This window comes from Coleofasciculus sp. E1-EBD-02 (assembly GCF_040218245.1).
Lineage (GTDB): Bacteria > Cyanobacteriota > Cyanobacteriia > Cyanobacteriales > Coleofasciculaceae > Coleofasciculus.
The window spans coordinates 1-51,362 of sequence record NZ_JAVJQN010000196.1 but is presented as its reverse complement, the minus strand read 5'-3'; the positions used below and the strand labels follow the sequence as shown (position 1 = coordinate 51,362).

Sequence of the window (51,362 nt, the reverse complement as noted above, 5' to 3'; positions counted from 1 at the left end):
CTAGCCGTAACTTTGAAGGTTGATCGTTCAGTTGTATTTCACTGGTTTCACGAAAATCGAGATCCCTCAGCCGAAACCGTGGTGCAGATTGCTGAGGCACTTCATAGCCTCAATCCTGATGCAGCAGCAGAATTTATCCGATTGTACGTGGGTGATTTCCTCAAGAGTGATCAGGAAGACTGAAGGGAAGTTATGTCCAGATTGTAGAGACGTTGCATGCAACGTCTCTACAATGTTTTGGCTTTGGAGCTACGATAGAAACTGAGTGGCATTGACGCAGAATTTAATTTTATTGTAGACAACCAGATTAAGTAACCTGAACCTATATCAGGGCACGATACTATCGTGCCCCTACCCCATCTTAAGGATAATTGATTGGGTAGGGGTACGGCATTGCCGTACCCTATGATGGCTCGTGAGGCTCTGACACGATTAAGAGTATGGGAAGAATTAATTATTTACGATCCTGTTGAAGAGGTGATCAGGGAATGGAAAAATTAGAAAACTATCGCTCATTAGTCCGCCAGCTATTAAAAAATCATACGACTGAAGATGCAAATCGCTCAGATTCAGAAATAGAGTGTCAACTCATTTTTGACACAGAAAATGACCACTATCAGCTTCTAGATATCGGTTGGGAGGGACTAAAAAGAGTCTACAACTGTTTCATTCATATAGATATTAAAAATGGCAAAATTTGGATTCAGCGAAATATGACCGAAGCTGATTTGGCACAAGATTTAGTAGAAATGGGGATACCCAAAGAGGATATTATTCTCGGTTTACATCCCAGTTATAAACGTCCTTACACAGGCTACGGTGTCGCTTAGTGCGATCGCCTTCCTTATCCCTCAGTTTGCCAAACGCTGTCTGTGATTGGCAGAACAGACCGCTGGCATTAGGTAGAAAGTACGCTTGCATTTGAGTTCACCTGGTTGAATTTAATGTGGTCTTAGTAGACTACATTAAATCTAGCAGACTGTGGTCGCATAAGACAACATTTACTTGCTCACCATCCTCTGACACGATTAGAGGCATGGGAAAAGCGGGACAAGCTCTCAGGCAAACATTAGACACATACGGCATCAGTCAAAACAAGCTAGCCGTAACTTTGGGAGTTGATCGTTCGATGATTTTCAAGTGGTATCACGAGAAAAGAGATCCCACTGCTGAAACCGTGGTGCAGATTGCTGAGGCACTTCATAGCCTCAATCCTGATGCAGCAGCAGAATTTATCCGATTGTACGTGGGTGATTTCCTCAAGAGTGATCAGGAAGGTTGAACGGAAGTTATGTCCAGATTGTAGAGACGTTGCATGCAACGTCTCTACAATGTTTTGGCTTTGGAGCTACGATAGAAAAGTTAGACGTTGTTATGAAGCAGACTATTATGCTCAGTTTTAATAAAAAAATTGTGACTGATGAAGCGATGCGTCCTGTTGCGGTGTTGATTGATTATCAGGACTGGCAGAAAATTGAGCAACTATTAGAAGCTTATCAATTACAACAAAAACAAGAATTTAATTTAAACCAGTATGCAGGTGTGATTCAATTAACTCAAGATCCTTTGGAGTATCAGCAGCAAATGAGGCATGAGTGGCATTGACGCAGAATTTAATTGTATTGGATACGAATGTAGTTTTGTACTTCTTAGGGGGGCGTTTAACTAACCCGTTACCGTCAGGACAGTATTTTGTGTCAGTGATTACTGAAATTGAATTGTTATCCTATCCCAGTCTCAGTTCAGATGAAGAAGTACAGATTCGGGATTTCTTAGCCAAGCTTACAGTGGTGGAACTTGAGAGTAGTATTAAGGATTTAGCAATTACATTTCGGAAACAATACAAACTGAGACTTCCTGATGCAATAATTGCTGCAACTGCACAAGTTTTAAATGCAACATTGTTTACTAATGATGTAAGATTAACTAATTTGACAGAAATTAACACTCAGTCAGTGCAGATTTTGTAATTGAGAGCGATCGCACTCCCAAAAGCGTTCGATTAACGCAGCACCTGCACTTCTGGCGGTTTGAGCAGAAGGGGAGGCGATAGGATGAGAACGTCAAACTTCAAACGTCTTTTCTAATCCCATGACAAATGATAGAGTAATCAGCCACTCCCTCTCACCTCGCTACAATAGAAGACTGGAGCATAACGCTTCATATCTGTAAGGGGGATAAAGACGATGGGTTTGCCAATAGTTGCTGTAATCGGACGCCCGAATGTGGGCAAATCAACGCTTGTCAATCGGTTAGCCGGGGTGATGGATGCGATTGTCCATGATCAACCGGGAGTTACCCGCGATCGCACGTATCGACCCGCGTTCTGGCAAGACCGAGATTACTCGATTGTAGACACCGGGGGGTTGGTTTTTGATGATGATACCGAATTTCTGCCCCTGATTCGAGAACAGGCAATGGCAGCCCTCAGCGAAGCCAGCGCCGCTATATTAGTCGTCGATGGTCAAGCGGGTCTCACGGCGGCTGATCAGGCGATCGCAGATTGGCTACGCCAGCACCCTGTCCCGGTTGTCCTGGCTGTAAACAAGTGCGAATCCCCCCAACAAGGACTAATCCAAGCGGCTGAGTTTTGGGAACTCGGTTTAGGTGAACCCTTTCCTGTCTCTGGGATTCACGGTGCAGGAACCGGGGAACTCCTGGATCAACTGATTACCCATTTGCCCACGGTGGGAATACTCCCAGACACCTCAGAAATTAACGTGGCAATTGTCGGACGTCCGAATGTGGGTAAATCTAGTCTATTAAATGCCCTGACCGGAGAAAAACGTGCGATCGTCAGTTCCGTTTCTGGTACTACTCGCGATGCCATTGATATGATTGTCGAACGCCCCGGAAACCCAGAAACTGAGAGTGAATCTCAACTCTATCGTCTTATTGATACCGCAGGCATTCGCAGGAAGAAAAATGTCGAATATGGACCGGAATTTTTTGGCATTAATCGCGCCTTCAAAGCTATTCGCCGTGCTGATGTGGTTCTCTTCGTGGTTGATGCCCTAGATGGTGTTACCGAACAAGACCAAAAACTTGCTGGACGAATTGCTGAAGACGGACGGGCGGCGGTTATCTTGGTAAACAAATGGGATGCGATTGAAAAAGATACCTATACGATCTATGAATACGAAAAACTGCTGAAAAATCGCCTCTATTTTGTTGAATGGGCACCGATGATTTTTGTCAGCGCTTTAACCGGAAAACGAGTAGACAAAATTCTCGATTTAGTCGATACTGTTGCCGCAGAACACCAGCGCCGCGTCAGTACGTCTGTGATTAATGAAGTGCTTGCAGAAGCCATTAACTGGCATTCCCCGCCCACCAACCGCCAAGGACGCCAAGGCAAAATTTACTACGGCACCCAGGTTAAAACTAAACCCCCAACGATTGCCCTGTTTGTCAATGATCCGAAACGATTTAATGAAAACTATCGCCGCTATATTGAGCGTCAATTTCGCCAACAACTGGGTTTTACAGGGACACCATTGCGTCTATTATGGCGTGGGAAGAAAGTCCGCGATGTTGAAAGCAGCAATGCTAATCGAGCCGTTCGGGTTTAATTTGTCATTTGTCCTTGGTCTTATGTCCTTTGTCAATGGTCAAAACAATAGTGAGATGGGATACATTGATTCTTGACAACCTTCGAGGGCATATTTTTGCCTATTCCCCATTCCCTTTTGCCGAATGACGTAGCTTGCTTCTCGCTTGCGCGAGTATGACGAATGACAAATGACGAATGACGAATGACAAACCATGGACTTACTGCGATCGCTCCCGTTAGGGCTATACCTGGAACAACCTGTAACTTGGCTCCATTACCTGGATTCTCGGGTAAAACTTATCTGGTTAATGAGCTTTTTGGCAGTACCTTTATTAGCCAATCCCTATTGCCGTTTGGCAGTTGTTGTGGTACTCATTTTGCTCACTCTGTCAGCCCGTATTCCGTTACGGGTTTGGCGTCAGCAAATGGGTTGGCTGCTGATGCTAGCGGTATTTGTCTTTATTCTCACCGCGATCGCACCCGATGGATTGGCGGTTGATCATCAGTCTCGGCTTCCTGAGGCGGACATTCTCATGGTTGAGTCTGCTGAAACCTCAGCACAGGAATCGCCTCAACCTAGACCCTGGTATAATCCCTTTGGCATCGGACGGGAATCAGTTCCAGAGGCTTCTGAAAGTGAAACCGTTATCCTGACCAATTTACCCCAACCGACGGACTACAGATATATTCTCCTAGAAGCGGGTCCAGTAACAATTACCCGTCGCTCATTGGATCTAGCGGTTCGGGTCAGTACCGTAATTTTCACACTAATTTATAGTACCAATCTTTACTTGCTCACCACCGCCCCCGAAGAAATTACCGCCGGGTTAGAAAGTCTAATGCTTCCCTTACGGCGTCTGAATATTCCAGTGACAGAAATTGCTCTGACATTAACCTTATCCTTGCGTTTTATTCCCTTAGTTTTGGAGGAAGTGCAAAATTTAGTCCGTTCGATTCGGACTCGGGCGATTAACTGGAAAAAGCTAGGGGTTCGCCGCAGCGCTCAAGTTTGGATTATGGTGACTGAACGGTTATTAGAAAACCTACTCATGCGAGCCGATCAAATTGCCAAAGCCATGACAGTGCGTGGTTTTACCAGTCCCAATCAGCATCGAGTCCAATGGCATCAACTGCGTTTACACTGGGGAGACTGGATCGCGATCGCGACTTTAGCTCCGTTTTGGGTAGCGCGGCTGATTTGGGGAGGAATGGGGTGATGGAGATACGGTAAAAAGAATGATAACTGAAATCACATATTTGTAGGGGCGGGTTTAGCCACTCAATCTGCTTATTACTGATAACGGAACAACAAAACCCGCCCTTCCTTACAATCAAAAAGAGGTTGTTGAGTCGCTCGATTCTCTATTCATCCGTGGAATTCTGACAACGAGAATTGTGTGGATAAGACTCACAGAATTCATCTAAATCTGTTGAATAAGTCTCGGAATCCTCGACTGTTGTTTCTTGAGTTTCCGGTTCCTCTTCAGCAGGAATTTCCGCGAAAATTCCCGTTAATCGTTCCAAATTGCTTCTTAACGTCAGTCCCAATTCCCGTTCGGTTACTAAGGTCAAAACCTGTGTCGTTGCAGGATCAGATTCTCCGGTGAAACCTACCTCAATTTGGGCAATCTTATCCGGTTTGGTGAAAACGGCACCCAGAACGCCAAACAGCAAGGTATTACCAATAATCCGACCCACGTTAGCTTTTTTGCCTTCTTGATAGGTTAGGGTATCAACATTACTTGCCGCAACAGTAATTTCCTGGGTTGGTCTTTCATCATCCAAAACCGCGAGACGATCGCCTTGTTCAATATAAGCGGTGATGATTCCATCAGTGAGGGAGATTTTGCATTTACCGGATAGATCCGTTTCACCAGAGGTTAAAGCGCACAGTCCCTCATGACCCGAACGCTGTTTGAGCGAGACGGGGGGTTCGTAGCCTTCACAGCGCGAATTTAAGGGGAATTTCGTGCATAAGGTGTAAAGGTCAACTTCCGGGTTAGCTTGTGCGGGACGTGAGGCGGCGAGGATAAAACTGGTTAGGGAGGTAGTCGCTAGGACTGTGGTTGTGGTTCCGGTGAGAATCAGACGATTCAGTTTATGGTAGATGTTGAAAGTCATCGTTCATATCCAAATTATGTCATCGCTGGAAAGTATATCTCGGTAGTGTCAGCTTATGCAGTTTGAATTCCCTGTTCCCTGTTCCCTGTTCCCTAACAAATGACCAATGACCAATAACCAATAACAAGCGGTAGGATGATAAATCTACAGTTCTTAGTATCGGTCTATACTTAATCACTCTGCCCTTGTTGCCAGTTTATTGCTGATGACGGGAGTGAAACGCTGAAACTGAGAACTGTTGTTGTGTGTGTGAGGTTGGAAAACCCCTTCGTTCATGCTGCTTTTATTCGCCAATTTCTCGCTGGCTCAAGTTGTTATCCCTGTCCCCCCGACAACCCCAACTCCTCCTCCCGCCCAGGAATTGGTGGTGCAACCTCAACAAATACGACCGTTACCAGGACAACTGGATCAGATACCTGTCTTTAATAGCAATAGTCCCGAAGTGATCCAAACCGAGGGGATTTTACTGTCAACCTTCCCCCCTTACGGAAAAGCGAGTCCTGGCGCTCATTTAAATTTCCCGCTTTCTGGACGCTTTGATATCTTTGCTCATCATATCGCCCGCTCCAATACGCCAGAGGAATGGCGACCCATGTACCAAGGGGTTCTGGTTCACAATGCGGGGAGTCAACCTGTAACCTTAGATATTTTGCAAGCGGTAAGTTATGTGACCAATCCGGATGCTCCGTTTATCAACTTACCGCCCTATATGGATAATCCCTTTGGTTTGGTCTATTCGGGTCCCGGTTCACGGGTAGCCACCGATATCCTGCGTGGTGTGCATCAATCCTCGTTTCCCTCTCAAATTGTGATTCCGCCGCGACAGAGCGAAATGGTATTCAATTTACCCATTGCGTTAGGCAATTCCCGGTCTACGTTGATGCGTCTGCGAACCAATCGACCTGTTTATATGGCAAGTTTAGCCATGTATGCACCCCTGAATTCCGATCGCAAAGTGAATCGAGAATCTTCGGGGGCGTCTGCACTTCCCTATCGTCCACCTACTCTCGACGAATGGCGGTATTTATTATTTAAAGGCAATTTAGCCGGACCACGCGATCGCATCCCGACACCACCCAACCAGACGGACGGTAAAATTGTCTATGGTCGGGTCGCAGGTGTGGCGGTCGGTTCTCAATGGCGTACTGAGGTCGTTGATCGTCCGGGTGCATCGAATCTGAGTATTCCTCAACCGGGTCAAGCGTTTTCCTATCCCTTAAGTACAGTACCGTTTATCACCTTAGGGACTGATCAAGTGCAGAGTGCGCCTCTAAAAGTCCGTTATCCGGATACCGCTCATCGCGCCCATGGCAATTATGGAGTGCAGTATCACCTTACTTTGCCTTTAGTTAACCGGACAGATGCTTCACAAACCGTAACCTTGGCGATTCAAACCCCGCTGAAACCCGACGAAGAAGAAGAAACTGACAGACTGCACTTTTTGAATCCTCCCGATGCCCAAGTCTTCTTTCGGGGTACGGTACAACTGCGCTACACCGATGATCGGGGATTAGCCCGCACCCGTTCGGTTCATCTGGTACAACATCGGGGTCAAGCTGGGGAGCCATTGCTGACGCTAAAAATGCCTCCAGGCGATCGCCGTTTTGTCGAGGTAGATTTTATCTATCCCGCAGATGCAACCCCACCCCAGGTGTTAACAATTCGGACTCTGCGATCGCCTTAAGAAGGCAGGGGAAGCAATGTAGAGACGTAGCATGCTACGTCTGGGAGCAGGGGAAGTTGTAGGGGCGGGTTTTACCATTAACATTGGGTTGTCACCCTGATGTCACTAAACCCGCCCGGATAGAGTGCAATAATTCTTCGATAAATAGCAAATAACGTAGCTTCCTTCTCGATCGCGCGAGTATGACAAATAACAATCTAAATTATTCCCACCTCCTTAATTTAGCCATCTGGGAACTGCCAACAGGGAATCCGTTCAATATCGTGGCTACCGCAGTGATTACAGGCACTATTTAACGATGAGTCTACCCATTCATCACCGCAATGGCGACAATGACAAAAAATATTGTTTTGATTAGCGATTTCGATTTTCTGACGCCATTGGTTCAACAGAGTATTATCTTGTTCGTTTTCGTTGCCAATTTCTGACATAGTATTTCTAAAATAAATGTAATTTTATCTTCCCCTACTTCCCCTGCTCCCTCTGCTTCCCCTGCTCCCTCTGCTCCCCCTGCTCCCCCTGCTCCCCCTACTTCCCCTGCTCCCTCTACTTCCCCTGCTCCCTCTGCTTCCCCTGCTCCCCCTGCTCCCCCGGCTCCCTCTGCTTCCTCTGCTTCCCCTACTTCCCCTGCTTCCTCTGCTTCCTCTGCTTCCCCTGCTCCCCCTGCTCCCTCTGCTTCCCCTGCTCCCTCTGCTTCCCCTGCTCCCCCTGCTCCCCCTGCTTCCCCTGCTCCCTCTGCTTCCCCTGCTCCCTCTACTTCCCCTGCTCCCTCTGCTCCCCCTGCTCCCCCTGCTCCCCCTGCTCCCCCTGCTTCATCGTATCTACGAAGCTGCTTAAGTATTTTTGCCGTGCTGCACTAGGGCAAACCTCCCCGAAGAGGACGATACAATTGTTAGTGCCAATGCTTTCAGAACAATGGAAATTTACTGCACTCGTCCCACCTGTTCTCGCCCCCAAAACTTTTTTGCCGATCTCGATGACAAGGCGACACTGCAAACGGCACAACAGAAGTATTGTACAGCTTGTGGGATGCCCCTGATTTTAGTGGGTCGCTATCTTCCTACCAAGTTACTGGGTCAGGGCGGGTTTGGTACCGCATTTCTAGCCCGCGATCGCTATACGCCAACGATGCGTGATTGTGTTGTGAAGCAGTTCCAGCCGTCTGGTGATTTAAGCCCCCAACAACTTGCCATTGCCCAAGGTTTATTTGAACGGGAAGCGGAGGTATTAGAACAACTCGGTAATGATCATCCCCAAATTCCCAATCTTTATGCCTTTTTCCCCTTAAGTGTTAGTAACCTACATCAATCGGGTAAAGAAGACCAGTTTTTCTACTTAGTCCAGGAATTTATTGATGGACAAGACTTGGAGGAGGAACTGCAAACCAAAGGGACATTCTCTGAAGCTGAAGTCCTAGAAGTGTTACGGGCAATGCTGAAGGTACTCCAGTTCGTCCATGATAATGGTTCAATCCATCGGGATATTAAGCCCTCTAATATCATGCGTCACCAGAATGGACGCTTGTACCTGTTGGATTTTGGTGCGGTTAAACAAGTCACCAAAGGCGCAGCAGGAACCCCCTCTGGCAAATCCACGGGAATTTATTCGATGGGATTTGCGCCACCCGAACAGATGTCAGGGGCGCAAGTTTACCCGTCAACGGATTTGTATGCGTTAGCGGTAACGTTGATTATGTTGCTGACGGGGAAAGAGCCAGAAGAGTTATATGATTCTTACAATAACTCCTGGAACTGGAGACCCTATACCCAGGTTAGTGATACGCTAGCAGAGGTCTTAAACCGTATGCTTCTACCAACCCCAAATAAACGCTTTCAATCGGCTCAAGAGGTGATGGACGCTCTGAAACCGCGTCGAACTCCCCCTGCACCACCACCTCCACCTCCCCCTACTCCCAAGCCCCAACCAGCCGTTCAACAACAACCTGTGGTTCAACCGCAACCTGTGGTTCAGCAACAACCCGCGATTCAGCGACCAAAATCCCGTTTTACCCTATCAGAAACGTTAATCAGCGCAGGGTTTACTGGCTTTGAAGGGGCGTTACTGTTTATTGCTCTGAAAAGTTTTTTGGGTATCTCTGGGATTAGTGTAGGATTAGTGGGAATGATTGTCGGGGGTTTAATTTATACACAATACCGCCGGATTATTGAAGGCAAAGACTTGCTAATTTTAGCTGGAATAACGCTGGTTCTATTGTTCATACCAGCATTACGGGTTGGGTTATCAATCCCTGGCGTCATCTTAACTGGAGCGTTTGTCGCTGCTGGTGCGATCGCCATCACTGCTCTATTTCGCTTGATTTACTTATTATTGTCTCGTTTCCTGTAAAGCCAAGGATGATAAAAGGCGCGATCGCGACTCAAAACCAGGTTCCCTTAAAGGAAGTGAAGGGTTCCGTTGAATCAGGGCGGGTTTTGCTTTTCAGTTATTGGTGAAAAGCTGACCTGAGTTACTAAACCCGCCCCTACAATTGATTTATAACTTATATATAACTGATAACTTATGACTTCTTTGGATATGAACAATGGAAATCCACTGCACTCGCCCCCATTGCCCTCGTCCCCAAAACTTCTTTGCTGAACTGGATCAGAAAGCCACGCTGCAAACAGCACAGCAGAGATATTGTACAGCTTGTGGAATACCACTTATTTTGGGGGGTCGTTATATTCCAACCCAGTTGCTAAATCAGGGGGGGTTTGGCACAACGTTTTTGGCACGCGATCGCCACACCCCATTGATGCGCTATTGTGTCGTCAAACAGTTTCAGCCTTCTGATCAATTAAGTCCCTCCCAACTCGCTAAAGCGCAAGAGTTATTTGAGCAAGAGGCAGAGGTTTTAGAAAAACTGGGTAATACTCATCCTCAAATTCCTAATCTCTATGCCTTTTTTCCCTTAAGTGTTGCCAAGTTATCCCAACCTGATACTCAAGATAAATTCTTTTATTTGGTACAGGAATTTATTGATGGGCAAGATTTAGAAGAAGAACTGCAAACCAAAGGAACATTCTCTGAACCTGAAGTTATAGCAATTCTCAGAGAAATGCTAGAAGTTCTCAAATTTGTCCATGAGAATGGTTCAATCCATCGGGATATTAAACCCTCCAATATTATGCGTCACCGGAATGGACGGTTGTACCTGTTGGATTTTGGTGCAGTTAAGCAGGTCAGCAAAACGGCAGGGGAAAGATCGTCTATATCCTCAACGGGTATTTATTCTCCTGGATATGCTCCACCTGAACAGATGAGAGGGGGAGAGGTTAAACCTTCCTCTGACTTGTATGCCTTAGCTGTGACAATAGTTGTTTTGTTGACAGGTAAAGATCTCAAAGATCTGCGCGATTCCCATACTAATTGTTGGCATTGGAAACAGTATATTCAAGTTAGCGATACTCTAGCAGATGTATTAGATAAGCTGCTCTTAGAAGCGCCAGTTCAGCGTTTTCAATCGGCTCAAGAGGTGATAGATTTTATGGACTCAACACCATTATCACCTCCGACTCAATCCTCACAACAACCCCATTCCCCAATTCCGCCGATTCCGCCGATTCCGCCAATTCCGCCGATTCCACCTCGTTCACTATCAGAAATTTTTGCGAAAGCGGCATTTGTCGGATTTGAAGGTGGATTACTGTTCATTGTTATAAACAGTTTACTGGGTATTTCAGGTATAAGTGTGGGAGTATTGGGTATGGTTGTTGGCGGTTTAGTTTATACACAATACAATCACCGGATTAAAAACAAAAATTTGCTAATTATTAGCGGAATTACTTTTGCTGTCTTGCTCATCCCTCTACTAGGGAGCGGCTGGTCTATCCTAGAAGTGGTCATTACTGGAGGGATTGCTGCTGCGAGTGCGATCGCGATAACGGCTCTATTTCGCTTGATGTATTTGCTATTGTCTCGTTTGCTGTAAAGATAAGGGTGATAAAAGGCGCGATCGCGACTCAAAACCAGGTTTCCTTCAACGAAGAAAGCTACCGACCTACTTATAAGGGCGGGTTTTGTTGAACATTTATGGGTGGATATCTGAATTGAGTCCCTAAACCCGCCCCTACAATTGACTGATGACTTATTCTAAAAAAGCCACCACCTAATTAAAGATTATGGTGGTGGAGGATATCACGAGCGGATTTTCTCTTGTCTTCCGGGTAGCCCAGTAAAATCTGAAGTCAGATTAACTGTCATAAATTCGAGATTCCAGGGCTTCGGGATACTCTTGACAATATTCCTCAAATGCTGTTTGAGGCAGCTTTTCTGCCCGTTGGTGTGCAGCTTCCGCTTGCAGTTCTTCCACAATATCCCAGGCGGCGGCACATTCTTTAGAGGTTGGTCCTTTTTGGGCGCAGACAGCCCGTGCTTCTTCTACCGCTTTGCGGATTTCGTCTTCAAGAAGTACGCTCTTGGGTTTATCGAGAAAGTCTCCTTTAGCCAGAATATCGGTAATAGAGATAATACCCAGGAGTTTGTCCTTGATCACTGGAGCGCGGCGAATGCCTGTATTGGCAAACAATCGCGCTACGTACTCTACACCGAGGTCAGGATTGACCACGATGCAGGGCTTATTCATAATTTCATAAACCCGGACTTTTTTGGGATCTTTGCCATAGGCAATCACTTTATAAACAATATCCGTTTCCGTGACGATGCCATAAGCATCTTGGTCATGGCGGCGATCTACAATTAAAGCCCGTAGACCCATATCGTTCATCAAATCCACAGCATCAGCTACGGTGGCTGAACCGCGAATGGTGACCACATCGGTGGTCATGATGTCTTGAGCCTTCATCATCATGTCAGTTTCTCCTGGACGTTGATCTGCCTTTATGATGCGACAGGGAAGTCGATCAGTCCTCAGACAATGCTTACGTTGGAAGCTGATTCTTCCAAGCCCCGAACTCTGAGAGATTAGGGTCATTGACCTGTAGGGACTTCTATCGTGGAGCATTTTTGATTAAGGTTGTCTCTTGTTGCTCTACCTGGAGAGTCCCACGGACTTTACCGTCATTTTAACGCGATTTAAGTATTATTGCTTATCTAGGGACTCGACTCATGCCCTATAAGATTTGATGGGTGAGACTATAGGGGGATCTCTGAAATCCTGATGTTTTGGTCTACCCCCGACAATGCCCAGGGAGTAGACACGATTTGAACGAGACAGGGCGACCCGATCAAATTGAGTGGACTAGTGTTGTTAATTGGTGCAGGCGGGTCGCCCCTACACAAAAACCCGTACCGTTAGCATTAATTAACAATTACATATTCTCTAAGCTTAGGACGAAAGCGAACCAAACAACGCTGATAAAAACTGTTTAGGGTCGATATTTTAATTCCCAGTTCGTTAGAAATTTCTTTCCAGGAGTAGCCAGCCATCACCTTGAGAGCTAAAAACTTAAAATTAGCGACAGGCTGATTCACAATATGGGTACTTTGGAAAATTCCTTCTGGATCTTCCTGCAAAATATCAATAACTTCTTGTAAAATCGAAGGGGTTGACGAATGAGTAAATTGCAGTGACGTTTTTTGTTCGAGTTGTTCTAACGTTAATCGGGTCACTTGACGCTGGTATGCCCGCTGAAACCCCTTGGGCATCACTTCACGACTGGCTTCGATAAAAAACCGCTTTGCGAATAGAAAGTTGACCCAGGATAAGACATCATACTGCGGATTATACCTATCAATGTTTTCGCAGATGTAACAGAATAGTTTTTGCTGGGCTTCGGCATAAATATCGTCATAGAAGCCTCTAAATTTACCTTTATGCGGACGGCAAAGCCTACCCGATTGTAAAATTTCTTTGACCAGTTTAGCTAGAGCCAGTTGTCTGTTTTGGCTTTTCGTCGGAGATTGCTGGGCGGTGAGAGCCAGTTGTTTGAGGCGGGCGTTGAGTTCGTTCATGGGTGGGGTTTAGTTATACTGGAAACAAGGTTGTTTAATAGCTTGCTGATAGTATCGAACGCTTTTTAGATGATTTCAATGGGAAAAAGTCGGATGGTTCGCTGAGGCTTGTATCAGGTTTTATCAGTTCTGGGGTAAGTGACATCAGGAAAAGTCTGTTATTTGTTATTTGTCATTCGTCATTCGTCATACTCGCTTCGCGAGAAGCAAGCTACATCATTTGTGGAAGAGTGCTTGCACTTCATTGGGGCGGGTTTAGTGACATCCGGGTGAAAACGAAACGTTAAGGGTAAAACCCGCCCCTACAACAGACGTTCCAGCTCCCCCAGCTTCCCCAGCTTCCCCTGCTCCCCCAGCTTCCCTAGCTTCCCTTGCTTCCCCAACTCCCCATCCTCAAAGTTAAACTGGTAGCATCTCAATCACTAACCTGAGATGCAAACGATCGCGATTACTCTTACGGATGACCATTGGCTGAAGTTGCAGGATATAGCAACTCGCCTGGATATTTCTCCTGAAACCTTGATTATGATGGGTGTTGAGCAGATCCTCACTCATACGCCATCTTCAACATCAGCGTCAGCACAACAACTACAAGAGAGTCTCTCGGAACACCCTCAACTCACGTCAGCAATGGACAAATCTCAGTCAGCAGACGCCGAAATTCTGAATGCTTTAGCTCAAGAAAAACAACGGGGAGACTTAAAATCTCAGGTTCTATCCATCACGGCTCATGAATTCCGTACCCCTCTGACAACGATTCTGTCTACAGCTGAATTGTTGGAACATTACCAATGGACAAAAGCAGAACAAGTGGAACAGTTGCATCTGATTCAGGAAACGGTACAACAAATGCTGCAATTGCTGGAAAATATGCAGCTTGTCGGTACGGCTGATGGGGAACAACTCCCCTTTACTCCCGCACCTGTGGAACTTCATGACTTTTGTCAACGGTTAGTCGATCAAATTCAGCAGGGTTTAACTCTCAAACATTTAACCAACGACGAGAATCAAGCCTATACCCTCACCTTTGCTTCTCAAGTGACGTGTTTACCTGCAATGGTGGATGAAAAACTGATGCGACAAATGCTGTCTAACTTGCTATCCAATGCGATTAAATACTCTCCGGTGGGCGGTACGATTCGATTCAACCTAGCCCGTGAGGGAGAGAATGCTTGCTTTCAAATTCAGGATCAGGGAATTGGTATCCCGTTAGAGGATATACCCCACCTGTTTGATTTTTTCTATCGGGGAAATAATGTGGGCGCGATCGCGGGGACAGGATTGGGGTTAGCGATTGTTAAGCAATGTGTTGATCTGCACCAGGGACAAATTGATGTTACCAGTGACGTTGGCGTAGGTACAACGTTTACGGTTCGCTTACCCTTGATCAGCGATCGCCAGGGAAAAATGCCAGCATCAGCAGATTGGGATTAGAGAGTAGAATTGAGACTCGCGCCTTTTTCCTGAAAACAGCGACAACTATCCACATTTGGGGTCGTAAACAATTACAATTAACCCTCAACTATTTTCTCTAGAAAAAGAAAAAACAGTAACAAATATCAATGAATTTCTATGGGTTTTAACTGTTTAATTTTAAAATACTGTACATAACCATCAACGAACATCTAAGTCATCATTTTTCCTGGCTTCGACAAGCCCAAAATTTCACCAGGATTGGGTTCTACCCCCTAACTTCTAACCTGTTCAACCGGAAAGCGATAATACTCGCCTCGTTTTCCAACTTGCTCCCATTGGGCGAGATATCCAGCGAGCTATAGTCATGACGACGATTTTAGTAATTGAAGACGAAAAAGCCATCCACAGGAATCTACTTAAACTACTGAATGCGGAAGGATTCGAGACGCTCAGTGCCGATAATGGTCAAATCGGTGTGAAATTGGCTCAAACTAAACAACCTGATTTGATTATCTGCGATATCCTGATGCCAGGATTGGATGGTTATGGTGTACTCCATATCCTACAACAAGACTCCTCAACGGCGACGATTCCCTTTATCTTCCTCACCGCCAAGACAAAACAGGCGGATATGCGCCAGGGTATGACATTGGGGGCGGATGATTACGTGACGAAGCCCTTTACTCGCGCCCAAATTCTCAGTGCGATCGAGGCGCGATTACAAAAGGTAAAATTACGCCAACAGCAGTCTATCATCAATCCTAATCTGCCCAATCGTCGGTTACTCCAGAAACGCTTTAATCAGCTAGAGAAACCGGGAAATCAGGGTAAACTCCAGATTTTCCTCTTGTCGCTGGAAATTGAACAACTCAACCAACTCAACAATACCCTAGGACTTGCCATTGGTGATCAATTACTCCAAGCCGTTGTCGAACGCTTAAACCGTCAGTTAGGACAGCAGGATGCGATCGCTCAAATCGGTAGTGATCATTTTATCATTCTCTTGAGTCGAAATTATCACAAACCTGAGAGTATTCAAATTGTCGAAACCTTGTTAAAGACGTTTGATTTGCCGTTTCAGGTAGACTCTGATCAAATCTTTCTCTCTGCTTACATTGGTATTGCTATTTTAGGACGTGATGGTCGAGATCTCGACACCCTAATTAGACACGCTAGTGTCGCCAGAGAAGAAGCCAAACAACTGGGAAATCGTCGCTATCAATTTTATATTGCTTCCATTGGTGCCAAATCTCAAGAAGCGTTTGAGCTAGAAACCCAAATGCGTCAAGCCCTAGAACGGCAGGAATTTCAGCTTTATTATCAACCGAAAGTCAATCTGCTCACCGGACAAATTGAGGGGGCGGAAGCCTTAGTGCGCTGGAATCATCCCCAACGAGGGATTATTTCGCCTGTTGAGTTTATTCCCTTAGCCGAAAAAACCGGGCTAATTGTGCCACTAGGCGAATGGGTACTTAGACAAGCCTGTCAGCAAGCCAGAATCTGGCAAGATCAGGGGATTTATCCCTTACGAATTGCCGTGAATTTATCACCTCGTCAGTTTAATCAATCTAATTTAGCTAATTTTGTTGTAGACATTCTCCAGGAAACGGGATTGAAGCCCCAGTATTTAGAATTAGAACTGACCGAAAGTACATTAGTGCAAAATCCAGACACCGCTATCGCGACGTTAAAGCGATTTAAGTCTTTAGGGATTCGTATTTCTATCGATGATTTTGGCACAGGATATTCAGCATTAATTCAGCTAAAAAATTTTCCCTTTGATGTTTTGAAAATTGACCGTTCTTTTGTCTGTAAATTAACTGAAGATAGCCGCGATGAAGCGATTACAAAAGCCATTTTAGAAATGGCTCGTAGTCTCAAGTTAAAGGTTGTCGCCGAAGGAGTAGAGACGCTCAGTCAATTGAATTTTCTCAAAGGACATCACTGTGATGAAATCCAGGGGTATTGGTTTAGTCCGCCCTTATCAGCCGAAGCCTTTGCCGAGTTGCTGAGTACGGGAAAAAAGTTTCCTCCATTGTCAAGTTGAATGGATTGATAAAATAAAACCTCTGTGTTTTAATTCACGTCCTTTTCATCCCACAGGCGTTTAAACATCGCGTCAGCTTCTGAATTTATAACGTCCCCTGAGATGGACAAGAGGCAACCTGACGAATTGTCTCTAAAACTTCCTCCAGATTAGTCATAACGTCTTAATCTTGGCAGCGAATTACTCGATAACCATAAGCTTCTAAATGTTTTGTTCTTGTTGTATCATAATCCTGTTGTGAGTCATGAATTTTACCATCAACTTCAACAATCAGTTTGCACTCTGGGCAGTAGAAATCGACGATAAAATGCCCAATAGGATGCTGACGGCGAAATTTTAAGCCATTGAGTTTTCGTCCTCTCAAGGCTTGCCATAGTTTTTGTTCTGCTGGAGTCTGAGTTTGACGAAGTTGCTTGGCGGCTGCTTCGATTTGAGATGTTGTTCCTCGGATTCTCGCCATTGTGTCAGCCCTCATCCCCTAACCCCTTCTCCCACCCCCCTCATTCCCCCCTGCGAGGAGGGATGACAGAGGATGCTTCGCTTTTGTTGCATGGGAGAAGGGGAACCGGACTATTGTAATAATTTCCTTTCAGTTTACTACAAATTCAGATGTGCAAGATTTGACTGTTTTATTTATCCAACTCCCCCTCTCCCAGACTTGGGAGAGGGGGCTGGGGGGTGAGGGCGAAACGTCCATTCCTGATTGCCTATGCGGATAGTATTCCCCGGAGTTAATGTACAAGGTTGATGGGGAGTAAGCCGTTGTCCATTAACAAATGTCCCATTAGAACTACCCACATCAATTAACTGGTACTGGACTTGACCCTGAGCGTCTCTGGATTGGGTAATCTGAGCATGATAGCGGGAACTTAACCCATCATCCAGAACCAAAGTATTATTCGGTTCTCGTCCAATCGTGCAGGTGCTGGCGGATAAATTGAATGTCGCACCTGATGCGTTGTGGACTAGATGCGTCTGTACTCCACTAGCGGGTTGGGCAATTATCGTGGGCGCTAATACGGGTTTATCTCTTACAGGTAGATTTGCTGGGGATTCTTCGGCGCTGGGTAAGGAATTTGGTTGAGGGGAAGCGCCAAAAGCGGCAGGGTTCCCATTGGAGGACTGTGGTGCAACAATATTAACGTGCTGTATAGGCGGTGGGGGGATAACGGGACGACTGGCTTCGGCGATTTGCATCTTTAAGGCGGCTTCGTGTTCCGCTTCCTGTCTGGCGCTCATTCCTTCGACTTGACGAATAATTCCCCTCGTCTGCGGGAAGTTGATATCACTGACTCGCACGTCTTCTAGGGCAAAGCCTAGGGAATAGGATATCTCGGCATGGTCAAGTAGGTATTGTCGGATATGGACTCGTCCCTGGTTTACTAATTGTTCCATCCGCAATTGACCTACAGCTACCCCTAAACTATCTTTTACCGCACTCGTGAGGGCTGCAATTGGATCTGAGAGTTCCAAGGTGACTCGTCTTGCATCTACGACTTGATACATGACGTTAAGGGAGATATTAATCAAATATTGGTCGCGGGATAGGAAATCTCCTTGGGAGACGATTTCTAGGTTGCGAATCTTGCTATCCACCAGAACCAGTTCACATTGTTCGAGAAGGGGTAAGGCGAAGCTGAAATGACGCCCCGGTTTCAATTTGCGGACAAATTTCCCATTTTTGACCAACAAACCTGTATAACCTGCGCCGATAAAGTCCATACTCCACCCAGCCCAGCGTTCTGGGTTTAGCGTTTGGATCAGGGGGGAAGTGGTGCTAGACATGAGCGGTTCGTGAGTAACAGGAGTGGGCAGGTTATGTATTTTTAGACTAACAAAGCTTTGCCGGATTCCGGCATGGCAATGATGACGGGATGGGTAGCCGTTCGGTTTCGGGTTCGTTCCCCGCTGAGTATCGCCTATTACCAGAAAACATTGTAGGGGCGACCCGCCGCACACAATTTACACCGCCCAGCCATTAATTGGATCGGGTCGCCCTCCAGAGGATATCAGTTATTAAAAACCCATACAAAATAGCGAGCGAGACGCTCGCACTACCACTGTTTACCGTTCTCTATTCCCTGTTCTCCTTTCCCTATCTTCACCACAATCCCAACCTTTAATTAGCTGACCCGCGTACATAAAAAGGGCGAGTCGAGATAGGTTAATTCTCACACCGCCTGACTTTGTGCAGCGACTCGCCCCTACAATACAATATTTATGTGAAAACTCTCTATCTGTTAGTCCGCGATCGCTTACCGGAGGAAAACCGGATTCAACCGGATAGGATATTTATTTACTATTCCCTGGTTCTTGCCAAAAAACAATGGAATCACTTAAGGGTTGAACTTGGGTTCCCGGATAGTAAAAGGTGAGAATGTCCTCCCCTGACCAACCAAGATTCGCTAAGTTATAGGAACCATATTGGCTCAAACCAACGCCATGTCCAAAGCCGCCGCCGACATAGGCATAGCCTTTCAGGGTTTTATCCTCTTTATTGCTACCGTAAAGTGGTTCAAGGTAAAAGAGGGTACTGCGAGGGGGATAAAAGGCACTACGGATTTCATTTTTCTGGAGTTCAACCACACCCTTATCCGTTTGCACATTTAGCTGGAGGATGCGTCCGGCGGGCGATCGCTTGACGACTTGCATCTGTTGGATGGTGGTAAACTCGGCTAGGGGATGTTTGATTCGTTCCAAATAGCGCCGCAAATCTTTCTGAATTTGTTCCAGGGAGTTTTCTACCCGCCATCGGAAGGGAGATCTGCCACTTTCATTGAATCCTTCTTTCAAGTTAATGAATTCGCGGAAGTATTGTTCATTCCCTAAAGGCTTCTCCGATAAATCCCAAATCGGCTGGGGCGAGTCAATCACGGCTTTTAAATACGGACGTTCTGACCCATTCCAGGAATCACTAAAGGGCGCGGTGACACCGCCAGAGGTGGAGGAATATAAGGCGTCTACGAGCTGATTATTATAAGTTAAGACTAGCCCCTGAGTTTTCGCGATCGCGCGATCCGCCGTGGGAACGGTTCCTGTGAGTCCGCGATAGACTTGGCAATGGGTATTTGCACAGAGTTGGTATTTGTCTGCTGTAAATCGACGCAGATTGCGGAGGGCGTAGGTGCGAGCAATAATGGTTTGTGCTTCTACTGCTGCGTATGGTGCCCCTGGTCCAATTTCATGGGGGACAACACCACGCAGATAGGTTTCTAAGGGAACGTCATTCACCAGGGTGTAAGTCCCGTAAGCATTGGGCTGGATTTTTAGACTTCCTGCATACAGACGTGGGTTGCGCTTATCTTCACTGCGAATCACCTGGATTAAATCATTCTCCGAGTCAATCTCTATCCATTGGCGATTATACCGATAGCCATCCACCACAAATGACACTCGCGGCACTTGGGGGAGGACTTGACTTTCTAGTCTAACTGTGCTGTACCCTTGATCTTGGAGACTTTGCAGCAACAGGCGTCGCAGCAGGGGCGTCTGATAGACATCCCGTTTTGCCCAAACTTGCCAGCGTTCCGGCTGCACCACTTCCACCTGAATCCCCCGTGAACGCCACTGATCCGCCGCATCTTCAGCGGTTTCAAAGGTGGCGTGATCGCTGAGGACTAAATGTTCAGCTAAAACGGGTTGGGATAAGGGTTGCGTCGCCACCTCCAGTGTCACCTGATCAGTTTCCAGAGTTTGGGGTTGCATATCCCCTGCCAAGAACCGCAAACTCAAGCTATCCCCAGGTGTCGCTTTTAGGGTCAGTTCGTCGGTGGGTTCTGAGCCAAAACGCTGCACCACACCCACTTTCAGGTTTACATCCTCCGCTTGAGCTGGCTTACTTCCAGAGAGTCCCCAAAAACATAACGCGATCGCGCAGGCTTTCAGGACATTGGGGATTGATGATTTGTGATTGGGGATTAGGGAAGAGTTTTTCGTCTGCATGATACCAATTTACTTGGGTTGGTTGGGTTAAGGGACGAAACCCAACTTATTATTTCAGCGTTGACACAGTAGTCAGGGCGGGTTTAGTTACATCTTGGTGCTGTCATAAACGATAGTGGTGAAACCCGCCCCTACACATTCATCAAGCCTCACTAGCACTAAACAGGACTTCACCCTGAATCATCCGCTGAGCTGCATCGAGCAGCACTTCTTCCAGATAAGGTTTGGTAAAGTAACCACTCGCGCCAAGCTGTGCTGCCATTTGCCGATGTCGTTTCGCCCCACGAGAGGTGAGCATGGCAATGGGTAACTGGCTGAGATTCTCATCTTTCTGGAGTCGAGAGAGTAGTTCTAATCCATCCATTCTCGGCATTTCGATATCGCAGAATACAATATCACAGGGTAAGCCTGACCGAAGTTTATCCCAGGCTTCTTGACCATCACGGGATTGTTCCACCCGATAGCCCGCTTTAGCAAAGGTCATTGAGAGGAGTTCACGGACTGTAATCGAGTCATCCACAATCAAAACGAGTGGCTCATGGGGAGTTTCTGGGGCTTCTTCAATTCCTGCACCTTCGCTGTCCCCTCTCGACCAAATCGTTACACTGTCTTTCCGCAGGCGTCCGCTGGCGAGGTCAATCAGTTCTAACACATCGGCAATGGGCATGATTCGACCATCTCCTAAGACTGTCGCCCCAGCAATACCAATGGGTTTAGGCGGAGGACCTTCGAGTTGTTTAATCACGATTTCCTGTTCACCTAAGACCTGATCCACTTCGATAGCAATGAATGTCCCAGAACTGCGTAGCACAACAATTGAGACGAGGTCGTCTTCTCGCTTACCCCCATAAACATTACCCCGACTAATTGAACGGTTATAAGAGAGCAATTCACTCAGGGGTTGCACAGAGACTAACGTGTCCCGCCAGGAGACACCGACTTGACCGTTGGCATCTTTTTGTAAGCGATCTTGAGGCACATCAAACATATCTTCCACCCCATCCATGGGAAAGGCAATGCGAGCGCGATCGCTCAAACAGCAGAGGGCTTTACAAATACTCAGGGTTAAGGGGAGACGAATGGTAAAGGTTGTGCCTTTTCCTAACGCCGAATCAATGTAGATTGCGCCCCGAATTTCGCTCAAACTGGTGCGGACAACATCCATCCCCACACCGCGTCCGGCGAATTCACTGGCTTCGTCTTTGGTACTAAAACCGGGGTGGAACAGAAAGTCATACAACTCTGTATTGGTTAGGTCTTTCGCCTCGGCTTGGCTGATCAGTTTCTTCTCAATTGCCTTTCGTTTAATCCGTTCGGGGTCAATACCTGCGCCATCGTCGGAAATGGCAATCACCGTTTGGTTCCCTTGGTGGAACGCTCGCAGAGTAATTTGACCCACAGCAGGTTTACCCATCTCTTGCCGTTCGTCTGGGGATTCAATGCCATGGGTAATGGCATTATTGACCAAGTGGGTTAAGGGATCATAAAGGTGTTCCAGGATCATTTTGTCGAGCAAGGTTTCTCGACCATCCACTTGCAGTTGGGCTTCCTTGCTTAACTTGATGGAAATTTCCCGCACCGGACGAGTCAAACGGTCAGCAGCATTAGCAAACGGAACCATGCGCGATCGCGTCAGTCCTTCTTGGAGTTGAGTGGTCACCTGTCGTAAGTTGCGAGCCACCTGATCGGTTTCATCCACCAAGAATTCCACGTCAGACGCCGATTCCCGCACTTGCACAATTAACTCGATCATCTCTTGGGAGAGTAAATGGAAGCCGGTAAAGCGATCCATTTCCAAGGGATGATAATCTTCAGAGGATTCAGAATCAGATTCTTTGGATGCAGGTGCAGCATTTTCTGACCCGAATAAAGAATGAGAGCGCTGTTGGCTTTGACTACTGGCTAACAGAGAACTCTCCAGCAGCGATCGCTCATACAAATCCCGCATCCGCGCCCCGACATCACTCAACGCCGAAACTTGATGCTGTAAATTATCCAAGAATTGCCGTAGACGCTCTTGATCCTGTTCTAAACTATTACGGCTGACTACCAGTTCTCCCACCAAGTTATTGAGACTATCGAGGTGCTTAACCGGAACTCGCATCGTTTGTTCAAAGATGCGAGGGGGTCGCCGACTGGATAAAGAGGCGCTTTGTCGCGAACCTGTATTTGTTGTTGTAGCTGGACCTACTATCGATTTATCAGCGTCTTGGAGGAGGGCTTCCAACTCTTTATCTAGGTCATCTTGATCTTGAGATGGGGGAGTTTGAGCTACAGATGCTCGATTGTCTTGAGTTGCTCCCGGTTCCTCTAAGAATGATTCTAAATCCTCAAACGAATCTGTCTGTGAGGGAGTATCACTCAGCATGGCTTCTAAATCAGCAAACTCATCGCCACTTTCACTGGTCAATGCTACTGAAGTCTCCCCATCCAGCATGGTTTCTAAATCAGCAAACTCATCGCCGCTTTCACTGGTTAATGCTGCTGAAGTCTCCCCATCCAGCATGGTTTCTAAATCAGCAAACTCGTCAGCGCTTTCTCGGGGTGAATCCAAATCCCATTCGGTTTCTGCCAGAGTTGCTAATGAAAAATCATCATCAACAGTCGCTTCTTCCAGACTAAAAAGTTCGTCTAGATCTTCGTCCGATGGTGTTTCTGGGATGTCCCAATCTCCAAATAGATCGGCAGCACTGTCCGATGTTTCTGGTTGCGGTGTCTCTACAGATTCATCAGTTAACCAATCTTCATCTAAACCCTCTAGTTCGGCGCTTGGGGCGGCTTCTGCCTCCTCTTCGGCAAATAAGTCGTCTAAGTCTTCGCTCCCCTCTGTTTCTGGGATGTCCCAATCCCCAAATAGATCGGCAGCACTGTCCGATGTTTCTGGTTGCGGTGTCTCTACAGATTCATCAGTTAACCAATCTTCATCTAAACCCTCTAGTTCGGCGCTTGGGGCGGCTTCTGCCTCCTCTTCGGCAAATAAGTTGTCTAAGTCTTCGCTCCCCTCTGTTTCTAGGATGTCCTCATCTCCAAATAGATCGGCGGCGGTGTCCGATGTTTCTGGTTGCTCTATCTCTGGAGACTCATCAGTTAACCAATCTTCATCTAAACCCTTTAGTTCGGCGCTTGGGGCTACTTCTGCCTCCTCTTCGGCAAATAAGTCGTCTAAGTCTTCGCTCCCCTCTGTTTCTAGGATTTCCTCATCCCCAAATAGATCGGCGGCGCTGTCCGATGTTTCTGGTTGCGGTGTCTCTACAGATTCATCGATTAACCAATCTTCATCTAAACCCTCTAGTTCAGCGCTTGGGGCGGCTTCTGCCTCCTCTTCGGCAAATAAGTCGTCTAAGTCTTCGCTCGGCGCTGTTTCTAGGATTTCCTCATCCCCAAATAGATCGGCCGCACTGTTTGATGTTTCTGGTTGCGATGTCTCTGGAGACTCATCAGTTAACCAATCTTCATCTAAACCCTCTAGTTCGGCGCTTGGGGCGGCTTCTGCCTCATCTTCGGCAAATAAGTCGTCTAAGTCTTCGCTCGGCGCTGTTTCTGGAGTTTCCCACTCGCCCCATATATCCGTTTGGGTGTCCGATGTTTCCGGTTGCTCTATCTCTGGAGACTCATCAGTGAACCAATCTGCCTCTAAATCCTCTGGTTCGGCGCTCTCGGCTAATGCTTCCTCCTCTTGTTCGCCAAATAAGTCATCTAAGTCTTCACTGGATGGTGTTTCTGGAGTTTCCCAATCCCCGAATATATCGGCGGTAGTATCCGATGTTTCCGGTTGCTCTATCTCTGGAGACTCATCAGTTAGCCAATCTGCCTTTAAATCCTCTGGCTCGACACTCTCAGCTAATGCTTCCTCCTCTTGTTCGCCAAATAAGTCGTCTAAGTCTTCGCTCCCCTCTGTTTCTGGAGTTTCCCACTCGCCCCATATATCCGCTTGGGTGTCCGATGTTTCTGGTTGCGGTGTCTGTTGAGACTCATCAGTTAGCCAATCTGCCTCCAAATCATCTGGTTCGGCACTCTCGGCTAAGGCTTCCTCCTCTTGTTGTTCACCAAATAAGTCATCTAAGTCTTCGCTGGATGGTGTTTCTGGAGTTTCCCAATCTCCGAATAAATCGGCGGAGGTGTCTAATGTTTCCGGTTGCTCTATCTGTTGAGACTCATCAGTTAACCAATCTGCCTCTAAATCCTCTACTGGGGCGCTTGAATCAAATGACTCCTCACCGTCTTCAGCAAATAAGTCGTCTAAATCTTCGTTCGATGGAGCCTGTGGTGTTTCCCAATCGCCAAATAGATCAGCTGCTGATTCAGTTTCCGATGTCCACGGTTGTTGTGTCCCTTGAGATTCATCTGTTGACCAATCGATATCAAAATCTTCTACCTGTGCCGTTGAGCCTTGTGACTCTTGACCCTCTTCAGCAAAGAATTCGGAGACATCTTCTGTTACTTCTGGCAGAATTTCGTCGCCTTGTTCCTCAAACAATGACTCCGAACTATCTCCATCCTTTTGAGCTGAAGTTGTGGTTTCATTTAATAACGCTTCATCCGTAGATGTGGGCAGTTCAACGATAGAATCGTTTTCTGGCTCAGTCAAGCTATCGACTGGTGTTGATTCAACTCCAGGTTCTGAATCAAAGAAATCATCGAGCGCCTCAAAATCGGGGAGATCTTCTGAGTCTTCCCAAGCTTCTTGATCAAAATCGTCGAGAGATGTTTCTTCAAAGGGATTTAATACATCCCCCGCTTCTGGTGTTGCTGATTCGATGTCGATTGTCTCAGCTTGATTGTTATTGTCTAACTGATTTTCTAGATCTAAATCATTACTTTCTAGATAGTCTTCTAGATCTAAATCGTCCTGATTGACTGATTCTCCCAGGGTTCGGGGATTTTCCTCAGTGCTAGAAATTTCTAGTAGGTCATCAAAGTCAAAGTCTGACTCTGAGACTGTTTCATCGCCCTGAAGGGAGGGTTGAGGAAAGTTCTCCTCTACATCCAAATCCTCAAGTTCGGAATGACTGAGAATTTCCGCTGACGAAGCTTCTCCTTCCTCGTCAAAGAAACTCTCACCAAATAAACCATTCAAGTCATCGTCTGAGTGACTCATCTGGTCTGAATCCTCTGAGCTATCTGACTCAAATAGTAGATCAGAGAAGTCATCGGTTAAGCTGGATGAGATATCAAGGGAATCCGATGATTCTTTTGAGGCTTGAGGATTGGCGATCGCGTCTGGGGCGAAGTCATCGTCTAACCCTTGCATTAACAGATCATCGGCTGTTGAATTCTCTTGCTCACTTTCCCCAATTAGATCCGAAAAATCATTCGAGTCTTCAAGATCCAGAAAATCATCTGAATCCGAGTTTAAGGATTTATCGTTTAGGTTGATAACATCTTCTTCTTCTTGCCAAGTTTGATCTAAATCAGGTGTTTGAGTTTCAAAAATATCGGCTAAACTATTGAGTTCGGCAATACCCACTTCGGGTTCGCCCTGATCAGAGAGGGGGGAAATCGAGTTTGAGGATTGAACCGTCGAGAATCGGAGTTGATCGCGTCTGAACCCGCTGGTGCCGTTTGAGTCTTGGATATAGGTATCCTCGGCTTGGATATAGGTATCTCGACTATCGGGGAGATGGCTGGTTTCTTTTTGGTTTTGGTTAGATTCCTCGGTTGCAGAAGTGGGTTGAGGGGAAAAATAGGTGCTAGAATCAGATGCTGTGGTTGATTCGACTGTTGTTGCATCTGGTGCAAGGGCTTTGAGTTGTTCACTGGGTACAATCTCGGCGGATCGCCCAGTCAGAACTAACTCTTGAGCTTGTTTAATTTCTTTAATGGTGACGCTAGCGAGTAAGCGGTAGGAATTTTCGGGATTCGCGATCGCACGTTTTGATATCTCTAATAGTTCACCCCACCCCGGTAAGTCCAATCGATCACCTAATTCGATCAACCGTTGGCAATGATCTTGCAGGGCGTGGCGATGTTCGGGAGTATCCGACTGCTTATACAGTTGCAACATCTCCCGCAGTTCTACCAGGACATCTCGCTTAAAGGTGGCGGGCAAGGTTTTTGTTCCTTTACTAGAGGATTGAGAGGAGTTGGCTGGGGAAGGAGTATCGCCAGCCGTTTGGGTATTTTGGGCTAACTGTTGTAGATAGCTGTTGAGTTGCTCAAAAACAGGCTCAGCCTCAGACATAATTGTGCTAGCTGTTTCGTCGGTCAAGCCATAAGATTGAAGCTGGTTTAACAGAGCGCTGAGGCTATCAAAAACTCGCAGCAACAGGGTTTCTAACTGAGTATCTACTTGGATTGGAGTCTCTTGAAGGACTTTGAAGTAATCTTCTAGGCGATGGGCAGTTTGATGAATGCTATTGAGTCCTAACATCGCTGCTCCGCCCTTGACCGAATGAGCAGCGCGGAACATTTCGTTCAATGTCTCAGGGTCTTCGATGGTGCTTTGCAGATTTAGCAAACCTTGCTCTATGGTATTGAGGTGGTCTTGTGCCTCCTCCATAAAGTAGCCCATGATTCGCTGTTGTTGTTCCGACTGCATAGCCATATCCCTCAAAGCGTAGTAATGTGGGGTATTTTGCGTCCCTAACTGCCCTGATTCAGTGCAGCGCTCGATTAAGGTTTACCATCAATAGTTTTTTTAATGTAGCTAATCTATTTCGGATTGACCTTAATTTATGGCGAATCAAATCTAGCTTTCCCCCTTACCCCCTCTGATTGTAGCATTGCGGTCTACCGACTCTTTTTCTCAATTCGTTTTTTATCCTTTGTCCTTTGGTATGCTGAAACCGACGCTCTAAAGGTTATCCTCTGCCTCTTCCCGATTTTGTTTTGCCAAGTTCCGTTGCTGCTGGGCAACGGCTTTTTGGTGAGACTGTTCACCCGTCCAATCTGCACCCCGTTGGTCTAACTCATTCAGCAAAGGTAATCGACCATACAGAATCAAGACATCACCCGGACAAATGCGAGTGTGTCCTTTCGGTGCGCCCACATAGCGACCATTCTCCCGTTGGATTCCCAGCACCACCACCCCTTCTTGCCTCAACCCCAACTCCCCTAACTCTCTCTCTGCCAACCAATCGTCATGTTGTACTTCCATCTCCATTACGGTGTAATCACCAGACAGACGCAGCAAATTGGCATAATCTTGCACATTCAGCGTAGTCCAGCGGTGCAACGCCCAATTAATCAGTCGTGACAAATAACGGTCAATCCATTTACTCGTGGCTAAAACCCACAGCACCGCTAATCCTATCCCCAATATCAGCGATCGCACTAGCCATTGTTGATTACTCGCTGTGTTCAAAAATGTCAAGATTAGGGATGAAATCGTGGTGATCACTCCCACATTCCCTAGCAACATCAACAGCATCAAGATGCGACGCCGTACCGGATGGCTAACCACTTGTTCCGCTTCGTTGGTGGTAAAGCCTACCCCTGTAAACGCTGAACGAGCCTGGAACTTTGCCGATTCCCGTGACAGTCCGGTGAGTGCCAGCGCCACAGTAGCAATGCGAGTAATGAGTAGCGATAAGCTTATCACCGTCAACAGTGAAATCAGTGCAGCCAAGTTTTACCTCCCCTAATGTTTTTCTTAAAAGGACACGTTTGCTTTATTAATAAATAGTGTAATCGGAACTCTATCTAAAGAAGGTTGATTGAGTCATGGTTAAGCTAATAAAATCGATTCGATTAGCGCTAAATAATCGCCAGTATTTTGCCCATTGCCCATTTAAGAAGGTTGGCGATGAACGAATGTCGATTGTGACTGTGCTAACTTTAAAACGGGTAATCTTGATTTGTTTATTATGTATTAAAGGTCAATTATCGCTAATTTATACTTTAAAATTATTATGATAGAACCAATTTATAAGCGACAGCAATCCCAGGCTTGGGCAAGAGAAATTCAGCAGATAATTCGCGGGATATTGGGCGGATGTTTGTTTGGTATTCCTCTACTCTATACAATGGAAGTTTGGTGGATAGGGTCATCGGTTCAACCTATTCTATTACTTGCTATTCTGAGCATTACTTATATTGTGGTATTTTTATTTAATCGCAGTGAAGGCTTTCGCAAAAGCAGGCGTGATGGGATGCTTCATGCGGCAATGGAAAGTGTAGAAGCGTTAGCAATTGGCATTGTTTGTGCGACATTTATTCTAATTTTGCTGCGTCGCATTACTGGAGAAACTCCCATTGATGAAGCATTGGGAAAAGTTATTTTTGAGAGTGTACCATTTTCCCTGGGTGTCGCAATGGCGCGATCGCTACTGCCGGAACAATCGGCTGAATCTAACTCTAGTCAATACTTACAGCCGATCAAAAAACTGGGTTTACGGACGATGATAGCTGATATTAGTGCCACCTTAATCGGTGCAATCATTGTCGCTTTTAGTATTGCCCCGACTGACGAAATTCCCACCCTAGCGGCTTCAGCTTCATCCCCTTGGCTGTTGATCATTATTGCCGCATCCCTATTCATTTCCTACGGGATTGTTTTTGCTGCTGGCTTTGCTAACCAACACCAACACCACCTCCTCAACGGGATCTTGCCAACGGCTATCGGGAAAACTATTCTCTCCTACTTGATTTCACTGCTAGCTTCGGCTTTAATGTTGTGGTTCTTTAACCGTCTTAGCTTGAGTGATCCGTGGTTTTTGTGGTTGCGGTATACGCTGTTATTAGGGCTACCTGCCACTATTGGTGGTGCTGCTGGACGTTTAGCAATATGATATGAGTGATCAGTCTCCCGATCAAGCGAATTCCTCTCATCGTTCCCCGGCGGAGTGGGTCAGCTTTACAATAGCCCTGTTCATCTTAATCACAATTGTGGGACTGGTCACATTTAGAGGACTGGGTAGAGACAGTCAACCCCCTATTCTCTGTGTAACTGTTAAACAAACAGACATTCGCCAAGTAGAAATGCAATATTATGTTCCCTTTACCGTCACCAATAGCGGGGGAAGAACAGCAGAATCTGTTCAGGTAATGGCGGAACTCACAACAGCAGCGGGAGTTCAAGAATCAGGGGAACAAACGATTAACTTTTTGTCCAGTGGTGAAATTCAAGAAGGAGCCTTTATTTTTAGCCACCCTCCCCAAGAGGGAGACTTAAAGGTACGGGTGGCTAGTTATAAATTACCATAAATTTTATTATTTATGTTCCTAAATCCAAGGAGCATTATCCATCACAGCATTTAACATTTTCTGGAAGTTTTGACGGAACACTACGGCTAATAAACCACAGAAGAGTGTAGTTGCTGCCATCACCCACCAAAAGTGAGTGACGTGCCATACACCGCCGAATAGGGCAAAAATAATTAGTCCAGCAGCAGCACCCCCTAGAAACAGTAGAGTTGTTTCTTTAAAGGTGCGTGGTTTTGATTCCATAGGATTACCTCCTGATCCGAATAGCACTCATTTTTTACTTTTACTATAACAACGCGATCGCGCCTTTGCCAGAGCGTCAAATACAGTCGATAGCAGCGCCTATGCGAGGAATGCAAGAGCGATCGCAAATCATGGGAGGCTATCTGTCGTAAGTGTTTTTTGGCTAACTTTTAGGGATCAAACCTAAAGAACTTAACCCCCTCAGTAGTCGCAACCGCAACATAGTCTCCTGTAGCGTTAAAGACAGCTCGATAGCTATTGCTGACTTTGAAAGGAATGCGTGAGTGGGGATTTTGGATCTCATACCCGTACATCTGGACCCTAGGCGATAGCAAATTGAACTTTAGATAGTGATCACCATCAGGACTGAGACGGCTGAGGGTAATATACTTATCGACCCCTGACAAATTGGTGATCTGCCGGACGGATTCTCCTGTGAGAACATTCCAAGTATCAAGCTGTACTGTATTGGAGGAATAAGGAGCTCGTCTTTCACGAGGTTCAGGTTTGATAGACAGTACATTTAAGCGACTATTTGACGTGAAAACCATCCTCCTAAACCTGTGGTACTTGCTCTCAGAGGTGAAAGTACGCAGGCGACTGCCACTGTCTAACTGCCAGATATCGATCATCTCCCCGGAGAATGGTATTCCAGCTAGCAATTTTCCATCGGGACTCAACTCGATCTGCCTGTACCACTGAGTCTGTCCTATAGACTTCAATACCTCGCCAGTAGCTGTGCTGTAGAGCTGGAGTGGAGCGTCAATCGGTTGCCCCGAATCAACTCCCAAACTGACCTGGCTGAGGATGGCGTCATCTCCGGGACGAAAGACCAAGTTAGCCCTAGGAACACTGATAAACCCGCCTTGATCGCGTTGTTGACCTTGAGCAATGCCCAAGGATTTCTGCCATAGCTGCTCGCCTGTGTCTACATTCCACAACCACAGTTCCAGCGCATTTGAGGGTAGAGTTTGTACGATAGCCGCCACTTGAGTGCCATCGCCACTGATAGCCACCATCTCGAAGCGGGTTTGTCCGTCGGTGACGATTTCGGTGACTTGCTCTGCGCTATGGGCTTTCCAGACTTGAATCATGTCTGCGGCTTCGCTGAGTATGACTAAACGCTCACCGGAGGCACTTAAGCCCAGAGATATAACCATTCCCTGTGCCGGAATCGTTGAAATCGGCATTCTTGGCAAATCCGCAGGATTGATATTGATCACGTAGGGGGCTGAAGATAGGGGTTCAATTTGGTTTTCCTGAACCAGAGCCTGATGGACAAACGCTGCGACTTCTGCACGGGAGGCATAGCGATTAGGCGTGAGCTTAGCCGACGACGGATAGTTGACAACCAGTTGAGCTTGAGTTGCTGCCACGATGCTGGAGCGGGCGTAATCTGGAATCGCATCAGCATCAGCATAGTAAAACAGATATTCGGGTCTATCGCTTGTATAGCCTAAGCCGTTTGCCAGAGAAACCAAGGCTTGCACCCGGGCAATAGGTTGCTCAGGTTTAAAGATGTTGCCGGGATAACCTGACAAAAAGCCAGCAGCACGAGCTTTACTAATGGCTGCAAATCCCCAATAATTCTGAGGAACATCGCTGAATTTTACGGCAGAAACAGGTTCTGTCGCGAGGAAAGCCTGCCGCAAAATAGCCGCAAACTGCGCCCGCGTGATTTGCGCTCCTGGACGAAATGTTCCATCAGGAAATCCCTTGATGATATCGAGGTCTGCTAGCACCTCAATGTAGTCATGCGCCCAATGCTCCGATGAGACATCCGTGAACGCAGTTGTCTGAGCTTGAGCCGGGGTCAGCACCACCAAAGATGCTGTTACACCAATTCCTAAGCTAAATAGTAAGTTTGAATTAGACAAAATCCCTATTTTGTGCATTTCAAAATGCTTGGGTTAACTAGAACCAATGAAATCCTGATTCATCGGACTTTTATAAACGTAACTAAAGCAATTTCGCTAACCTTCACCCGATTGGGTGAACGTATCGGGTGAATTAAGCCACCCTAATATTCAGCTAAAATGAGCAGGCTAGACCAACTGATAAACACGTAAAAACAATGGGAATGGATTCGTCCGATAACCTGACGTAACGTGAGGTGCAAGAGCAAATTATAAATTGTTAGATTTTGTATAATCATTCCGATTCTGGGAGCATGATATGAACAAGGATGAACTGATTAGATGTTATCAAGCGGGTAAAAGAGATTTTTCGGGTGTGGATTTAAACGGCGTGGTCATCAGCAATGTTGACTTGAGTGCCATAAACTTAAGCCATACCAATTTGGGGGGAGTTAACTTGCATAGGGTAAATCTCAGTTATGCCAATTTAAGCCATGCAAATTTTATGGGGGGAGCAGAGTTTGATCAGGTCAATCTTAGTTATGCTAATTTGAGTAATGTCTGTTTCGATCACACTCTGATTAAAAATTCCTCTCTAACTGGGGCAACTCTAAATTGTATGTCTGCACTTCAATCATCTTGGAACAACTGCGACCTAAGTGGTGCAGATTTGAGTAACATTGATTTTGAGGAAGTCAACCTGTCAAGTTCTAATCTCAGCCAAGCTTCTCTGACTCACGCTTGCTTCTCCGTAAGTGTTAAGTTAAATGATGTCAACCTGAGCAAGGCTAACTTAACGGGTGCTAATTTAACGGGTGTTTGTAGTTTTATCAAAGTCAATTTGAGTGACGCCACACTCACACGCACTCTCTATGGACCTTGTATTAATGCTGTAGTTGACGTTGACCTGACTCAAAAGGGAGCAATACTGATTGAGTCTGGGGCTGATTTGAGTGGTTTTGATTTAAGTTATTACATCAGTCATTTTCCAAATAATTTCCGCCTCAGCGTTATTGGGGGACTCAGTGAAGTTAACTTTAGTCATGCCAACTTGAAGGGTATCGATTTAAGTGATGAAGAATTGACATCAGCTAACTTTAGTTATGCGAATTTAGCTAGTGCCAACCTCAATGGTGCTGATTTGACTGATGCCCAACTATGTCATGCCAATTTAGAAAAGGCTGACTTGTCTTATGCCGATTTAAGCTATGCAAATTTACGAGATACTAACCTGCGAAATGCCAATTTAACCGAAGTGAATTTCTGCAATACTATCATGCCAGATGGTAGAGTGAGAAATGATAACAGTGATTAAGCCTTGCATGAGAGTCATCAAACAAGGTGCAGGACAAGTTTACTCCTCATCACTATTTCCCCAAAAGCAAATATATGAGTAAGTGGATGGACAAGTCGGTGGTGTAATCGGATTGCCTTCAAGGTAAAGCCTCATCAGATTCGTTAATCCAGAAAGAGAGCTAATATCGGTGATTTGGTTAAATCTGAGGTCAATCCAATTTAGGTTTTTGAGTTGAACTAAAGGACTAACATTAGTAACTTGGTTGGAGTGAAGATCAAGTCCAGTTAGGTTGTTAAGGTTAACTAAAGGGGTGATATTGGTTATCTGGTTATAGTTGAGATGAATCCACTCCAGATTAGTGAGTTGAGAAAGAGGACGAATATCTGTGATTTGGTTATGACTGAGGGCAAGACCCGTCAAATTAGTGAGTTGAGAAAGAGGACGAATATCCGTGATTTGGTTATGATTGAGGGCAAGCTGCCTCAGATTAGTGAGTTGAGAAAGAGGGCGAATATCTGTGATTTGGTTATTACCAATGTAAAGCGACTCCAGATTTGTTAGTTGGACTAAAGGACGAACAGTCGTGATTTGATTATTATTGAGGGAAATCCGCTTCAGATTCGTTAATTCAGCTAAAGGGTAAATATCTGTAATTTGGTTGCTGTTGAGAGCAATATCTTTCAAGTTAATTAGCGCAGAAATAATCCGAAAATTGGTAATTTGGTTATGGCTAAGGTTAAGAAATTCTAGATTAGTTAGTCCAGACAGAGGGCTGATATTTGTTATTTGGTTATGACCAAGGTCAAGCCATTCTAGATTAGTTAGTTCAGACAGAGGGTTAACATTTGTTATTTGGTTACGACTAAGGTCAAGCCATTCTAGATTAGTTAGTCCAGACAGAGGGTTAACATTTGTTATTTGGTTATGGCTAAGGTCAACCTTCTTCAGATTCGTGAGTTCGACTAAAGGACTGACATCTGAGATCAAGTTAGAGCCGAGGTAAAGCGTTCTCAGATTCGTTAATCCAGAAAGAGGGCGTATATCCGTTATGTTTTGGATTCTGAGGTTAAGCTGAGTGCGGCTTGACAGATTATGATCGGCTTGTTCACAATTATTTGTGCCTGCCTTGTTTAACAGTACCGCCACTGTTTTTTTCGCTTCATCGGACAAACTCTCTTGTTGAAGACACCATTGTTTAAACGAACGACGTTGACTGGATAAGGCAGCTTGAGTAACACCTAATTTACAGTTACCGAGTATCCCCAAAGCCATTATTAGGGCAATTGCGCTAATTTTTTTCATCATTAATTAAAACTTAATTAGACTCCACCAGGGACGATATCCAGACAGCCTTCGATATAATCGACTTCGGGACGTTTCCCGATAATAATTTGAGTCACTTTAGTTCCATCTGTGGCAAACTTAATGCGTAAATTTTGGTCTCTTTGGCTTTGGGGAACAAACGTCAGGAAATGACCCTGTTCAGAATTGGGTAAGGGATTCACTTGAAGCCGTTCCCCATAAAGAGATTTAACCTGGTTTTCTGTATCGCCAACCCTTGCTCCACTGACTGTTGTCGGGCGAGAATCTTTAATATCAATTCGGGCAATACGTCCGTTCCTGACCATAAAATTAGCATTAAGTCCTTCGGATAGTTGAGTGGGCTTATAGTAACTACAAACCGGATTAGGGTTTGAGCTAACAGGAATTAAATCAAATCCTGCCGCTTGTGATGCCTGATCAACAGTCATGCCTATATTTACGGGACCAAAACCATTAATCGCAATTTGAGAGAGGGGAGTTAGCTTCACTGGATTCGAGCCTTTTCCTAGACAAAGGTTCTCCCCACTTTCATCACCCAAACAGTTTCCATTTCGGTTAAGTATTATTACCTGATTAACCGTAGAAAATTGTTTAAGCGTTTTCTCAATAGCAGTTGTAGTTCGCACTGAATCTGCAATACCGTCGTGAATCATGTTTCGGCAAAATTGCAATTGAGCCACGCCATTATTGAGCGAAATTGTAAAGTCTTGACCACAATTAGACGCTCCAGTTAGAGAGGGAACGGTAACAAGTCCCTGCTGTTTCTCTGAGGAGGTAGGACCAGCGAGAAGTTGGGCGATCGCAAATTGGGCAACTCCTTGACTAGATGTGGTTCGCCAAACGGATTTGACGTTGGTGGGATCTTGCGATCGCGCGATCGGAAAAAAGACTTTAACTCGACGTTGGACACGAGATTCCGTCCTGTCTGGGGATTGAGTTTCTGCTGAACTGGGTGTCGAGGATTCAGGTTGGGATAACTCGGTTTCGGAGAAGTCAGATTCAGGTGGGGAGATTGGAGTTGAAACGTCACTCTGATTGGCAGGTTGTCCGCAAGCACTGAGTCCCACTAGAGAAATGAGTAACCATCCTGGTAAAGCAGAATAAGCTGGCTGTATTTTTTGAAATTTAGCTAAATTTTGGCTGATTTTACCTAAAAAATAAGTCATATTACCTAGAGATGATCAGCTAATGTAGAAAACTCAACTTTCTCATTGGTAGCATGATCTAACAGCACCTAACTTCCCCCATTCCGTTCCCCCAATCGGGTGAAGCTTATCCACTCTTTAATACTGTTTCCCACCTAGTTATGGTTACGTTAGTGCTTCAAAACCTGCCACCACATCTAGAAGTTCCGCCGTAATTGAACTTTGACGCTGGCGACGATATTGGGAATTTAAATCAGAAAGTCGTTCATCAATATTCTTTTGGGCGGATTGCATTGAGGAGAGACGACTGGCATTTTCACTAGCCAGAGAAGCAGCAAACGCCTGATAAAGAGACACAAACAGATATTGGCGGATTAAGGCTGAAAATAATTGCTGCCAGTTCATGGTATAACTCGGCACCATGGATGTCGCCCATTCTCTGGCTTCTAACTGGCGCAACCATTCGGGATCGAGGGGCAAAAGCTGGAGGTGGCGCGATTCGTAGGACGCCCCTGATAACGGGTGATTATAAAATAAGAGGATGCGATCGCATTGCCGTTCCTCTCGCCATTGTTCAATCGTTAGCACGATCTCTTGGACTTGAGGCGTAATATCTGATGCCGATCGCGGTACGGGAAATGCCTCAGTTACCCCATATCCAGCGGTTTCCAGGGAGGGAATAACTCGCGCCCCAACGCCTGCGATCGCTAACTGATCCGATGACACATCTTGCTGATTCAGGTGTGCGATCGCATGATGGGCAATTTGCTGATTAAACTGACCACATAACCCTTGATCCGACCCAAAAATAATCGCAATCATACTCTGTGACGGCGATTGGGCTTCACTCAGATTCAGGAGCGATCGGGGTATCGTGAAGGATTCGGCAAAATGACGCTGTTTGAGGAGAATCTGTAACCCCATTTCTACAGTGCGATTGTACTCAACCAGAGACTCTACGGCTTTTTCATACTGACGAATACTCACAGCCGCCAACGCTTTCATTGTCTTCACCACTGATTGCAAATCTTGGGCGCTGCTAATTTGGGTTTTGAGTTCCTCAATGGTTGCCATTTCAGATTTTAGAGTTAGGATTCAAACGCTTATCCAGTCGTCTCTAGAGGACTCTAGCGGCTTCCTGTTAGAGAAATCATCCGCCATAAGTCATAACTTATCAGAACTTACGCTAAATCCGGGTTAGCTATCCCCGTTATAATTTAGTCCGCGCAGGCGGACTTTGTTTGTGTAGCTGCGATTTCAATCGCCTCCTCTTTGTTTGTGTAGCCACTTCAACTCCTAATGTAAAGTTTTGTATCAATCTGGAATAGTCTCCCCTTAATCCTCGTTTCTAGTAATAACCGAGGAACAACCCGGTTAATCACTAAGTACAGCGCGGCGGAAATCAATTGATCAGTCATACCTTACTGACAAAGCAATTTGAATTTCTCGGAAGCGGTACTCAATTCTGATGTTCTATTAAAGGAGTTTCAAGCGAATGGCTGTATCCACAGTTGTTTCTACATTCGAGCTTTTGGTTAAACCCCTGGTACAGCAAAATGCTGACATTTTAGGCGCAGGTCGGACTATTATCCAGGGTTACTTTTTGACGATCTCTAATCTCAATAGCAGTACTCCTGTCCGACTGCGAGTCAATTTCACCGCTCAGTCTCCCAACCTAAACAGCCAACCGCTACTGGCATTTTTTGATGTCGCGGGTTCCAATCAGCCATTAATTCCCTTTTCGACCCCAACTACTCAAACCTATGTGATATCCATTCCTCCACGAGATACGGGGTTATTTCTCTTACAACCTGATGTCACCGACCGACGGGTTGTTACCAGTGCAGATACTGAAATACGTGGATTTGTAACACTTTCCCTAGCCAATCTCTTTGGTTCTAACTCCTTTGACTTGTTGCTGACCCCTCAGCAACGGGGAACATTCTTGCCGCAAAACTTTCCCACAGACAACGTAGACTTTGACCAACTTGCTTATGCGCTGCCCACAGCTACAGGCGGTTCTAAAGTCAAACTAACTCAGTTTCAGTTTCAATTCCCAATTTCTCCGATACGGCAAATTCCCCCTGAAATCATTGATCTTGACCCTGGTTTAGCCGAAATTATCCGAGAAAATCCTGATCGGGTTAATCTTACTCCCCCGAATCTCGGCAATGGAGTAATTTCCGAAACAACCGATAGCTTGCAACAGGTTTTAAGCACAATGGTGGAACGGATTAGTGAGTTAGAAACTCAGGCTACAAACCGTTAATTCATCACAAGTTAACCTGGCATTGAGTCTATGTCAACCTAACTCTTGAACCAAAAGATAGTAGAGACGTAGCCTGCTATATCTCTACTATCACACTCAAAAATTATTTCTCCCTCTCAAGCGTCAATTTAGCCACAGCGGTTAGAAGGAGAGACATTTCTGTTTTCTTTGTCTTTGTCCCACAGCACAATTAATTAATGATGAACGAGACATTTAAGTTTCAGCCCCTTTCCTTTAGCTGGGTGGCTATTCACCCAAATCCCAAAGGTGTTATTCAATTTATCGGCGGTGCTTTCTTTGGCAGTTTCCCGACAGTTTTTTATCGCTATTTGTTAAAAGCGTTATTTGATCAAGGTTATACCATCATTGCTCTCCCCTTCCGGTTTACCTTTCGCCATTGGTCTGTTTCAATTAGTTTGTTAGAAGAACAGAAAGTTCTGTCCCAGGAAATTTCCCAAATTGCTAAGAGACTCAACTACCCAACTGAAGTTTATCAAAATCTGGACAATTATTTTTGGATAGGTCACAGTTTGGGATGCAAGTACATCGCCCTTTTAGAACTTTTAAGTGGCGACAGATGGCGAGATATTTTAAAGCAGTGCAATTCAAACGCGGACGGTCAGATTCGCCAAATTGAACAGAGTTTTATGGATAGTCCTGACTTACAACAGTCTATCAAAAATCAACCCTCTTTACTCCTCGCACCTGATATTAGTGATACGCAAAGTGCCATCCCTCAACCTTTGGCGTTCATTGCCCGTTTCCTGGATTCAATAAACCTGGGTGTAATTCCCACCAGGAAACAAACGTTATGCTACATCAGCAAAAGCCCACTGTTTAACTTGACAGGCATTATTTCATTTGACAGGGATACAATTGCTGGAAGTGAGCAGGACAGATTTAAAGATGAGGAACAGAGAATAAATAGTGATGTGCTGTGGCTGATCGAGTATTTGAAGCAGGGCAAGTTTCCCTTACTGCATCAAGAACTATCAGGTAAACATTTAGCACCTCTGGGGATTCAAGTTGGGAATTATGTTATTGGAGTAAATCCACTAAGTAAATTTATTCAAAGGATTCAAAATAGACCGCTTGAAAGAGTGGTAATCCAGTTTCTGGATAAACTCAGTATGCGGGTAAAATAACTGTATAAATGATCCGATTTTAGGTGGGGAGGCAATAAAATATTGTCCCCTACTTAGCTAATTAATAGAAATATGCTATTGTTTTATTGTTTAGGGCAAATTAACGTTAAAATCATTAGACTTGATCCAGCGCTTACTTTAACAAAATAACTAAAAACCAAAATAATCTAGCTTACTGCTGGAACATAATTATAGTCATCTAAAGATGACTTGCGCTATAAGCCAAGAACTTGAGTTCTTGGCGCTTGATGCTAGAATAGCTAGAATTTAAGGACAGTCGAGGCGGGTTTTACCAATAACATTACTTCAGAAAACCCTTAACTTCACTCAACACGGCGTATCGATATGACAACCCAACTGAAAGCCCAAGCACTATCGCTGCTGCGCCAAGCTCTTAACAACCCAACCGCTCAATTCAGGGATGGACAATGGGAAGCCATCGCTAGCATAATTTTAGCGCGATCGCGGCTTCTGGTTGTACAACGCACAGGCTGGGGGAAAAGCATTGTCTACTTTCTCGCCACTCGCTTGCTGCGTGATAATCATGCAGGTCCGACTCTCCTCATTTCACCCCTCCTGGCTTTAATGCGAAATCAAATTGTCGCTGCTGAACGGATTAATATTAACGCCGCCACGATTAACTCCAGTAATCCCGAAGACTGGGAACAGATTAACACTCAATTACAAGCAGGAATCATTGATATTCTGCTCATTTCTCCCGAACGACTCGCCAATGAAGACTTTCGCCAAACCATTCTGTTACCCATCTCTCAACGAATTGGCTTATTTGTTGTCGATGAAGCCCATTGTATCTCCGACTGGGGACATGATTTTCGCCCCGACTATCGGCGCATTGTCCGGGTTTTGCAAGCGCTTCCTCAAACCATTCCCGCCCTCGCCACAACCGCCACGGCAAATAACCGCGTTGTTAACGATATTATTACTCAACTGGGTGCTAATTTGCTCATATCCAGAGGTACTCTAACCCGAAAAAGCTTACAATTACAAACCATTAAATTACCGAGTCCCGCCGCCCGCATGGCGTGGTTAGCTGAACAGCTGCCAAATTTACCCGGAAGTGGGATTATTTACGCATTAACTATCAAAGATACGGAACGAGTTGCCAATTGGTTAAATCAGCAAGGAATTCATGCTCAAGCCTACCATGCGGCTCTAACCCATGAACAGCGTTTAACCTTAGAAGACCAACTAATTAACAATCAAATTAAAGCTTTAGTCGCTACAACCGCTTTAGGAATGGGGTTTGATAAGCCGGATTTAGGATTTGTCATCCACTACCAGCGTCCGGGTTCTGTTGTTCATTATTACCAACAAGTCGGACGAGCCGGGAGAGCGGTAGAGCAAGCTTATGGGATTCTGCTCAGTGGGGATGAAGATCAGGAAATTACTGATTATTTTATTCAAACTGCCTTTCCGCCAGAGGCTCATGTTCAGGATGTTTTAAATGCCTTAGAACAAGCCGAAGATGGATTGTCGGTTCCCCAAATCGAGCAGCATCTCAATCTTTCTAATGGGCAAATTCAGAAGGTGTTAAAATTGTTATCCCTGGAGTCTCCTGCACCCGTAACCAAGCAAGGCTCTAAATGGTATGCGACGCCCGTATTTTATCAACCGGATACAGATAAAATTGAACGGTTAACCCAAATTCGCCGCCAAGAACAAACTCGCATGTTTGACTATATGAACAGTCGAGAATGCTTGATGACATTTCTCGCCAGAGAATTAGATGATCCGCAGCCAACGCCTTGCGGAAAATGTGCGGTATGCTTGGGTAGACCGTTATTACCCGAGACCTATTCCCTAGACCGAGTTAATCAAGCAATTCAGTATCTCCGTCGTAGTGACCAAATTATCGAACCTCGTAAACAATGGGCATCTAAAGCGCTCCCTAGTTATGGCTTTTCTGGGAAAATTCGCGACAATTTACGCGCTGAACCAGGACGAGCATTATCACTTTGGGGGGATGCAGGTTGGGGAGAATTAGTTAAACAAGGTAAATACCATAATCATGATTTTGATGACGCCTTGGTGCAGGGTGCATTTGAGATGATTCAACGTTGGCACCCCCAACCTTTTCCTACTTGGGTAACTTGTGTCCCTTCCTTACATCATCCCCAACTTGTCCCCAATTTTGCCCAACGACTCGCCAATCAATTACAATTACCCTTTCAGCCAATTGTGCAGAAAGTTCGCCATACTCAGCCACAAAAACAGATGGGGAATAGTTACCAACAAGCGCATAACCTCGATGGTGTCTTTGACGTGAGTCCTTGGCAAGGTATGAAGGGTGCAGTATTCTTAATTGATGATATGGTAGATTCACGTTGGACATTCACGGTTATTGCTGCACTGTTACGTCAGGCTGGAAGTGGTTCAGTTTTTCCGTTAGCATTGGCACTTAATTCGTTAACGTAGACAAATTAGAAGATTATGGATTACCATCTGCTGTCACCCAATACTCAAGCCATTTTATTATTGTGTGCCAGCTTTGGACAAAATCGCCAAACTGAACCCAAACCCTTAACCCTGAGCGAGTATAATACGGTAGCGAGTTGGTTGCTGGAAGATAACCTGAATCCAGCGGATTTGCTTGAGCCAACCCTGAAAAATCGCTTATCTCAAATTACTATTGACAAGCTTGATTCTCATCGGTTAGTCGCGTTACTTGAGCGCGGTGTCATGCTAAGTTTAGCGGTGGAAAAGTGGACGAATCAGGGGTTATGGATAGTGGGACGAGGTGACGCAGGCTATCCTCAATGTTTGAAGCAGAGATTGAAACATAATGCACCCGCGATTCTCTATGGAATTGGTAATAGAGAATTGCTTGCTCAAGGTGGGTTGGCTATCGTTGGTTCTCGTGATGTTGATCAAGACGGACTTAATTATACCGAAAGAGTTGTCCAAACCTGTGCGGAACAGGGAATTAATGTGATTTCTGGTGGGGCGCGTGGGGTAGATCAAGCGTCAATGTTAGGTATATTAGCAGCAGGTGGGAATGCTGTGGGTGTACTTGCGGATAGTTTGACGAAAGCGGCTGTGGCGAGTAAGTATCGTGCGGGAATTAAAGAAGGTAGACTGACATTAGTGTCTGCGTATGACCCCGATTCTAGTTTCAGTGCGGGTAATGCTATGGGGCGAAACAAGTATATTTATGCGTTAGCTGATTATGCGTTAGTGATTAGTTCTGCTGTTGGTAAAGGTGGAACCTGGGCGGGGGCGACTGAGGTGTTGAGAAAGGTAAAAGATGTCCCGGTTTTTGTGCGAATGCAGGGAACTGTACCTGAAGGAAATCATAAATTGCTGGAAAAGGGAGGGATTGTTTTTCCTGAAGCCCCTTGGAATAAGCCATTACGTACACTTTTAGATGCGGCTATAGCTGAGGTTGAAGAAAGCCAAGCTGATGGAGGAGGAATCGAGTCGGAAAAATCTTCAGCCGGAGATGATTTAGGCGGAGATAAAACGATTTACATTAATTTACCCGCCAAAGATATTTATGAAGCGGTTTTACCCTTTATACTTAACCAATTAGAGCAACCTCAAGATGCGAAATCTCTGGCTGAATCGTTGGATATACGAAAAGGACAGATGGAGGATTGGTTAAAACGAGCGGTGCAAGAGGGGAAAGTGATTAAGCAGAAGAATCCGGTGATGTATGTAGCGAATAAGGAATTGAATTTATTGGCTTTGCTGGAGAAAGAGGATTCTGGATAAGGCTAAGGTGACACGCCCGCCCGGAGTTCAAACTCCGGGCTAATAGCTTAAGTCCATTAAAATGGACTAGAACTCTTATCCAGATTTAAGCATAAGGGCGGGTTTTGTTGCTCAGTTATCTGTGACAAGCTAAATTAGTGGCTAAACCCGCCCCTACAATTGACTGATTGCGTCTTGTAGCCGTTAACTGTGATTACTGGATTAATGCTATAGGATGGCTAGGCAAATGGCTGAGATTTTGTAGAGGGCTAATGGCTGAGTTAGCTTGAATTTGCCAAGGTTTTCAAGTAAACTAATTTATATAAATTTTTCAGGTTGGGCTATTTATGCATATTGATAAATTACATATTCAAAATTTTAGATGTTTTCAAGAGATACATTTTAAGTTCCCACCTGACAATACAGCTATATTAATTGGAGTTAATGGTTCAGGTAAAACATCTGCTTTGGATTGCATCGCTATTTTTTTAAATTTAATAAAAGAAAAAATAATCAATATTGAATATGGTGAAGAGTACAGTATTCTTGGTGAAGGTCAGCCTGGAATCTTCGAGAAAGAGGTAAAAAAGATTTTTACCTTAAATGACATTAAGGTTAATGAGCAATTACAAGCACTTCCTGTAAATGTATCGGTTTTGTTCTCAACGAAAAAGGATGATTCTATATCCTGGAGTATAACAGAAAACATTTACCATATAACCATTGACGATATTGAAAAACAACAAAAAGAACAAGAACTAAATAGCTATATTGATAAATTAAATAAAAAAATAAAGTCTAATCTACTATATAGTAATTTGCCATTATTAGTATATTACAGAACTCATCGTATGTTCCTCAATGCTGAATTGATGAATGAGCAGGATACCAATGATCTACATATTATTAAGCAATTGAATGCTTACCAGGGAGCATTTAATTCAGGAATAAATAACTTTCAAGATTTTTTGATATGGTTCAAACAAGAAGAAGATTACGAGAATGAAATTCGCGTTCGTCAAGATAATGCATATAGGAATCCAAATTTAGAGGTAATTAGAAAAGCAATAAAAATATTTTTTGAAGGGTTTACTGATAGCTATTTTCATAACCTGCGGGTAGTTAGATCAAAATCCAAGGGAACCCTTAATTTGTCTCGTCGCCCTGCCCAATTTTTCTTTATAATCACCAAAAATAATCAAGACTTCAAGTTAGAGCAACTCTCAGATGGAGAAAAGATGCTGTTAATGTTGGTGACTGACTTGGCGCGGCGATTGGCAATTGCTAATCCTGGCTTAGGAGTTAATGCGTTGGAAGGCAAAGGTATTGTTTTAATTGACGAAATCGATTTACATTTGCATCCCCAATGGCAAAGAATTGTAATTCCCAGCCTGACCCGTACTTTTCCGAATTGTCAGTTTATTGTGACAACTCACTCGCCTCAAGTTCTGAGTAATGTGAAGCGAGAAAATGTATTTATTTTAGAAGACTATCAGCTTGTTGAAGTAACGCCTCATACCTATGGTAGAGATAGCAATTCAATTTTATATGAGTTGATGGGGGTAAAAGAACGCCCCAATCAAGTGCAGGATAGAATCAATGCTTGTTTTGCTTTGATCGATGAAGATAAAATAGAGGAGGCTAAAATAAAACTGCAAGAACTTGCTGAATTACTAGGAGAAAATGACCCGGAAGTTGTTCGGGGTCAAACGCTGATTAGTTTTTTAACCGAATAACGTGAAGCATATTGTCAAAGGAAACGAACCCCGCTCATTAGTAGAACACCGTTCACAGCATTACGCTGATTATGATAACTATTCGCAAAAAGATGATTTACGCCAATCATTGCTGACTGAGCAAGGATATATTTGTTGTTATTGTATGCAACGTATAGCTCACGATACTATGAAGATTGAGCATTGGCAACCCCAGAGTATTTATCCAGATTTACAATTAGATTACAAAAACTTGCTCGGTGCTTGTCAAGGTAATCAAGGTCAACCTCAACGTTTACAACACTGTGATACGAGAAAGGCTGAAACAGAAATTACCATTAATCCGGCTGACGCGAGTAAGAACTGTGAGGACTTCATCAAATACCGCAGTAGTGGTCAAATCTACTCTGATGATGAAACGATTAATAACGAATTAAACGAGGTTCTGAATCTCAATTTAGAAACCTTGACTAGAAATCGCAAAGCGGCTATGGATGTTGTGATTGAGGGCTTGCGTAAAAAATATCCGTCTAAGTCTTGGACTGTTGGTATTTTAAGTAAGGAAATTGCTAAATTTGACAATGTGAATGAAAAATTTGAATATGAACCTTATTGTCAAATTATTGTTTTTCTATTAAATAAAAAATTATCCGTGGCGAAGAATCAAGCCAAAAGCCAAGGGTAAAATAATATATCCTTGACTTCTGCCTTTATTCCCTGTTCCCTGCTTTCAAGAGAGTCAAGTAGGTTGGGAAAATGCACAATACGACTGGGAAGCGTGTATTGAACATCGGGAGATCCCCCCTAGCCCCCCTTTTTAAGGGGGGAACAGGAATCCGCCTCAATTGGATAGTCGATGAAATAAGCTCAATCGTCGGATATCCGTACTTAATGTCGTAGTATTCCTACAATTTGTCGAATTAACACGCCAAAACTGGGGGTAAACCACACCGGAAAGTTACGGATAAATTTGCCAAGATTAACTTGGGAGTCGAACAAGCTTTTTAGCAGAAGTATCGAAACCGAATTAATCAAAGCGATGAGGAATAACTATGTCTGAAGCTACTAAAGAACGCATCACCACTGATTTTCAGAAAGCTAAATCTCTAGAAAGGGAACGGGCAGAACGAATTCAAGAAATTGTTCAAGAGGCGTTCTCGAAAAGTTTTGCTGAAGTGAAAGATGGAACGGGTGAAATTCGCGGGATTGTGCAAGAGAATTTCTCGGAGATTTTGGCAAGGGTAGATAAATTAGAGAACGAAAAGGGGGAAGCCACGCCAAAAACCCCTGGGCTTCGTTCTAAATCTATGGTTATCGCCGTCTCCAAAGCGCTTAAAAATCGCCTGTTTCCCTATTTGCGCCAAGCTTATACGGATTTGCGGCATCACTATGCTAGTATGAATAGCCACGAGGTCAACCCTGATAGCAAGGGGACTGAAATTGAGCGCAGTCGCTATGGGCGGTTGAAGCAGCGCTTAGAGAATTTTGCCGCTTGGTACAACCAATTAAAAGCACAATCTCAAACGGTAGAACCTACTGTTGTAGAACACAAGCAAGCTGAGGTTGAGAATAAGATGGGTGAAGCGGGTGCAACCGTTGCTCAACGGGAACAACAGGTTAAGCAACAGTTTAAGCAATGGCTGCAAAGTTTGTAGTTTGTAGTAAGGGCTTTAGCCTATAAAATAGCTCACAATCCCTGAGGACAAACTGAGCAGGATTTATCGCATTCAACCGAGCCGGAATGTGGGTAAATAAGCTAAAGCCCTGAACTAAAGTTCGGGCTAAAAGCTAAAACCCGTTAAAACGGGTTGTAATATTTACTTAGCGTCTAAGAACTAAAGCCCTGAACTAAAGTTCGGGCTAAAAGCTAAAACCCGTTAAAACGGGTTGTAATATTTACTTAGTAAGCTTTAGCTTACTTGAGCTTGGGTTCCAGAAATTTATTTCTTGGCGTCTAAGTTGCTTAAGGAGCGTGACATTTGATTTAAGCTAAATGACATCAGTAAGTATAACGTTGTGAGTATATCAAATCAATCTTGGTTGACTCTTCTGCAAGAGTATCGTACTATTGCCGTGATTCGGGCGTTTGACCAATCTGTAGGACGTCAAATGGCGCAGGCGGTAGCGAAAGGGGGAATCCAATTAATTGAGATTACCTGGAATACAGACGCGGCTGCTGATTTAATTCGTCATCTGCGTCAAGCGTTACCAGACTGTACGATTGGTACAGGAACATTACTAAACTTGGAACAGGTAAAACAGGCTATTGAAGCGGGGGCTGAGTTTCTATTTACCCCTCATACTGATACAACTCTAATTAATACGGCTGTTAATGCGGGAGTTCCTATTATTCCTGGCGCACTTTCTCCTAGCGAAATTATGACCGCTTGGGATGCGGGGGCTAGTTGCGTTAAGGTGTTTCCGATTCAGGCAGTGGGCGGTGTCAGTTATATTAAAGCCTTACAAGGACCTCTGGGTCATATTCCCCTGATTCCTACAGGCGGTGTCACCTTCGCCAATGCTAAAGACTTTATCACAGCCGGTGCGATCGCGGTCGGTTTGGCGGGAGATTTGTTCCCCAAAGCCCTCATCGCCTCTGGAGATTGGCACGAAATTACCCAACGGGCGCAAAAACTTCGATCCCAATTCAGTGGTGATCCATAAAATAGAAATAAGAGGATCATTGTGCCATCTCCCCAGTTTCCATGAAAAGCATCAAATTTGCCCATTGGGGGCGCCGTTTTGCAACTTTCCTAGTCGGCGTCGCCTTAGCTACAACCGTGTTTGGGTTTGAGACACCCATCGCCCATCCTACACCCCACACTGAACAGATTGCCAGCAAAATGGCGGCGCTGCAAAATACGAATCAGCGCTGGATTGAAATTAATCTCAGCAATCAACGGTTAATTGCTTGGGAAGGAGGGGAACAAGTCTATGCGGTGATTGTCTCCACCGGCAAACAGGCTACACCTACCCGTACAGGTGTCTTTAACATTCAAACCAAGCTGCGCCGCGATCGCATGCGGGGTCCGGGTTATGATATCTCTAATGTGCCGTATACCATGTATTACCAAGGTGGTTATGCGATTCATGGGGCGTATTGGCACCATAACTTTGGTACTCGTATGAGTCATGGTTGTGTAAATGTAGCAGTTGATCACGCCGAGTGGTTATATAATTGGGCGTCTGTGGGAACGCCAGTGGTGATTCATCAGTAAACCCCCCAGATAATCAGGGTGGGTTTTGAATAAACATTATCATCAATAGCGAAACGTAATTTCCTAAACCCGCCCCTACAAATTCACGCGCCATGCCCTCGAAGGGAGTGAAGGGTCAAAACTTCTCTCATCAACAATCAACACATTATTTTCGATTTCAGCCCTCACCTCAGCACTCACTTGACCCTCACTATTGAGACAATCAACGAGAAACTGATTTGCCTGATAATATTGCTGTAATCGTTGCCATTGGTCTTGACTAAACTGCCAATCTTGTCCAATAGCGCGATATTCGATAATACTAGCACGAAACTGTTGCAGCCAAGCTTCACCGTTAACTTGCCACCAAGCTTGTAACCCTTCTTTTCCTTGGGCGGGATCAGGAAGTTGGGCTTTAATTTGCTGGAGAGACTGCTGAAATGCTTTGTCCAACTGAAAGGTTCGCTCAAAATCTAAGGCAAATTCTAGGTTAAGAATCTGTTTCATAGTAGGCTTCTTGATTAGTATCTCAGTTAAATCCAATGCCCGCGCTAGGGTTAAATCTAAGGCTAAATCGTTGGGTAATTCCTGGGCTAGTTTGGCATCAATAGACACCGCTAAGTTTAAATCCCGATCCTGAAATAATGTCCAGTAAAAGGCTCGTAATGCAGCAGGTTGGCAATCCAATTTTAGCTGATTCACTTTCTGATAAATGGTGTCAATAAAAGTCTTCATTTGCAGATCATCCTTGACTAACTGATCAATTTCCTCCTTGATTAGCCGCAGTAATAGATCTGCCGTGGGTAAAAGACTCACAGTGAGCAAAAATACTTCCTTCCATTGGGGATCAGTAATGTGAGTAGCTAACTGTTGCAGTGCCTCTGTGCTTTGAGTTGCGACAATTTTTCGGGCGGTTAGATATTCTTGAAACGTGAGATGAGAAAAAGAATAAATATCTCGCGCCCGTTCCACGAGTAACCCATGCTGTAACTCAATGGCTTTGAGAACGCCTTCACTGGTTAACCACAGGGTTTCTAAATCCTGACTCCCATTGGGTAAGTTCTGGAGATAGTCGGAAATAATCGGCAGAACTTCACTTTTTTCAAAAAAATAGTTCCCCTGTGCAAACATCGTCGCCGCGATTTGACTCAGGAGTTTTATCTTATCAGGAAGCTGTAAGTTGCGATAGGTTTGATCCCGTTTAATTCCTCTGGCTTTATCCCAGCGTACTAACAAAATATCTAATCCCGCCTGATAGAGTTTGGCACGTTTGCTGGGAAAGGTTGCCCGTTCCTGAAATACGGAACAGACTAAACTAAGTAAAATTGGCGTAACGACGAGTTCTCGAATCGGTTGGTTTTCGGGATGGTGTAATTGTTCCAAAAACTGAGTGGCTTTGGCTAATCCGACTGGCTGATAATTTTTGTTGGTGGCAGTAAACCATTTTTTGGCAAAGGTTTCAATTTGATGGGCGTCAAAATCGGCTAACTCGACATAGGTAAACCCGCGAAAGTGGTATTGTTGAGCGGCGATGCGACTGGTAATAATAATCTGATTTTGGTAATACTCATCTGCAAAGAGTTGTATCTGTTGTAGGAGTTCTGGGGTATCGGCTTTGGGCACTTCATCTAAACCATCGAGTAATAGTAGGACTTTCCCGTGTTGAAGTAAGAGTTCTATCTGTTCTGGAGAAATGCCAAAAGTTTTCCACTTCGTACTCAGATAATTGAGTAGACTGAAATTACCAGTAGTTCGGGCTTGTTTGGTAAATTGTCTCAGGGAGATGAAGACGGGAATACAGTCTGGTTTAAAATGACCTGCATTGCATTGAAGGGCAAGATATTGTAAGAACGTGGTTTTACCTGCACCCGGTTTACCGAGAATTGCTAGTTTAGAATGCATCATCACCGCTTCCATTCCGGGAATGGCGGGTTGATTCAGTTGAGTTAAGCGAACGCGATCGCATCCTTTGGGCTGAGAACCCTGTAAGTCAGACACCTCAAGCCATCGCTGATGGGTGAGGTGGGGTAAGATTTTGACGTGGGTATAGAGGTGATCCAGGAGTAGAGGCTGGGTGACATCAAAGGAGGATTGCAGGATACCCGCTTGAACCTGGATGTGATCCTGGAGTTGCGATCGCATCAATTGCACCCAAGCATCAATCTGGCTGGGCGTATTGCTTTCTGGTGTTGGGGTTGAGGGTACAGAGGTTGGCGGAAAATCGGCTATATCTTGCCAATCCAGATCTAATTGAAAACAGATGTCAATAAAATAGGCTCGATCAATCGGTTTCCCGCGAAAAAACTTCCAAACCGAGTGGCGGGTTTCCAAGCCCACTTGGGCGGCGAGGTATTCTTGGGTCCATCCCTTACGTTCAAAGGCTTGTTTTGCCTGGGTGATACCGATAGTGGATGCTTTTAGCGATCGCTTAGCCATTACTGCTGTTACCTACTACTGACAACTGGGGGATTTTTTCTCAGTATTCCCGTTCCCGTTGTCTGTGTATCGCCTCAGCCAGCCCTCACCCCCAACCCCTCTCTCAATGTTGTAGCAATACTACAACATTGACACACAGAATAAAAAACCCTTTGTCTCAAAAAAAGAGACCATGAGGAAATACTTTGATCAAAAAAACGTAGGGTGGGTTAGGCGGAATTTTAACTGAAGCGATAACTATTCAATAAACTATCCGCCGTAACCCACCAATATTAATGCTCTTAAATGTATTATTTAATAAATATTTATTCCTAATCCCACCAAGCATACAACTTTTGCGAACTAATCTCAATTTCATCGCACCCCCAAACAAATCGCACAAATCCTCCGGCAAAGTCTAAGTCTTTTACGCCGATAAGCGTTATCGCATCAACGACCAAATTAGGACTTTCTTCATCGGGAAATGCTATTCCATCAAAGCTTGCTGTCACTCCATTTCGCTGACATCGTTGTCCAAATTCGATAAATGAACCAACTGAGGGAGCGGCATTAAAATGTGCCGATAGTTGAGTATATCCCTCGGCAATAATTTGTTGTAATGTTTCTAGGGATAAACCCTGGAACTTAATGGCGTTGGGGGTATATTCTGTAATGGTTGTACCCAATATCGCTTCTATTCGTTGAACCATAACCTTATCCACCTTTGACCATTTACAGGAAAAAATCGTATTAGGTAGGGTTTATATCAGTGGAGAATTGGACATAAACGTCGCGTTTATTTAAATAATATATGCCGTTCGTAGGGGCGCAAAGACTTGCGCCCTTTACAAAAGGTTATGAACTTATCGGTGGGTTACGGCGGATAGTTCATTAATCATTATCGCCTGAATTTAAGCCCCGCCTAACCCATATCGGTGGGTTACGGCGGATAGTTCATTAATCATTATCGTCTGAATTTAAGCCCCGCCTAACCCATAACGGTGGGTTACGGCGGATACTGCATTAATAATTATCGCCTGAATTTAAGCCCCGCATCACCCAACTCCGTGGGTTACGGCGGATAGTTCATAAATCATTATCGCCTGAATTTAAGCCCCGCATAACCCATATCGCTGGGTTACGGCGGTTAGTTAATTAATCATTATCGCCTGAATTTAAGCCCCGCCTAACCCACCCTACGTGACGATGTGACAAAGACCTAATTT

At 45.0% G+C, this 51,362-nt stretch carries 39 protein-coding genes and 1 pseudogene; 24 read left to right on the top strand and 16 right to left on the bottom strand.

Annotated elements, in window-relative coordinates:
• The 7 genes from RIC07_RS30575 to RIC07_RS30545 all read left to right on the top strand — a co-directional run.
• Window positions 1-183, top strand: a 183-nt coding sequence (locus RIC07_RS30575; protein WP_446397802.1) for a helix-turn-helix domain-containing protein, incomplete at its 5' end; no start/stop codon positions are given.
• A gap of 305 nt (window positions 184-488) precedes the next feature.
• Entirely contained in the window at window positions 489-830 is a 342-nt protein-coding gene (locus tag RIC07_RS30570; RefSeq protein ID WP_446397801.1) for an element excision factor XisI family protein, read from the top strand.
• A gap of 206 nt (window positions 831-1,036) precedes the next feature.
• Window positions 1,037-1,282 (top strand): helix-turn-helix domain-containing protein, encoded by a 246-nt coding sequence (locus RIC07_RS30565; protein ID WP_446335905.1) that lies wholly within the window; start codon window positions 1,037-1,039, stop codon window positions 1,280-1,282.
• 107 nt (window positions 1,283-1,389) lie between these two features.
• A complete protein-coding gene (locus RIC07_RS30560; RefSeq protein WP_446397804.1) occupies window positions 1,390-1,605 on the top strand; it encodes a hypothetical protein in 216 nt (71 codons plus the stop codon).
• A complete protein-coding gene (locus RIC07_RS30555) occupies window positions 1,596-1,970 on the top strand; it encodes a type II toxin-antitoxin system VapC family toxin (protein ID WP_446397800.1) in 375 nt (124 codons plus the stop codon). Before RIC07_RS30560 ends, RIC07_RS30555 begins: the two co-directional genes overlap by 10 nt.
• Before the next feature lie 216 nt (window positions 1,971-2,186).
• A complete protein-coding gene (gene der / locus RIC07_RS30550) occupies window positions 2,187-3,572 on the top strand; it encodes a ribosome biogenesis GTPase Der (RefSeq protein WP_446397799.1) in 1,386 nt (461 codons plus the stop codon).
• 193 nt (window positions 3,573-3,765) lie between these two features.
• Window positions 3,766-4,770, top strand: a complete 1,005-nt coding sequence (locus RIC07_RS30545; protein ID WP_446397798.1) for an energy-coupling factor transporter transmembrane component T family protein — start codon at window positions 3,766-3,768, stop codon at window positions 4,768-4,770.
• Between the two features lie 145 nt (window positions 4,771-4,915).
• Here the strand turns inward: RIC07_RS30545 and RIC07_RS30540 are convergent, their stop codons facing one another.
• Window positions 4,916-5,674 carry a hypothetical protein gene (locus RIC07_RS30540; protein WP_446397797.1) on the bottom strand — a complete coding sequence of 253 codons (759 nt, stop codon included), beginning with the start codon at window positions 5,672-5,674 and terminating at the stop codon, window positions 4,916-4,918.
• A 274-nt stretch (window positions 5,675-5,948) separates the two neighbouring features.
• Between RIC07_RS30540 and RIC07_RS30535 the strand changes: the two genes are divergently transcribed.
• Window positions 5,949-7,358 (top strand): DUF3370 domain-containing protein, encoded by a 1,410-nt coding sequence (locus tag RIC07_RS30535; RefSeq protein ID WP_446397796.1) that lies wholly within the window; start codon window positions 5,949-5,951, stop codon window positions 7,356-7,358.
• 221 nt (window positions 7,359-7,579) lie between these two features.
• On the opposite strand, the gene RIC07_RS30530 is transcribed toward RIC07_RS30535, so the two are convergent.
• On the bottom strand, window positions 7,580-7,789 hold the full coding sequence (locus tag RIC07_RS30530; RefSeq protein WP_446377572.1) for a hypothetical protein: 210 nt from the start codon (window positions 7,787-7,789) through the stop codon (window positions 7,580-7,582).
• Between the two features lie 484 nt (window positions 7,790-8,273).
• Here RIC07_RS30530 and RIC07_RS30525 point away from each other — a divergent pair, with 484 nt between their 5' ends.
• Both RIC07_RS30525 and RIC07_RS30520 read left to right on the top strand, forming a co-directional pair.
• Window positions 8,274-9,704, top strand: coding sequence for a protein kinase domain-containing protein (locus RIC07_RS30525; RefSeq protein WP_446397795.1), 1,431 nt, complete (start codon window positions 8,274-8,276; stop codon window positions 9,702-9,704).
• A gap of 196 nt (window positions 9,705-9,900) precedes the next feature.
• Window positions 9,901-11,289, top strand: coding sequence for a protein kinase domain-containing protein (locus tag RIC07_RS30520; RefSeq protein WP_446397794.1), 1,389 nt, complete (start codon window positions 9,901-9,903; stop codon window positions 11,287-11,289).
• 261 nt (window positions 11,290-11,550) lie between these two features.
• On the opposite strand, the gene RIC07_RS30515 is transcribed toward RIC07_RS30520, so the two are convergent.
• On the bottom strand, window positions 11,551-12,168 hold the full coding sequence (locus RIC07_RS30515) for a CP12 domain-containing protein (protein ID WP_446377578.1): 618 nt from the start codon (window positions 12,166-12,168) through the stop codon (window positions 11,551-11,553).
• Window positions 12,169-12,617: 449 nt separating this feature from the next.
• The gene (locus tag RIC07_RS30510; protein ID WP_446397793.1) at window positions 12,618-13,271 is read right to left on the bottom strand and encodes a sigma-70 family RNA polymerase sigma factor; all 654 of its coding nucleotides are present in this window, start codon (window positions 13,269-13,271) and stop codon (window positions 12,618-12,620) included.
• A gap of 432 nt (window positions 13,272-13,703) precedes the next feature.
• Here RIC07_RS30510 and RIC07_RS30505 point away from each other — a divergent pair, with 432 nt between their 5' ends.
• Entirely contained in the window at window positions 13,704-14,705 is a 1,002-nt protein-coding gene (locus tag RIC07_RS30505; protein ID WP_446397792.1) for a sensor histidine kinase, read from the top strand.
• Window positions 14,706-15,051: 346 nt separating this feature from the next.
• Window positions 15,052-16,734, top strand: a complete 1,683-nt coding sequence (locus RIC07_RS30500; protein ID WP_446397791.1) for an EAL domain-containing response regulator — start codon at window positions 15,052-15,054, stop codon at window positions 16,732-16,734.
• 166 nt (window positions 16,735-16,900) lie between these two features.
• On the opposite strand, the pseudogene RIC07_RS30495 reads toward RIC07_RS30500, so the two are convergent.
• The 5 genes and pseudogenes from RIC07_RS30495 to RIC07_RS30475 form a co-directional block, all read right to left on the bottom strand.
• Window positions 16,901-17,209 (bottom strand): annotated as a pseudogene (locus tag RIC07_RS30495) (endonuclease domain-containing protein); the annotation flags it as partial.
• A 158-nt stretch (window positions 17,210-17,367) separates the two neighbouring features.
• Window positions 17,368-18,519 carry an FHA domain-containing protein gene (locus RIC07_RS30490; protein WP_446397790.1) on the bottom strand — a complete coding sequence of 384 codons (1,152 nt, stop codon included), beginning with the start codon at window positions 18,517-18,519 and terminating at the stop codon, window positions 17,368-17,370.
• A 507-nt stretch (window positions 18,520-19,026) separates the two neighbouring features.
• The gene (locus RIC07_RS30485) at window positions 19,027-20,676 is read right to left on the bottom strand and encodes a SpoIID/LytB domain-containing protein (protein WP_446397789.1); all 1,650 of its coding nucleotides are present in this window, start codon (window positions 20,674-20,676) and stop codon (window positions 19,027-19,029) included.
• Between the two features lie 142 nt (window positions 20,677-20,818).
• Window positions 20,819-27,214 (bottom strand): response regulator, encoded by a 6,396-nt coding sequence (locus RIC07_RS30480; protein ID WP_446397788.1) that lies wholly within the window; start codon window positions 27,212-27,214, stop codon window positions 20,819-20,821.
• 255 nt (window positions 27,215-27,469) lie between these two features.
• Window positions 27,470-28,243, bottom strand: a complete 774-nt coding sequence (locus tag RIC07_RS30475) for a TrkA C-terminal domain-containing protein (RefSeq protein ID WP_446381503.1) — start codon at window positions 28,241-28,243, stop codon at window positions 27,470-27,472.
• A 283-nt stretch (window positions 28,244-28,526) separates the two neighbouring features.
• Here RIC07_RS30475 and RIC07_RS30470 point away from each other — a divergent pair, with 283 nt between their 5' ends.
• Window positions 28,527-29,405, top strand: a complete 879-nt coding sequence (locus RIC07_RS30470; protein WP_446397787.1) for a TIGR02587 family membrane protein — start codon at window positions 28,527-28,529, stop codon at window positions 29,403-29,405.
• A gap of 1 nt (window position 29,406) precedes the next feature.
• A complete protein-coding gene (locus RIC07_RS30465) occupies window positions 29,407-29,820 on the top strand; it encodes a TIGR02588 family protein (protein WP_446397786.1) in 414 nt (137 codons plus the stop codon).
• Between the two features lie 18 nt (window positions 29,821-29,838).
• Here the strand turns inward: RIC07_RS30465 and RIC07_RS30460 are convergent, their stop codons facing one another.
• Together RIC07_RS30460 and RIC07_RS30455 are read right to left on the bottom strand one after the other, a co-directional pair.
• Window positions 29,839-30,063, bottom strand: a complete 225-nt coding sequence (locus tag RIC07_RS30460; protein WP_446386110.1) for a hypothetical protein — start codon at window positions 30,061-30,063, stop codon at window positions 29,839-29,841.
• Between the two features lie 170 nt (window positions 30,064-30,233).
• On the bottom strand, window positions 30,234-31,940 hold the full coding sequence (locus RIC07_RS30455) for an S-layer homology domain-containing protein (RefSeq protein ID WP_446397785.1): 1,707 nt from the start codon (window positions 31,938-31,940) through the stop codon (window positions 30,234-30,236).
• Between the two features lie 298 nt (window positions 31,941-32,238).
• Here RIC07_RS30455 and RIC07_RS30450 point away from each other — a divergent pair, with 298 nt between their 5' ends.
• Window positions 32,239-33,234 (top strand): pentapeptide repeat-containing protein, encoded by a 996-nt coding sequence (locus RIC07_RS30450; protein ID WP_446397784.1) that lies wholly within the window; start codon window positions 32,239-32,241, stop codon window positions 33,232-33,234.
• 39 nt (window positions 33,235-33,273) lie between these two features.
• Here the strand turns inward: RIC07_RS30450 and RIC07_RS30445 are convergent, their stop codons facing one another.
• The 3 genes from RIC07_RS30445 to RIC07_RS30435 form a co-directional block, all read right to left on the bottom strand.
• A complete protein-coding gene (locus tag RIC07_RS30445) occupies window positions 33,274-34,521 on the bottom strand; it encodes a leucine-rich repeat domain-containing protein (RefSeq protein ID WP_446397783.1) in 1,248 nt (415 codons plus the stop codon).
• A gap of 14 nt (window positions 34,522-34,535) precedes the next feature.
• Window positions 34,536-35,705: a GerMN domain-containing protein gene (locus RIC07_RS30440; RefSeq protein ID WP_446397782.1), complete on the bottom strand. Its 1,170-nt coding sequence runs from the start codon at window positions 35,703-35,705 to the stop codon at window positions 34,536-34,538.
• A gap of 144 nt (window positions 35,706-35,849) precedes the next feature.
• Window positions 35,850-36,758: a F0F1 ATP synthase subunit gamma gene (locus RIC07_RS30435; protein ID WP_446397781.1), complete on the bottom strand. Its 909-nt coding sequence runs from the start codon at window positions 36,756-36,758 to the stop codon at window positions 35,850-35,852.
• 421 nt (window positions 36,759-37,179) lie between these two features.
• On the opposite strand from RIC07_RS30435, the gene RIC07_RS30430 reads away from it, so the two are divergent.
• The 9 genes from RIC07_RS30430 (at window position 37,180) to RIC07_RS30390 (ending at window position 47,742) form a co-directional block, all read left to right on the top strand.
• Complete coding sequence (locus RIC07_RS30430) at window positions 37,180-37,953, top strand: hypothetical protein (protein WP_446397780.1); 774 nt, start codon at window positions 37,180-37,182, stop codon at window positions 37,951-37,953.
• A 197-nt stretch (window positions 37,954-38,150) separates the two neighbouring features.
• Window positions 38,151-39,098, top strand: a complete 948-nt coding sequence (locus RIC07_RS30425) for a DUF1350 family protein (protein WP_446397779.1) — start codon at window positions 38,151-38,153, stop codon at window positions 39,096-39,098.
• A 345-nt stretch (window positions 39,099-39,443) separates the two neighbouring features.
• Window positions 39,444-41,534, top strand: a complete 2,091-nt coding sequence (locus RIC07_RS30420) for a RecQ family ATP-dependent DNA helicase (protein WP_446397778.1) — start codon at window positions 39,444-39,446, stop codon at window positions 41,532-41,534.
• A 15-nt stretch (window positions 41,535-41,549) separates the two neighbouring features.
• A complete protein-coding gene (locus tag RIC07_RS30415) occupies window positions 41,550-42,830 on the top strand; it encodes a DNA-processing protein DprA (protein WP_446397777.1) in 1,281 nt (426 codons plus the stop codon).
• A 326-nt stretch (window positions 42,831-43,156) separates the two neighbouring features.
• Window positions 43,157-44,545, top strand: coding sequence for an AAA family ATPase (locus RIC07_RS30410; protein ID WP_446397776.1), 1,389 nt, complete (start codon window positions 43,157-43,159; stop codon window positions 44,543-44,545).
• Window position 44,546: 1 nt separating this feature from the next.
• The gene (locus RIC07_RS30405; protein ID WP_446397775.1) at window positions 44,547-45,209 is read left to right on the top strand and encodes a retron system putative HNH endonuclease; all 663 of its coding nucleotides are present in this window, start codon (window positions 44,547-44,549) and stop codon (window positions 45,207-45,209) included.
• Window positions 45,210-45,576: 367 nt separating this feature from the next.
• Window positions 45,577-46,179, top strand: coding sequence for a hypothetical protein (locus RIC07_RS30400; protein ID WP_446397774.1), 603 nt, complete (start codon window positions 45,577-45,579; stop codon window positions 46,177-46,179).
• 367 nt (window positions 46,180-46,546) lie between these two features.
• Window positions 46,547-47,188, top strand: a complete 642-nt coding sequence (locus RIC07_RS30395) for a bifunctional 4-hydroxy-2-oxoglutarate aldolase/2-dehydro-3-deoxy-phosphogluconate aldolase (RefSeq protein ID WP_446397803.1) — start codon at window positions 46,547-46,549, stop codon at window positions 47,186-47,188.
• A gap of 41 nt (window positions 47,189-47,229) precedes the next feature.
• Window positions 47,230-47,742, top strand: a complete 513-nt coding sequence (locus tag RIC07_RS30390; RefSeq protein ID WP_446397773.1) for a L,D-transpeptidase — start codon at window positions 47,230-47,232, stop codon at window positions 47,740-47,742.
• 75 nt (window positions 47,743-47,817) lie between these two features.
• Here RIC07_RS30390 and RIC07_RS30385 read toward each other — a convergent pair whose 3' ends face one another.
• On the bottom strand, window positions 47,818-50,157 hold the full coding sequence (locus tag RIC07_RS30385) for an NACHT domain-containing protein (protein ID WP_446397772.1): 2,340 nt from the start codon (window positions 50,155-50,157) through the stop codon (window positions 47,818-47,820).
• 311 nt (window positions 50,158-50,468) lie between these two features.
• Complete coding sequence (locus RIC07_RS30380) at window positions 50,469-50,846, bottom strand: hypothetical protein (protein ID WP_446397771.1); 378 nt, start codon at window positions 50,844-50,846, stop codon at window positions 50,469-50,471.
• Between the last annotated feature and the right edge of the window lie 516 nt (window positions 50,847-51,362).

Excerpts from the sequence above, each read along its gene's own strand:
- RIC07_RS30565 (WP_446335905.1), top strand. The coding sequence starts at position 1,037 with ATGGGAAAAGCGGGACAAGCTCTCAGGCAAACATTAGACACATACGGC.
- RIC07_RS30430 (WP_446397780.1), top strand. The coding sequence starts at position 37,180 with ATGGCTGTATCCACAGTTGTTTCTACATTCGAGCTTTTGGTTAAACCC.
- RIC07_RS30500 (WP_446397791.1), top strand. The coding sequence starts at position 15,052 with ATGACGACGATTTTAGTAATTGAAGACGAAAAAGCCATCCACAGGAAT.
- RIC07_RS30470 (WP_446397787.1), top strand. The coding sequence starts at position 28,527 with ATGATAGAACCAATTTATAAGCGACAGCAATCCCAGGCTTGGGCAAGA.
- RIC07_RS30400 (WP_446397774.1), top strand. The coding sequence starts at position 45,577 with ATGTCTGAAGCTACTAAAGAACGCATCACCACTGATTTTCAGAAAGCT.
- RIC07_RS30485 (WP_446397789.1), bottom strand. The coding sequence starts at position 20,676 with ATGCAGACGAAAAACTCTTCCCTAATCCCCAATCACAAATCATCAATC.
- RIC07_RS30525 (WP_446397795.1), top strand. The coding sequence starts at position 8,274 with ATGGAAATTTACTGCACTCGTCCCACCTGTTCTCGCCCCCAAAACTTT.
- RIC07_RS30535 (WP_446397796.1), top strand. The coding sequence starts at position 5,949 with ATGCTGCTTTTATTCGCCAATTTCTCGCTGGCTCAAGTTGTTATCCCT.
- RIC07_RS30510 (WP_446397793.1), bottom strand. The coding sequence starts at position 13,271 with ATGAACGAACTCAACGCCCGCCTCAAACAACTGGCTCTCACCGCCCAG.
- RIC07_RS30385 (WP_446397772.1), bottom strand. The coding sequence starts at position 50,157 with ATGGCTAAGCGATCGCTAAAAGCATCCACTATCGGTATCACCCAGGCA.
- RIC07_RS30450 (WP_446397784.1), top strand. The coding sequence starts at position 32,239 with ATGAACAAGGATGAACTGATTAGATGTTATCAAGCGGGTAAAAGAGAT.
- RIC07_RS30515 (WP_446377578.1), bottom strand. The coding sequence starts at position 12,168 with ATGATGATGAAGGCTCAAGACATCATGACCACCGATGTGGTCACCATT.
- RIC07_RS30445 (WP_446397783.1), bottom strand. The coding sequence starts at position 34,521 with ATGATGAAAAAAATTAGCGCAATTGCCCTAATAATGGCTTTGGGGATA.
- der (WP_446397799.1), top strand. The coding sequence starts at position 2,187 with ATGGGTTTGCCAATAGTTGCTGTAATCGGACGCCCGAATGTGGGCAAA.
- RIC07_RS30570 (WP_446397801.1), top strand. The coding sequence starts at position 489 with ATGGAAAAATTAGAAAACTATCGCTCATTAGTCCGCCAGCTATTAAAA.
- RIC07_RS30480 (WP_446397788.1), bottom strand. The coding sequence starts at position 27,214 with ATGCAGTCGGAACAACAACAGCGAATCATGGGCTACTTTATGGAGGAG.
- RIC07_RS30465 (WP_446397786.1), top strand. The coding sequence starts at position 29,407 with ATGAGTGATCAGTCTCCCGATCAAGCGAATTCCTCTCATCGTTCCCCG.
- RIC07_RS30420 (WP_446397778.1), top strand. The coding sequence starts at position 39,444 with ATGACAACCCAACTGAAAGCCCAAGCACTATCGCTGCTGCGCCAAGCT.
- RIC07_RS30490 (WP_446397790.1), bottom strand. The coding sequence starts at position 18,519 with ATGTCTAGCACCACTTCCCCCCTGATCCAAACGCTAAACCCAGAACGC.
- RIC07_RS30435 (WP_446397781.1), bottom strand. The coding sequence starts at position 36,758 with ATGGCAACCATTGAGGAACTCAAAACCCAAATTAGCAGCGCCCAAGAT.
- RIC07_RS30460 (WP_446386110.1), bottom strand. The coding sequence starts at position 30,063 with ATGGAATCAAAACCACGCACCTTTAAAGAAACAACTCTACTGTTTCTA.
- RIC07_RS30390 (WP_446397773.1), top strand. The coding sequence starts at position 47,230 with ATGAAAAGCATCAAATTTGCCCATTGGGGGCGCCGTTTTGCAACTTTC.
- RIC07_RS30415 (WP_446397777.1), top strand. The coding sequence starts at position 41,550 with ATGGATTACCATCTGCTGTCACCCAATACTCAAGCCATTTTATTATTG.
- RIC07_RS30440 (WP_446397782.1), bottom strand. The coding sequence starts at position 35,705 with ATGACTTATTTTTTAGGTAAAATCAGCCAAAATTTAGCTAAATTTCAA.
- RIC07_RS30530 (WP_446377572.1), bottom strand. The coding sequence starts at position 7,789 with ATGTCAGAAATTGGCAACGAAAACGAACAAGATAATACTCTGTTGAAC.
- RIC07_RS30520 (WP_446397794.1), top strand. The coding sequence starts at position 9,901 with ATGGAAATCCACTGCACTCGCCCCCATTGCCCTCGTCCCCAAAACTTC.
- RIC07_RS30505 (WP_446397792.1), top strand. The coding sequence starts at position 13,704 with ATGCAAACGATCGCGATTACTCTTACGGATGACCATTGGCTGAAGTTG.
- RIC07_RS30410 (WP_446397776.1), top strand. The coding sequence starts at position 43,157 with ATGCATATTGATAAATTACATATTCAAAATTTTAGATGTTTTCAAGAG.
- RIC07_RS30425 (WP_446397779.1), top strand. The coding sequence starts at position 38,151 with ATGATGAACGAGACATTTAAGTTTCAGCCCCTTTCCTTTAGCTGGGTG.
- RIC07_RS30560 (WP_446397804.1), top strand. The coding sequence starts at position 1,390 with ATGCTCAGTTTTAATAAAAAAATTGTGACTGATGAAGCGATGCGTCCT.
- RIC07_RS30380 (WP_446397771.1), bottom strand. The coding sequence starts at position 50,846 with ATGGTTCAACGAATAGAAGCGATATTGGGTACAACCATTACAGAATAT.
- RIC07_RS30545 (WP_446397798.1), top strand. The coding sequence starts at position 3,766 with ATGGACTTACTGCGATCGCTCCCGTTAGGGCTATACCTGGAACAACCT.
- RIC07_RS30540 (WP_446397797.1), bottom strand. The coding sequence starts at position 5,674 with ATGACTTTCAACATCTACCATAAACTGAATCGTCTGATTCTCACCGGA.